The 57,671-nt window shown below is 58.3% G+C and carries 54 protein-coding genes (1 of these 54 running past the window's edge); 14 read left to right on the forward strand and 40 right to left on the reverse strand.

The genetic code is table 11. The features are described 5' to 3' along the window. The coding region (locus tag HUJ17_RS08965; protein ID WP_290510366.1) for an aconitase family protein at positions 1–1,208 on the forward strand (1,208 nt) is incomplete at its 5' end. A 246-nt stretch (positions 1,209–1,454) separates the two neighbouring features. Here HUJ17_RS08965 and hrpB read toward each other — a convergent pair. Further along, a complete protein-coding gene (gene hrpB / locus HUJ17_RS08970; RefSeq protein WP_290510367.1) occupies positions 1,455–3,899 on the reverse strand; it encodes an ATP-dependent helicase HrpB in 2,445 nt (814 codons plus the stop codon). 143 nt (positions 3,900–4,042) lie between these two features. On the opposite strand from hrpB, the gene HUJ17_RS08975 reads away from it, so the two are divergent. Beyond that, positions 4,043–4,609, forward strand: coding sequence for a hypothetical protein (locus HUJ17_RS08975; RefSeq protein ID WP_290510368.1), 567 nt, complete (start codon positions 4,043–4,045; stop codon positions 4,607–4,609). Positions 4,610–4,714: 105 nt separating this feature from the next. Here the strand turns inward: HUJ17_RS08975 and HUJ17_RS08980 are convergent, their stop codons facing one another. The 21 genes from HUJ17_RS08980 to leuC all read right to left on the reverse strand — a co-directional run bounded on the left by HUJ17_RS08980 (position 4,715) and on the right by leuC (position 28,668). Further along, positions 4,715–5,449, reverse strand: a complete 735-nt coding sequence (locus tag HUJ17_RS08980) for an iron-containing redox enzyme family protein (protein WP_290510369.1) — start codon at positions 5,447–5,449, stop codon at positions 4,715–4,717. Between the two features lie 68 nt (positions 5,450–5,517). After that, on the reverse strand, positions 5,518–7,560 hold the full coding sequence (locus HUJ17_RS08985) for a DUF3488 and transglutaminase-like domain-containing protein (RefSeq protein ID WP_290510370.1): 2,043 nt from the start codon (positions 7,558–7,560) through the stop codon (positions 5,518–5,520). A gap of 8 nt (positions 7,561–7,568) precedes the next feature. Further along, a complete protein-coding gene (locus HUJ17_RS08990) occupies positions 7,569–8,525 on the reverse strand; it encodes a DUF58 domain-containing protein (RefSeq protein ID WP_290510371.1) in 957 nt (318 codons plus the stop codon). A 3-nt stretch (positions 8,526–8,528) separates the two neighbouring features. Continuing rightward, on the reverse strand, positions 8,529–9,440 hold the full coding sequence (locus tag HUJ17_RS08995; RefSeq protein WP_290510372.1) for a MoxR family ATPase: 912 nt from the start codon (positions 9,438–9,440) through the stop codon (positions 8,529–8,531). Positions 9,441–9,532: 92 nt separating this feature from the next. Beyond that, positions 9,533–10,744: an O-succinylhomoserine sulfhydrylase gene (locus tag HUJ17_RS09000; RefSeq protein ID WP_290510373.1), complete on the reverse strand. Its 1,212-nt coding sequence runs from the start codon at positions 10,742–10,744 to the stop codon at positions 9,533–9,535. 30 nt (positions 10,745–10,774) lie between these two features. Further along, entirely contained in the window at positions 10,775–12,298 is a 1,524-nt protein-coding gene (gene purF, locus HUJ17_RS09005; RefSeq protein ID WP_290510374.1) for an amidophosphoribosyltransferase, read from the reverse strand. 66 nt (positions 12,299–12,364) lie between these two features. Then, complete coding sequence (locus HUJ17_RS09010) at positions 12,365–12,850, reverse strand: CvpA family protein (RefSeq protein WP_290510375.1); 486 nt, start codon at positions 12,848–12,850, stop codon at positions 12,365–12,367. A gap of 148 nt (positions 12,851–12,998) precedes the next feature. Beyond that, on the reverse strand, positions 12,999–13,613 hold the full coding sequence (locus HUJ17_RS09015) for an SPOR domain-containing protein (RefSeq protein WP_290510376.1): 615 nt from the start codon (positions 13,611–13,613) through the stop codon (positions 12,999–13,001). Then, positions 13,606–14,847 carry a folylpolyglutamate synthase/dihydrofolate synthase family protein gene (locus HUJ17_RS09020; protein WP_290510377.1) on the reverse strand — a complete coding sequence of 414 codons (1,242 nt, stop codon included), beginning with the start codon at positions 14,845–14,847 and terminating at the stop codon, positions 13,606–13,608. Before HUJ17_RS09020 ends, HUJ17_RS09015 begins: the two co-directional genes overlap by 8 nt. Then, entirely contained in the window at positions 14,840–15,721 is an 882-nt protein-coding gene (gene accD / locus HUJ17_RS09025; protein WP_290510378.1) for an acetyl-CoA carboxylase, carboxyltransferase subunit beta, read from the reverse strand. Before accD ends, HUJ17_RS09020 begins: the two co-directional genes overlap by 8 nt. A gap of 12 nt (positions 15,722–15,733) precedes the next feature. Continuing rightward, positions 15,734–16,537 carry a tryptophan synthase subunit alpha gene (trpA, locus tag HUJ17_RS09030; RefSeq protein WP_290510379.1) on the reverse strand — a complete coding sequence of 268 codons (804 nt, stop codon included), beginning with the start codon at positions 16,535–16,537 and terminating at the stop codon, positions 15,734–15,736. 9 nt (positions 16,538–16,546) lie between these two features. Beyond that, on the reverse strand, positions 16,547–17,758 hold the full coding sequence (gene trpB, locus HUJ17_RS09035) for a tryptophan synthase subunit beta (protein WP_290510380.1): 1,212 nt from the start codon (positions 17,756–17,758) through the stop codon (positions 16,547–16,549). After that, positions 17,751–18,407 (reverse strand): phosphoribosylanthranilate isomerase, encoded by a 657-nt coding sequence (locus tag HUJ17_RS09040; protein WP_290510381.1) that lies wholly within the window; start codon positions 18,405–18,407, stop codon positions 17,751–17,753. The genes trpB and HUJ17_RS09040 overlap by 8 nt, the downstream gene beginning before the upstream one ends. Before the next feature lie 85 nt (positions 18,408–18,492). Further along, a complete protein-coding gene (gene truA / locus HUJ17_RS09045) occupies positions 18,493–19,296 on the reverse strand; it encodes a tRNA pseudouridine(38-40) synthase TruA (protein WP_290510382.1) in 804 nt (267 codons plus the stop codon). Between the two features lie 68 nt (positions 19,297–19,364). After that, positions 19,365–22,475 carry a FimV/HubP family polar landmark protein gene (locus HUJ17_RS09050; RefSeq protein ID WP_290510383.1) on the reverse strand — a complete coding sequence of 1,037 codons (3,111 nt, stop codon included), beginning with the start codon at positions 22,473–22,475 and terminating at the stop codon, positions 19,365–19,367. 206 nt (positions 22,476–22,681) lie between these two features. Next, positions 22,682–23,695, reverse strand: a complete 1,014-nt coding sequence (locus tag HUJ17_RS09055) for an aspartate-semialdehyde dehydrogenase (protein ID WP_290510384.1) — start codon at positions 23,693–23,695, stop codon at positions 22,682–22,684. 125 nt (positions 23,696–23,820) lie between these two features. Continuing rightward, positions 23,821–24,933, reverse strand: a complete 1,113-nt coding sequence (asd, locus tag HUJ17_RS09060; protein ID WP_290510385.1) for an aspartate-semialdehyde dehydrogenase — start codon at positions 24,931–24,933, stop codon at positions 23,821–23,823. A gap of 62 nt (positions 24,934–24,995) precedes the next feature. Next, positions 24,996–26,072: a 3-isopropylmalate dehydrogenase gene (leuB, locus tag HUJ17_RS09065; protein ID WP_290510386.1), complete on the reverse strand. Its 1,077-nt coding sequence runs from the start codon at positions 26,070–26,072 to the stop codon at positions 24,996–24,998. A gap of 45 nt (positions 26,073–26,117) precedes the next feature. Continuing rightward, the gene (locus HUJ17_RS09070; RefSeq protein WP_290510387.1) at positions 26,118–26,558 is read right to left on the reverse strand and encodes a hypothetical protein; all 441 of its coding nucleotides are present in this window, start codon (positions 26,556–26,558) and stop codon (positions 26,118–26,120) included. 42 nt (positions 26,559–26,600) lie between these two features. Next, a complete protein-coding gene (gene leuD / locus HUJ17_RS09075; RefSeq protein WP_290510388.1) occupies positions 26,601–27,239 on the reverse strand; it encodes a 3-isopropylmalate dehydratase small subunit in 639 nt (212 codons plus the stop codon). Between the two features lie 10 nt (positions 27,240–27,249). Beyond that, positions 27,250–28,668, reverse strand: a complete 1,419-nt coding sequence (leuC, locus tag HUJ17_RS09080) for a 3-isopropylmalate dehydratase large subunit (RefSeq protein WP_290510389.1) — start codon at positions 28,666–28,668, stop codon at positions 27,250–27,252. A gap of 159 nt (positions 28,669–28,827) precedes the next feature. Between leuC and HUJ17_RS09085 the strand changes: the two genes are divergently transcribed. Then, complete coding sequence (locus tag HUJ17_RS09085; protein ID WP_082810792.1) at positions 28,828–29,703, forward strand: LysR family transcriptional regulator; 876 nt, start codon at positions 28,828–28,830, stop codon at positions 29,701–29,703. 4 nt (positions 29,704–29,707) lie between these two features. Here the strand turns inward: HUJ17_RS09085 and HUJ17_RS09090 are convergent, their stop codons facing one another. From HUJ17_RS09090 to prmB, 3 genes are all read right to left on the reverse strand, one after another. Then, the gene (locus HUJ17_RS09090; protein WP_290510390.1) at positions 29,708–30,859 is read right to left on the reverse strand and encodes an MFS transporter; all 1,152 of its coding nucleotides are present in this window, start codon (positions 30,857–30,859) and stop codon (positions 29,708–29,710) included. Positions 30,860–30,968: 109 nt separating this feature from the next. After that, positions 30,969–32,060, reverse strand: coding sequence for a chorismate synthase (aroC, locus tag HUJ17_RS09095; protein WP_290510391.1), 1,092 nt, complete (start codon positions 32,058–32,060; stop codon positions 30,969–30,971). 69 nt (positions 32,061–32,129) lie between these two features. Next, the gene (gene prmB, locus HUJ17_RS09100) at positions 32,130–33,056 is read right to left on the reverse strand and encodes a 50S ribosomal protein L3 N(5)-glutamine methyltransferase (RefSeq protein WP_290510392.1); all 927 of its coding nucleotides are present in this window, start codon (positions 33,054–33,056) and stop codon (positions 32,130–32,132) included. Positions 33,057–33,272: 216 nt separating this feature from the next. Here prmB and HUJ17_RS09105 point away from each other — a divergent pair, with 216 nt between their 5' ends. From HUJ17_RS09105 to HUJ17_RS09125, 5 genes are all read left to right on the forward strand, one after another. Then, positions 33,273–33,653 carry a hypothetical protein gene (locus tag HUJ17_RS09105; RefSeq protein WP_290510393.1) on the forward strand — a complete coding sequence of 127 codons (381 nt, stop codon included), beginning with the start codon at positions 33,273–33,275 and terminating at the stop codon, positions 33,651–33,653. Continuing rightward, the gene (locus tag HUJ17_RS09110) at positions 33,650–34,129 is read left to right on the forward strand and encodes an EVE domain-containing protein (protein WP_290510394.1); all 480 of its coding nucleotides are present in this window, start codon (positions 33,650–33,652) and stop codon (positions 34,127–34,129) included. The genes HUJ17_RS09105 and HUJ17_RS09110 overlap by 4 nt, the downstream gene beginning before the upstream one ends. Before the next feature lie 172 nt (positions 34,130–34,301). Continuing rightward, positions 34,302–35,597: an ammonium transporter gene (locus tag HUJ17_RS09115; RefSeq protein ID WP_290510395.1), complete on the forward strand. Its 1,296-nt coding sequence runs from the start codon at positions 34,302–34,304 to the stop codon at positions 35,595–35,597. Then, entirely contained in the window at positions 35,594–36,211 is a 618-nt protein-coding gene (locus tag HUJ17_RS09120) for a hypothetical protein (RefSeq protein WP_290510396.1), read from the forward strand. Before HUJ17_RS09115 ends, HUJ17_RS09120 begins: the two co-directional genes overlap by 4 nt. A gap of 109 nt (positions 36,212–36,320) precedes the next feature. Then, a complete protein-coding gene (locus tag HUJ17_RS09125) occupies positions 36,321–37,649 on the forward strand; it encodes a dicarboxylate/amino acid:cation symporter (RefSeq protein ID WP_290510397.1) in 1,329 nt (442 codons plus the stop codon). Here HUJ17_RS09125 and HUJ17_RS09130 read toward each other — a convergent pair. After that, a complete protein-coding gene (locus HUJ17_RS09130) occupies positions 37,634–37,843 on the reverse strand; it encodes a hypothetical protein (protein WP_290510398.1) in 210 nt (69 codons plus the stop codon). The genes HUJ17_RS09125 and HUJ17_RS09130 overlap by 16 nt on opposite strands. Before the next feature lie 101 nt (positions 37,844–37,944). Here HUJ17_RS09130 and HUJ17_RS09135 point away from each other — a divergent pair, with 101 nt between their 5' ends. After that, positions 37,945–38,742, forward strand: coding sequence for an SDR family NAD(P)-dependent oxidoreductase (locus tag HUJ17_RS09135; protein ID WP_290510399.1), 798 nt, complete (start codon positions 37,945–37,947; stop codon positions 38,740–38,742). 124 nt (positions 38,743–38,866) lie between these two features. Here the strand turns inward: HUJ17_RS09135 and HUJ17_RS09140 are convergent, their stop codons facing one another. From HUJ17_RS09140 to HUJ17_RS09165, 6 genes are all read right to left on the reverse strand, one after another. Continuing rightward, a complete protein-coding gene (locus HUJ17_RS09140; protein WP_290510400.1) occupies positions 38,867–39,376 on the reverse strand; it encodes a DUF2505 domain-containing protein in 510 nt (169 codons plus the stop codon). Continuing rightward, positions 39,373–40,461, reverse strand: a complete 1,089-nt coding sequence (locus HUJ17_RS09145; protein WP_290510401.1) for a diguanylate cyclase — start codon at positions 40,459–40,461, stop codon at positions 39,373–39,375. Before HUJ17_RS09145 ends, HUJ17_RS09140 begins: the two co-directional genes overlap by 4 nt. Further along, a complete protein-coding gene (locus tag HUJ17_RS09150; RefSeq protein WP_290510402.1) occupies positions 40,454–41,407 on the reverse strand; it encodes a hypothetical protein in 954 nt (317 codons plus the stop codon). The genes HUJ17_RS09145 and HUJ17_RS09150 overlap by 8 nt, the downstream gene beginning before the upstream one ends. A 303-nt stretch (positions 41,408–41,710) precedes the next feature. After that, complete coding sequence (locus HUJ17_RS09155; protein ID WP_290510403.1) at positions 41,711–42,172, reverse strand: MaoC family dehydratase; 462 nt, start codon at positions 42,170–42,172, stop codon at positions 41,711–41,713. A 108-nt stretch (positions 42,173–42,280) separates the two neighbouring features. After that, entirely contained in the window at positions 42,281–43,129 is an 849-nt protein-coding gene (locus tag HUJ17_RS09160; RefSeq protein ID WP_290510404.1) for an alpha/beta hydrolase, read from the reverse strand. Continuing rightward, positions 43,129–43,941: an alpha/beta hydrolase gene (locus HUJ17_RS09165; protein ID WP_290510405.1), complete on the reverse strand. Its 813-nt coding sequence runs from the start codon at positions 43,939–43,941 to the stop codon at positions 43,129–43,131. The genes HUJ17_RS09160 and HUJ17_RS09165 overlap by 1 nt, the downstream gene beginning before the upstream one ends. Before the next feature lie 142 nt (positions 43,942–44,083). Here HUJ17_RS09165 and xthA point away from each other — a divergent pair, with 142 nt between their 5' ends. From xthA to HUJ17_RS09185, 4 genes are read left to right on the forward strand one after another with little or no spacing between them, the layout of a single operon-like run. Next, on the forward strand, positions 44,084–44,899 hold the full coding sequence (gene xthA / locus HUJ17_RS09170) for an exodeoxyribonuclease III (RefSeq protein WP_290510406.1): 816 nt from the start codon (positions 44,084–44,086) through the stop codon (positions 44,897–44,899). Positions 44,900–44,902: 3 nt separating this feature from the next. Next, on the forward strand, positions 44,903–45,928 hold the full coding sequence (locus HUJ17_RS09175) for an ion transporter (protein WP_290510407.1): 1,026 nt from the start codon (positions 44,903–44,905) through the stop codon (positions 45,926–45,928). Between the two features lie 51 nt (positions 45,929–45,979). Further along, complete coding sequence (locus HUJ17_RS09180; protein ID WP_290510408.1) at positions 45,980–46,483, forward strand: response regulator; 504 nt, start codon at positions 45,980–45,982, stop codon at positions 46,481–46,483. 49 nt (positions 46,484–46,532) lie between these two features. Next, positions 46,533–47,738, forward strand: a complete 1,206-nt coding sequence (locus HUJ17_RS09185; protein WP_290510409.1) for a serine/threonine-protein kinase — start codon at positions 46,533–46,535, stop codon at positions 47,736–47,738. A 344-nt stretch (positions 47,739–48,082) separates the two neighbouring features. Here HUJ17_RS09185 and sixA read toward each other — a convergent pair whose 3' ends face one another. From sixA to HUJ17_RS09210, 5 genes are all read right to left on the reverse strand, one after another. Further along, positions 48,083–48,559 carry a phosphohistidine phosphatase SixA gene (gene sixA / locus HUJ17_RS09190; protein ID WP_290510410.1) on the reverse strand — a complete coding sequence of 159 codons (477 nt, stop codon included), beginning with the start codon at positions 48,557–48,559 and terminating at the stop codon, positions 48,083–48,085. Continuing rightward, a complete protein-coding gene (locus HUJ17_RS09195; RefSeq protein WP_290510433.1) occupies positions 48,556–49,587 on the reverse strand; it encodes an NAD(P)H-dependent glycerol-3-phosphate dehydrogenase in 1,032 nt (343 codons plus the stop codon). Before HUJ17_RS09195 ends, sixA begins: the two co-directional genes overlap by 4 nt. A 216-nt stretch (positions 49,588–49,803) precedes the next feature. Beyond that, positions 49,804–51,654 (reverse strand): molecular chaperone HtpG, encoded by a 1,851-nt coding sequence (htpG, locus tag HUJ17_RS09200; RefSeq protein WP_290510411.1) that lies wholly within the window; start codon positions 51,652–51,654, stop codon positions 49,804–49,806. A 75-nt stretch (positions 51,655–51,729) separates the two neighbouring features. Continuing rightward, positions 51,730–52,632, reverse strand: coding sequence for a TIGR01777 family oxidoreductase (locus tag HUJ17_RS09205; protein ID WP_290510412.1), 903 nt, complete (start codon positions 52,630–52,632; stop codon positions 51,730–51,732). Further along, positions 52,629–54,251 (reverse strand): hypothetical protein, encoded by a 1,623-nt coding sequence (locus tag HUJ17_RS09210; RefSeq protein ID WP_290510413.1) that lies wholly within the window; start codon positions 54,249–54,251, stop codon positions 52,629–52,631. The genes HUJ17_RS09205 and HUJ17_RS09210 overlap by 4 nt, the downstream gene beginning before the upstream one ends. A gap of 514 nt (positions 54,252–54,765) precedes the next feature. On the opposite strand from HUJ17_RS09210, the gene HUJ17_RS09215 reads away from it, so the two are divergent. Continuing rightward, a complete protein-coding gene (locus HUJ17_RS09215; protein ID WP_290510414.1) occupies positions 54,766–55,002 on the forward strand; it encodes a PA3496 family putative envelope integrity protein in 237 nt (78 codons plus the stop codon). Between the two features lie 51 nt (positions 55,003–55,053). Here HUJ17_RS09215 and sucD read toward each other — a convergent pair whose 3' ends face one another. The 3 genes from sucD to lpdA all read right to left on the reverse strand — a co-directional run. Beyond that, positions 55,054–55,929 (reverse strand): succinate--CoA ligase subunit alpha, encoded by an 876-nt coding sequence (gene sucD, locus HUJ17_RS09220; protein WP_290510415.1) that lies wholly within the window; start codon positions 55,927–55,929, stop codon positions 55,054–55,056. Next, positions 55,926–57,095: an ADP-forming succinate--CoA ligase subunit beta gene (sucC, locus tag HUJ17_RS09225; RefSeq protein ID WP_290510416.1), complete on the reverse strand. Its 1,170-nt coding sequence runs from the start codon at positions 57,093–57,095 to the stop codon at positions 55,926–55,928. The genes sucD and sucC overlap by 4 nt, the downstream gene beginning before the upstream one ends. A gap of 71 nt (positions 57,096–57,166) precedes the next feature. Beyond that, a protein-coding gene (gene lpdA, locus HUJ17_RS09230) for a dihydrolipoyl dehydrogenase (protein WP_290510417.1) crosses the window boundary here: on the reverse strand, positions 57,167–57,671 show its end. 935 nt of this gene lie beyond the right edge of the window; the window shows 505 of its 1,440 coding nt (coding positions 936–1,440); its start codon lies off the right edge, out of view — the gene reads right to left on this strand; it ends in the stop codon at positions 57,167–57,169.

Raw genomic sequence — 57,671 nt, forward strand, 5'->3', positions numbered from 1 at the left:
GTGGCGGTGTCTCCCTGCGTCCGGGCGACGGCATCATCCACTCCTGGCTGAACCGTATGCTGCTGCCTGACACCGTGGGTACCGGTGGTGACTCCCACACCCGTTTCCCCATGGGCATTTCCTTCCCGGCCGGTTCCGGTCTGGTTGCCTTTGCTGCTGCCACCGGTGTGATGCCGCTGGATATGCCGGAATCCGTACTGGTTCGCTTCAAGGGCAAGCGTCAGCCGGGCATCACCCTGCGTGACCTGGTACACGCGATTCCGCTGCAGGCAATCAAAGACGGCCACCTGACCGTTGCCAAAGCCGGCAAGGTCAACGTTTTCTCCGGTCGCGTACTGGAAATTGAAGGTCTGGACGATCTGACTGTCGAGCAGGCATTCGAACTGTCTGATGCTTCCGCCGAGCGTTCTGCTGCCGGCTGTACCATCACCCTGTCCGAAGACAGCGTGACCGAGTACCTGAAGTCCAACATCACCATGCTCAAGTGGATGATTGCCAACGGTTACGGCGATGCCCGTACCATTGAGCGTCGCATCAACGGCATGGAAGAATGGCTGGCCAATCCGAGCCTGATGCGTGCCGACGCCGATGCCGAGTACCACACCGTCATCGAAATCGACATGGACCAGATCAAGGAGCCGGTACTGTGCTGCCCGAACGATCCGGATGATGCCAAGACCCTGTCCGACGTGGCTGGCGCCAAGATCGACGAAGTGTTCATCGGTTCCTGCATGACCAACATCGGTCACTTCCGCGCGGCCGGCAAGCTGCTGCAGAAAGTGGAAAGCGGTACCATGCCGACCCGTCTGTGGATTGCTCCGCCGACCAAGATGGATCAGCACCAGCTCACCGAAGAAGGCTACTACAACATCTTCGGCAGCGCCGGTGCGCGTACCGAGATGCCGGGCTGCTCCCTGTGCATGGGTAACCAGGCCCGCATCGCGCCCAAGTCCACTGCGGTATCCACCTCTACCCGTAACTTCCCGAACCGTCTGGGTCAGGGTGCGGATGTTTACCTGGCATCAGCTGAGCTGGCGTCTGTGGCCTCCATCCTCGGCAAGCTGCCGACCACCGAAGAGTATATGGAATACGCGAACACCATCGATTCCATGTCCTCCGAGATCTACCGCTACCTGAATTTCGACCAGATGGCCGAATACCAGGACGTGGCTGATACCGTGAAGATTCCGGTTGCTCAATCTGTCTAAGATTGACTGATCGCTTCGCGAACCAAAAACGCCCGGCACTTGCCGGGCGTTTTTGGTTTTGCAGGAAGCAAAAGGTTCAGCGCAGATTTTCGGAAATCCTTCACTACTTCAGCCATGACCTTCAAGAAAGCAGCGGCTTACATCGTTATAATAACTTCACTGCCAGCGTCTTCGCGATGCAAGCATCGCTTCCCACAACTATCCGGACAGGCAGCAGCAAAGCCGAACGGTCTTGTCAGGTCTCTGCTAACCGCCATTCAGTCGGCGCTTGGTCAGCACGGTAGCCTGTGCCGCCAGTGGATCTTCCGGCCAGGGGTGCTTGGGATAGCGGCCTCTCAAGTCCTTGCGCACCGCCTGGTAGTTTTCCCGCCAGAATCGCTCCAGATTATCGGTAATGGCCGCCGGCCGCCCTGCCGGTGTCAGAAGATGGGCACTGATGGTCAATTTTCCCCCGGCAATGACTGGCAGACGAGTGAGGCCAAACAATTCCTGCAGCTTGACGGCCAGCACCACCGTGTCTCCGGTGTAATCCAGTCGAACCCGCCGCCCGGTGGGAATAGTGATGGTTTCCGGCATATCCCGTTGCAGACATGTGCGCTGTTCAGGTGTTAACAACAGGTTGAGCGCATCACTTAGTGGCACCCGTTTCAGATCCTGAAGAGTACGCATACCGGCAAGAAACGGTGCCAACCAGCTGTCCAGATTTCCCAGCAAGCCCTCATTACTCACATCCGGCCAGTCGCTTTCATCCAGCGCCGCCAGGGTTGTCACCCTGGCCTGCCATTGCCGACAATCCTCAGACCAGGGCAATAAGCCCAACCCATCCGCACGTAATCCTTCCAGCAGCCCCCAGGTTTGTTGCTCTGCGGTCAGCGATGCCATGGGCTGACTCTGCAGGACAATGGCGCCCAAGCGGCGCTGGCGCCAGCCAGTCACCCGCTGACGCTCACGATCCCAGCCGATCCGTTCGTGCCACTGCGCCTGCTGTGCCACGACCGATTGCAGATCCGCTTCTTCCAGCGGCATGGCTAATCGGATGCGGGCATCGCGGGGCTGACCGTCCGTGTCCAGAATCAGCAGCCATTGTGTACCGGACAGGCTATCCCCCGGTGGCAGTTGTACTCCGGGGCCGTCCATCATCTGGTAGCGGTTGCCCTGCGCCTGGCGCAGGCAAGCCAACTGGCGTGGGTAGACCCGGGCCAGCAACTCACCCAGGTTCTGACGCCAATCGCTGCTATCGCCGGGCTTGCCTGCCAGGAGTCGTTGAGCTTCAGCCAATAGCGGCCTGTGACGCTCCGGGTTGGCTTCCAGCGCCTGCAGGCGGCTGCGCAAATCCACCCCCTGACCATTGAGGATATCCCGTTCGGACAACAAGGCAGCGACCCGGGCTGCAGCCACAGGCAGCCCCTGCTCTCTGCCTGCCAATATCAACATCGCCAGGGCCGGCTCAACACCCAGCTGTGCGATCGCCGCGCCATGCTCCGTTAGCCCGCCTTGCGCATCAAGGGCGCCGCCATCACGGAGTCGAGCCACCGCGCTCTGCCAAGCCGGCGCTGGAGGTGCATCCAGCCAGTGCATTTGCCCGGGCTCCCGGCAGCCCCAACGGGCCAGATCCAGCACCAGTTGATCCAGAGCGACTCTGGCTATTTCCGGCTTCTGATGGCTGGCCATCACCTCGGATTCAGACCATAGGCGCAGGCAGCAACCGGGCCCCAGCCGCCCTGCCCGCCCGCTGCGCTGACGAGCGCTGGCCTCACTGATCCTTCGTGTGACCAAGCGGCTGCGGTGACGAGCCGGATCATAGGCCGGCTCCCTGGCCAGACCACTATCAATGACATGGGTCACCCCTTCTATGGTCAGGCTGGTTTCCGCCACGTTGGTAGTCAGCACGATCAAAGAACCGCCGTTTTTGGCCGCCTCCAGCACTTGCTGTTGCTGCGCCAGCGGCAGGCCACCATGCAATTCACTAACCGGCAGGCTGAGTCCGGATTCAGACAGGCCTCGGGCCACGCGGCGGATATCCGCCCGGCCAGGAAGAAACACCAGTATTACCTGCGCCTCCTCCGCGACAGAACACACCTGCTGGACACAGTGATCCCGCCAGTCCTGACGAGGGGCTGGCGGGCGATAAATAACGTTGACTGGAAAGCTGCGCCCTTCGCTGCGCATCACCGGAGCATCCAGCATGGCAACCAGGGGCCCGCAGTCCAGGGTGGCAGACATCACCAGCAGCCCCAGATCGGGACGGAATGCCTCACGGATTTCCCTGACCAGGGCCAGCCCCAGATCCGCATTCAGGGAGCGTTCATGGAACTCGTCAAAGATCACCAGACTGATGCCCTGCAACTCCGGGTCACTCAACGCCATACGGGTCAAAACCCCTTCGGTGACCACTTCCAGACGGGTGGCGGTACTGACCCGGGTATCGGTTCGAGTCCGGTAACCAACGGTTTGCCCCACCGGCTCGCCAAGCTGGGCTGCCATGAAGGTGGCCACGGAACGGGCCGCCACCCGTCGTGGCTCCAGCATCAGAATGCGACCCTGGCCGGTTCCGGAACGATTCAGCAGACACAGCGGCACACGGGTGGATTTCCCTGCTCCTGGCGGGGCTTCCAGAATGGCACAGCCGGCTTGTTGCAAGGCATCAAGGAGAGGTTCCACCACCTCATCGACGGGAAATTCGTTCTGCATTTTTTACGTCCATTGCTCAGGCGCCGTGACGACGGTCACTTCTGGTCATGTTGATCGGCCAATACCGCTGGTGGGGAGGGGTGCCTATGCTATATTCTGCCCATTATCGACTAATAATTAATAACTACTCTATATAGTGATATATGCTGAACGACTTGGGGATTCCTGAGCACCTCATCTGGAAACTGAATGATTTTGACAACCACCAACGAGCCGTCAATTTCATCAAGCAGTTTCAGGAAACGCTGTGCGTATACAGTGCGCCGGTGGAGCAGCTCTATACCAACTACGATATTTCCATACCGCCGGATGATGAGCGCTCGCTGGTCATTCTGCCCAACCCCTATGCCTACCACGATACGTTTAACAATATCGGGAACCATAGCGTACACCCTACCGGCATGCATATTTTGCCCGGCGAGTTTTTCAACAAAGAAGGACTCTTTCTGACTCTGCGGCTACTCAAGAATAACGAAAAGGTTATTAAGCCGGTGCCCCTGAAAGTGGGCCTCTGGGCACTGATGAAAAAGGAAACTGAGGAAGTGCCCTTCCTTCCTGTGATCACCAAGGGGGACCTTCGGGCCTTTCGCAAAGACTCACCCTCGCTTCACTTGCACCGGATCCAGCCATCCAAGCTGTCTGACCGCTCGCCCATGGAGGTCAAGGCAATCCAGCGGGTCATCCGCGAAAAGCTGAAGGTGTATATGTAAAGGCAGTGAACAGTTAATAGTTAACAGCGAAAACAACCCGGGGCGGGAAGAACCACCAAACACGATAGAAGGCTTTCCCGGATGTGCAGACGTAATCAGGTCTATTCAGTCCGACTGAGCGTAGCAGTGGTCCAGTGCCAGGACATAGTATTCCAGCCCTTTGACTGCTGCGGCGAAGGCTCTTGTCCGGCTTTCCTGATTGACACAGGTAAGCTTGATGAGCTCCATGGCTTCGTGGGGGTGGGCGTCGTCGTAGGAGGCGTGGGCCCGTAGCCAGGCCATGGAATGACGATTAATGGTGGCCACCCCGTTTTCCTGATAGGCCTGCATACCCTTGACCACACTCTGGCTCCATTCGCCAGTAGCCCATTCAATGGCCAGATTGGTGGCGGCAAGGCCCTCCTCCAGGCTGGCCTGGCGCCCCATGTGCCAGAGGTAATGGTTCACCGCATCCATGGCTGGCGGCGGCGTAACAAACTCCAGTTCTTCCAGGGTAATTCCAAAGCCCATGGCCCAGTCCTGGTACCAGTAGGCATGGCGCTGTTCGACCTTGATGTTGCTGATCAGCCAGTTCTTGCTCTCTTCGTGACCGGGATAGCGGCCCGGCTGGGTCTTGGCCAGGTTCAACCCCATATACTTGGGAAAGTTTTCCACCAGGGGATAGAAATTCAACAGGGCACTGCGAAAACGCGGCAAGCTGAGGGTTCCGGCTCCCATTTCCACAAACACCGGATGCTCCACCACCCGGTTTTTCAACGGTACCAGATCGTCCCAGAAGGCCTGGGCCCAGGGGCTGTGGTCGGTGAGTTCGAGACCTTTCTTGTAATTTGCGGCGCGCATTTGTCGTTCTCCATAACAACCGGTTGTTGCAGCTCATGGCTTGGCGACCATGACCTACAGATAGCACACTAGTCCAATAATTTGTATAAGCGATTTCTCAGGCTTCGTAAATGACGCCTTTGTCGCTTGTCCGGCGCTGAAACAGGATCATAGTGGAGCTTCTGATAGTATTTTGCCCAATTCTCCGCAGCAACCGCCGCCTGAGGCCACTGCTCGCTGATTGCGTCACTCAACTGCATGGGGGTCAGTCCCACCGCCAGTGGCCGCCCCCGTTCACTGGCACGCTGATGCAATCGCCAGTATTCACGCTCCATCAGCGTCAGCCTCGCATTGCCGGTCCTCCAAAGTAGAAACAGGGCATAGAGCCCCATCAACATGGCGACAGCAACGATCAGCGCAATGGCAATGCGGACTGGTGAAACAACGCCGAGCAGATCTTCCAGAAATGCGGACTGAAAGGCGCTATCGTACCCCAGCACCCAGGTTTGCCAGCGGAAATCCACGTAATCCACCCACTGACTGACTTTCGCAAATAGCCCCCCATCCGAGAAACGGCGGAGCCCCAGATCATCCAGCACATCTCTGCCGTCTTCACTGTTCTCAAGGGCCTCCCTTAGCCCAAGCTCGATGCGCTCAGGCGCTACCGCGCCGGTAGGGTCCACACGGGTCCATCCCTGCCCTTCAAGCCAGATCTCGCTCCAGGCATGGGCATCGTACTGTCGCACCAGCAAATGGGTACCCAGTTGATTCTGCTCGCCTCCTTGGTAGCCCACCACGACCCTGGCCGGCACCCCGGCCGCGCGCATCAGGAAGGTAAAGCTGGAGGCATAGTGCTCACAGAATCCACGCCGGGTCCGAAAAAGGAAATCATCCACTGGATCCGCGGTGAGCCTGGGTGGCCTCAGGGTGTAATGAAAAGGTTGCTCACGGAAATGACGCAACGCTCGCTGGGCAATTTCACGTGCTGAATGGCTTTCCAGCTGCCATTGCTGCGCGAGCCCTCTGGCTTTCCTTCCTGACTCCTGCGGTAACGACAGCATCAGTTGTCGCTCCTGCCCGTCAAGGCTGATAGCGTCAGTGGCTGCAGGCACGCTTTCCACACGATAGGCAAACCGCTGCGACACCGGCTGGTCAGCCACCAGCCGCATATCCTTGGCCAGCGCCATGCCTTCATCCAGTGGGAAAGGAACGGCCAGGCTGAACAGCCAACGGCGCTGGGTCGGTTCGGCAATGATCTGGTAGCGATACCGTTGTTGCTCCGCGGCTCGACGGCTCTCGAGCTGCTGGTACCAAACCGGTTTTTGATTCCCTCTCCGGTACAGGTATTCTGACTCCGCCTGTCCCTGGGGCACTGCCTGCTGCCAGGTGCGTCCGTCGTAGTGGCTCAACGTCAGCCCCCGCCAGTAACGCTGTGGCCGAGGCGGAATGTCTCCCTGAAAGTCTACCCGGAAGGCCAGCTCCGCAGATTCCGACAGTTCACTGATCTGGCCCGGTGACATACTGTCGCTCATACCAGTGCGGGCCTTGTCTTCCCCCACTTGCATATTCCACAGTGGTGCCACCCGTGGCACCAAAAGGAACAACACCACCATCAGGGGAATAGCCTGCAAAGTCATGACCATCGCCCGCTTGCCATGCAGCAAGCCGCTGGCCCGGGTGTCACTGTGATTGATCCCCACCAGACAGGTAGTCAGGACCGTCATGCACAGGACCACATAGAGGAACATGCCCGGTGTCTGGGAAAACAACAGTGCCGTGGCGCATACGAAATACCCCAGCACAATTACCACATAGGCATCACGCTGCTGCACCACTTCCAGATACTTGAGAGCAAACAGGCTGACCAGCAAGGCAACGCCCGCTTCCGGCCCGTACAATCTGCCAAAGCTGTAAAAGGTCAGCCCCACAGCGCCAATCAATAGCAGCGTACGCACTATGCGGCCGGGCAGAGTAAGGCGCTGCTGATCCACCAGCCAGCGGATCAGGATCACCAGCACCAGCAACCCGGCCTGCCAGAGAGGCCCTTTGACCAGTTGGGGGATGGAACACAGCACCACTGCCAGGGCTAGCCAGAGTCTGGTATGAGACGGGACCTGATAAATGCGCGCCATGGAAAACCTCAGTAATCCGGATAGCTGGCCAGAGCATCCAGCAGCCGCCACCGATGCACATCACCGGTATCCGGCGCCAACGTCAGGCCCGGCAACTCCAGACCATAGGGCTGGCGCTGCTGGTCCAGTTGCAAAACCCAGTAGCACAGTATGGAAAGTCGCTGCTCCTCGCCAAGGCCCTGCAAACGATCCCAGCGCAACCATAAACGGCCGCCCACCGGTTCCTCGAACTGCTTGATATTCAAGCCGCGACCCCGTGCGTAACCTTTCCAGTCTACCCGGCGCAGGGAGTCCCCAGGAGTGTAGCTGCGCAGCCCCTGGAATTCGTCATTGCCTGGCTGGCCACTGCTGAACGCCTGCTGATTTTCCTTGCCGCCATCTGCCGGGCAATCCAGACTTTCCTCCGGCCGTGGCCAGGCCAGACAATAGTGGTCCAGCGATACATAGGACCAGGTGCGTAACAACCCCAGCGGAAAGCGGCTTTCCACCTTGAGGCGAGGTGCCGCCACCCTCCCTCGTTCTGTCAGTGGCAGATTCAGCCACAGGCTTTCTTCTTCACCTCTGCGGATACTGATCTGCTGGCCGTCCTGACCACGCCAGCGGAACCAGACGCAATGGTGATCTCGTCGCTGGGCAAACAATACGAGTTCCAACGCGCCTTCCTCTCCCGCAAAACCGGATTCGCTATCGCCGTTACGCATGCCCAGGGCAAACAGATTCCGGAAGGTATGCAGAATCGCCACCATGAACAAGCTGGCGAGCAGGAAGGACAAGGCCAGAATCAGATTGTTTTCGTAATTGATACCGCCGATGAAAAGCAGTGCGGCCACCAACAGATAAAAGAAACCGTAACCGGTGGGCAAAATAAATATGCGCCGCCGATCCAGCACGATCTGCCTGGCCGGAGGCAAGCGCCGGGCCAGCCAGCGTTCATAAAGGTCCCGTATCGGCGCCGGCAGCTGCATGGATTAGCGACGTATGACTGGCACGGACTGCAGCAGGGACTGGGTAATGGCCGCCACACTCCCCCCCTGACGGGCACTCAGACGGTGCTCCGCCACGGATGGCCATACCGCCTGCACATCTTCCGGCAATACATAATCCCTGCCACTGACCAGGGCCCAGGCCCGGGCTGCCTTGAGCAAGCCCAGGCCGGCTCGGGGAGACAGCCCAGCGACGAAACGGTCATCGGAACGGGTGGTATCCAGCAAACGCTGAACATAGTCCAGCAACTCATGGCTGGCGCGGACTTTACCCACCACCCGTGACAACTTGATCAACCCTTCACTATTAATCACTGACTGCAGCTCACGAACCTGCTCACGCAGGTCGCCACCAGCCAATAGCTGCAGCTCAACTTCAGGGGCCGGGTAGCCCAGGGAAATCCGCATCAGAAAACGATCAAGCTGCGATTCAGGCAATACGAAGGTTCCCGCCTGATCCACCGGGTTCTGGGTGGCAACAACAAAGAAGGGTTGCGGCAAGGGACGGGTCACGCCGTCCAGGGTCACCTGTCGCTCTTCCATGGCTTCAAGCAGCGCACTCTGCGTTTTCGGTGTGGCCCGATTGATTTCATCGGCCAGCAGTAACTGGGTGAAAACCGGCCCTTCACGAAGGGAAAACTGCTGTGTGTTGGGATCGAATACGGAGACGCCGAGAATATCCGCCGGCAACATATCACTGGTGAACTGCACCCGCCGGTACTCAAGCTTGAACACCCGGGCCAAAGCATGAGCAAGCGTGGTTTTCCCCATGCCAGGCAGGTCTTCGATAAGCAGATGGCCATTGGCCAGCATGCAGGTAAGCGCGAGCTTCAATTGTTCTTCTTTGCCCAGTACCACGCGGCCCACCTGGGCCAGGGCTTTATCCAGTGCCTGCATGATTCCCCTTGATTCTGTATTGACCGGGCGCTATCGGTGAGATGCCGCCTTCTTTTGCGAGGGGTCAGCCAGCAAGCGCCAGGCGCTTATTGTTATGCGCTGGCGATCGCCTGCAATCCCCGGCTCAAATCCGTCTTGAGGTCATTGACCGATTCCAGGCCAATAGCAAGACGAATCAGATTTTCGGTGACTCCGGCCCGCTGTTTTTCTTCCTCTTTCACACGCCCATGAGTTGTTGAGGCCGGGTGCGTGATCGTCGTTTTAACATCTCCCAGATTAGCGGTAATGGAAATCAGCCGGGTGGCATCAATAAAGCGCCAGGCTGCCTGCCGATCCCTGCAGCCTGCGGCATCTTCCACTTCAATGGACATGACAGCACCATAACCGGACTGCTGTTTACCGGCCAATGCATGTTGGGGGTGATTCTTCAGACCGGCATAGTGCACCCGTACAATGCCTGGCTGGCTTTCCAGCCACTCGGCCAGCTCCTGGGTGCGGGCACTCTGGGCTTCCATACGCAGCTTCAGTGTCTCCAGGCCCTTCAGGAAGACCCAGGCGTTAAAAGGGCTCATGCAGGCGCCGGCGGAGCGGACAAAGCCCAGCACTTCTTCCATTTCCGCCTTCGGCCCGACTACCGCACCACCAAGACAACGCCCCTGCCCGTCCAGATATTTGGTGGCGCTGTGAATAATGATATCTGCTCCCAGCTCCAGGGGTTTCTGCAGGGCCGGGGTGCAGAAGCAATTGTCCACCACCAGCAAGGCGCCATTGTCGTGGGCCAGTTTGGCCAGGGCACGGATATCGCCGATTTCCGATAGCGGATTGGAGGGCGTTTCCAGATACAGGATCCGGGTTTCCGGTCGGATTGCCGCTTCCCAGTCCTTCAGGTCGCTCAGATCCACCAGCGAGGTCTCGATACCGAACTTGGCCAGGTATTTGTCAAACACCACATTGGTGGTGCCGAACACGCTGCGGGAACTGACTATGTGATCGCCCGGTGCCAGCAGGGAAAAGAAGGTGCCACTGATGGCGGCCATGCCGGAGGCAAAAGCCACACAGGCCTCGCCCCCTTCCAGGGCGGCAAGGCGTTGCTCAAAAGCGCGCACGGTGGGGTTGGTGAAACGGGAATAAATATTACCCGGCTCCTGCCCCCCGAAACGAGCCGCAGCCTGGGCCGCACTTTCATAGACAAAACTGGACGTCAGGAAAATCGGATCCGAGTGAGCCATCTCGTCCGTACGCAACTGTGCAGTGCGGATAGCCAGGGTTTCCACATCAAGTTGTGTCGGATCCAGATCGTTCATTAATAGCCTCAATTTTCCTTTGGGTCGTGCTCAGTTGGTGTTGTGCAAATCGATAATCTCGTTATCTGCCAATGCCTGGGTTTTTTCATTGCTGCCCTTGGCCATGTCATTGCGACGTGCTTCGAGACTTGCCAGATACTCTGGTGTGATATTGCCCGCCAGATACGTTCCATTGAACACGGAACAGTCAAAGGACTCCACCCCGGGATTACCTTCCTTGCAAGTCTCCACCAGATCTTCCAGGTCTTGGTAAATCAACTTGTCAGCACCGATCAGTTTGCCAATTTCTTCGGTAGTACGCCCATGGGCAATCAGCTCCTGCGCTGCCGGCATATCGATGCCATAGACATTGGGATATTGCACCGCTGGAGCCGCAGAAGCGAAATACACTTTACTGGCACCTGCTTCACGCGCCATCTGGATAATCTCGTTGCATGTCGTTCCACGCACAATGGAGTCATCCACCAGCAGGACATTCTTCCCCTTGAACTCCAGCTCAATAGCATTGAGTTTCTGGCGAACGGATTTCTTGCGCTGCTGCTGGCCCGGCATGATGAAGGTACGGCCGATATAGCGATTCTTGATGAAGCCTTCGCGATATTTGACGCCCAGATGGTTGGCCATCTGCAGAGCCGAGGTACGGCTGGTATCAGGAATAGGAATCACCACGTCGATATCGTGATCCGGCCATTCACGTTCCACTTTTTCTGCCAGTTTCTCGCCCATGCGCAACCGCGCCTTGTACACCGAAATACCGTCGATGATTGAATCCGGACGTGCCAGGTATACCTGTTCGAAAATGCACGGGTGCAGGCTGGGATTTTCGGCACATTGGCGGGTGTGCATCTCCCCTTCGGCGGTGATATAGATGGCTTCGCCCGGTTCCAGATCACGTTCAATATGAAAGCCCAGAGAAGACAATGCCACGGATTCGGAAGCCACCATGTACTCGGGCCCGTCCGGGGTGTCCTTGCGACCGAAACAGACCGGGCGAATACCGTGGGGGTCACGGAACGCCAGGATGCCATAACCGGTAATCATGGCCACCACCGCATAAGCCCCTTCCACCCGCTTGTGCACCGCAGCAACGGCATCAAAGATATCGTCCGGTTCCGGCTGCAACTTGCCAAGGCTCTGCAGTTCGTGGGCGAACACATTCAACAGCACCTCGGAATCAGAGGTAGTATTGATATGGCGCAGGTCTGCCCGGAAAATATGCTCGGCCAGTTCCTCGGCATTAGTGAGGTTACCGTTGTGGGCCAGGGTGATGCCGTAGGGGGAATTTACATAAAACGGCTGGGCTTCCGCCGAGCTGGAGCTGCCCGCGGTGGGATAACGTACATGGCCAATCCCCATGTTGCCCACCAAGCGGCGCATATGGCGGGTGCGAAACACATCGCGCACCATGCCATTGTCCTTGCGAAGGTAGAGACGGTCTCCATCACAGGTAACGATACCGGCTGCATCCTGCCCCCGATGCTGAAGGACTGTCAGCGCATCATAGATACCCTGGTTCACATAGCTATGGCCGACAATGCCCACAATGCCGCACATGGTACTTTCCTCTCGTTAGGGCCTGTTAACACCTTCAATATGAAGATGCTTACAGTCCCTCGTTGCTTATACGTTCATGACCAGGGCGAGTAGCTTCTCACCCATGTCCCGGGTCCACGCTTCCATCATGACCAGATGCGGAACCAGAGTGGATTCTTGCCACCATGGGTCGGCACCAAACAGATGCCGCCCCAGGGCTACCAGCACGACCATCAGCAGCACCCCGCGCAGAGCGCCGAAGACCATGCCCAGCAATCGATCGGTACTGCTCAGCCCGGTGACACGGATCAGCTCACCAAGCAGATGGTTAATGAGGGCGCCGACCACCAGCGTCAAAACAAACAGCAGGCCGAAAGCAACGGCGGCACGGAGACTGGGAGTAGCGATCTGATCCTGAAGAAGAAGATCCAGGGCCGGACTGAACAGGCGCGCGATAATAAAGGCCGCCACCCAGGTGAGCAACGAAAAGGCTTCGCGAGTGAAGCCTCGGCGCACGCTCAGCAAAGCAGAAATTGCGATGACGATCAGAATGATGGCGTCTGCCAGATTCATGTAAAGCGTGCTCTCGCCGGCGGATAAACGCTTGTCCCGAGGTGATTTGCAGCCCTTGTCAGCCGCAAGCCACCCGGGAAATTCAGGGTGCGAAGTTTAACAGAGGCCGAACCACTTGCCCATGGATACAGCCAGTGGATGGTGGCAATCAGGGCGCGTAGATCCGCACCAGCCCCTTGAAGCCGAAACGGCTGTCATCCGCCAGCTGCTGGCGGGTTCGCTCGGCATCCTTCTTGTGGATTTCCGGCCCCACCATGACACGATGAACGACCTTGCCCTGGTGACTATCGGTTTCACTATAGGCCCGATATCCGGCGGCTTTCAGCTTGTCCACAACGCCGGCCGCATTATCAGCGCTGGAATAACTGCCCACCTGGACCACAAAACCGGCCAGAACAGGCCCGTCATCCGGAGCCACCGGGGGCGGTACCGGGGCATCGTCGACCAGCGGCTCGCTCTCGCTGTCTTCACGGGCAACCCCCGCAGACTTCTCGGTACTGCCCGCCTCGGTTTGCAGCTGCTCTTCTGCGGTCTCCTGGACCTCCTGGCGCTCAGACTGGATACGTTCCGCCGCCGCGTTTTCCATCTTTTCAGATACTACCGGTTCCACATTCACCGCCGTCATCTCCGGCTGATCCGGTATTTGCATATCCAGCGCATTGCGAATCTGTTCCGGTGACCGGAACACAAAGGGCGCCAGCACGGCGGCCAGAACCAACAACAAGACAATGCCGATAATGCGCTGGCGGGTTCGTTTATCCACCTTGCTCTCCACTGACTCTTGCTTCTGCAACGGTATAGAAAGACCCGAAGATTAGCACCTGATCGTCACGCTGTGCAGCATCAAGGGCGCCCTGCAGTGCCTCGGCGACACTGCCATACTGGCGACAGGATGCCTGCGACGGCAAAGCAGCCGCCAGCCTGGCGGGCGATGCCGCCCGTGCCATGGCCGGCGCAGCCAGATGCCAGTTCACTGGCTGACCGGCAAATAACGCCACCACCTCATCAATGGGCTTGTCCGCCATCATCCCGAACACCAGGTGCCGCTGACCCTCACAGGAGGGCAACAGCTGCAGAAAGCGGGTCACCGCCGGCAGGTTGTGGCCCACGTCAAACCAGCAGGCACGCCCCTGCAACTGTAGGAACTCGCAACGCCCGAACAGGGTTACATCCGCCACTGCCGCACAGTCCTGGGCATCAACCCGAACTCCGGCCAGGATGAGCGCCTGACAGGCGGTCGCCAAGTTATCCCGGCCCAAGGTTACCTTGCCGGGAAAGGCCAGCTCCCGCCCATCAGCGAGCGTTAAGCCCTGCTGATCGAGGCAGAAATCACGGCCGGCAAAGACTGGCTCCGCCGCATACTGTTTTGCCAGGGCCGGCAGGTTTTCCGGCCAGTCCGCCTCACCGAAGACCAGCGGCCTGCCGGGGCGGGCAATGCCGCACTTTTCGCCGGCAATGGCCTCGCGGGTCTCGCCCAGCCAGTCCTGATGATCAAGCCCCACCGAGGTGACAACAGCCACATCCGGGTCGACGATATTCACCGCATCAAGCCGGCCCCCAAGCCCCACTTCCAGCAGCACCAAGTCCGCCCCGCTTTGTCGGAACAACCACAGGGCCGCCAGGGTACTGAACTCGAAGTAGGTCAGGGAAATGTCCAGGCGAGCCTGCTCCACCTGTGCAAACGCATCACAGAGCTGCTGGTCCGAAGCCAGCCCATCGGGCAGGCGGACACGCTCATTGAAGCGATGCAGATGAGGAGAGGTGTAAAGACAGACTCGACGGCCATGGCGCTCAGCCAGGGCCTGCATAAGGCGCAGGGTGGAACCTTTGCCATTAGTGCCGGCCACGGTGATTACCGGTACCGGCATTGTATCCACCCCAAGGCGGTGGGCTACCTGGCGAATACGCTCCAGGCCCAGTTCGATTTCGGTGGGGTGCATGGCCTCGATCCGCTCCAGCCAGGCGGCCAGAGCGGAAGCGGCAGAGTCTTCAGTCATCAACAGTCTGTAGGGGCCAGCCCATCATGTTCGCCAGCAGGCGATGCAGGGTATCGCGCATATCATGGCGGGCTACGATCATGTCGATGGCACCGTGATCCAGCAGGAATTCGCTGCGCTGGAACCCTTCCGGCAATTTCTGCCGCACGGTCTGTTCGATCACCCGGGGCCCGGCAAAGCCGATCAGCGCGTTGGGTTCGGCCACATTCACATCTCCGAGCATGGCGAGGGATGCGGAAACGCCGCCGTAAACCGGATCGGTAAGTACGGAGATAAACGGCAGGCCCGCCTGACGCATCTTTTCAAGCGCCGCGCTGGTCTTGGCCATCTGCATCAGGGAAAACAGGGCTTCCTGCATGCGCGCCCCACCACTGGCGGAAAAACACACCAGCGGCAACTTTTGCTCAAGACACACATCCACGGCACGAACAAAACGCTCGCCGACCACGGAGCCCATGGAGCCGCCCATGAAGTTAAATTCGAAGGCACAGGCCACCAGAGGCTCTCCGTGCAATGTGCCTTTCAGGGCAATCAGCGCGTCGTTTTCTTCAGTGGCTTTCTGGGCAGCAACCAGACGGTCCTTGTATTTCTTGGAGTCCTTGAACTTGAGACGGTCTACCGGTGCCAGTTCCGTACCGATTTCCGTCTGTGCCCCTTCGTCCAGAAACAACTTGAGCCGCCGCCGGGCATTGATACGCAAGTGATGTTCACACTTCGGGCAAACATCCATGTTGCGGTCCAGTTCGGGCCGGTACACCACCCCGTCGCAGCGTGGGCACTTACGCCACAGCCCCTCAGGAATATTGTTACGCCGGTTTTCCTGGGGGCGACGTACTGCAGGCAGGATTTTCTCCAGCCAGTTGCTGTTGCTCATGCAAAGGTCCCGTTAGTGATCCATAGCCTTGCGCATGGCGGCCAGTATGTCGCTGATGGCCGTGTTGATGGCCTCCGGGTTATCCGGATTGGCAGCGATCTGGTTCACCAGGGCACTGCCGACGACCACACCATCGGACACCCGGCTCACCGCCTGCGCAGATTCAGCGTCTTTGATACCAAAGCCTACACCAATGGGCAATTGGGCAAGGTTGCGAATTGTTTCAACCCGGCCGGCCACCTCATCCACATTCAGTGATGCGGAGCCGGTCACCCCTTTCAGGGAGACGTAATACAGGTAGCCGGAACCGGCCTTACCAATCAGCTTGATACGGGCATCCGAAGTGGTCGGCGCCACCAGGAAAATCATGTCCAGCTCGTGGGTATCCATCACCGGTTTGATTTCCAGCGCTTCTTCCGGCGGCAGGTCCACCAGCAGAATGCCATCCACGCCGGCCTGTGAGGCAGCCTTCGCAAAGCTTTCGTAGCCAAGCGCTTCCACCGGGTTCAGATAGCCCATCAGTACCACCGGGGTCCGGGTATCGCGCTCGCGGAACTCCTTGACCATGGCCAGTACATCATGGGTGGAGGTGCCATGGGCCAGGGCCCGTTCACAGGCCTTCTGAATCACCGGACCATCGGCCATGGGATCCGAGAAAGGTACGCCCAGCTCAATGATGTCGGCACCGGCTTCTACCATGGCGTGCATCAGTGGCACCGTCACTTTCTTGCTAGGATCGCCGGCGGTGACAAAGGGTATCAGGGCCTTGCGTTTCTGCTCGGCCAGCCGCTGAAAACAGCTTTCTATACGACGCATTACTGCTCCTTAAAATTCAATGCCATCGATGGCGGCGACAGTCAGAATGTCCTTATCCCCACGACCGGACAGATTCACAACAATATTCTGATCCGGTGACATGGTCGGAGCCAGTTTGCGCGCGTAGGCCAGCGCATGGGCCGACTCCAGAGCCGGCATGATTCCCTCTACCCGGGTCAGCTCACGGAACGCCGAGAGGGCCTCTTTGTCATCCGCGGACACATAGTTAACCCGACCCAGATCTTTCAACCAGGCGTGTTCCGGGCCGACGCCTGGATAATCCAGGCCGGCGGACACGGAATGGGTTTCGATGATCTGGCCGTTATCGTCTTCCATCAGGTAAGTACGGTTACCGTGCAGCACACCCGGGCGCCCGGCGCTCAGCGGTGCCGCATGACGTCCAGTTGCAATGCCGTCACCGGCGGCTTCCACACCGTACATGGCCACGTCATCGTCATTGAGGAAGGGATGGAAAAGGCCAATGGCGTTGGAGCCCCCCCCCACACACGCGACCAGTGCATCCGGCAGTTTGCCGGCCTGCTTCAGGCTCTGCTCACGGGCTTCACGACCGATCACGCACTGGAAATCGCGCACCAGTAGCGGATACGGATGCGGACCTGCCACGGTGCCGATGATGTAGAAAGTGTCATCCACATTGGTGACCCAGTCACGCATGGCCTCATTCATGGCATCTTTCAGGGTTTTCGAGCCGGACGTGACCGGAATCACCTCGGCGCCCAGCAGCTTCATGCGGTAAACGTTGAGCTTTTGCCGCTCCACATCCTCGGCCCCCATGTAGACCTGGCACTTGAGCCCCAGCCGGGCTGCCACGGTGGCAGTTGCCACACCGTGCTGCCCTGCCCCGGTTTCAGCAATCACCCGCGGCTTGCCCATATGCTTGGCAAGCAGAGCCTGACCGATGGTGTTGTTCACCTTGTGGGCACCCGTGTGATTCAGGTCCTCACGCTTGAGCCAGATCTGTGCCCCGCCAAGCTGCTTCGACCATCGCTCCGCCAGATACAGCGGAGACGGGCGGCCAACATAGTGGGCCAGATCGTAGTCGAAATCCGCACGGAATTGCGGATCATCCTTAAGACGCTCATACATGGCGGCCAGATCATCCAGAGCCCCCATCAGGGTCTCGGAAACAAAACAGCCGCCGAACTGGCCAAAATGGCCTCGGGCGTCAGGAAAAGCAGAAAAATCAGGGCGTTCAGACACCAGCTACTCCTCGTATTTTCGCACTTTTGATAAAGGCGCGGATGGCGGAGTGATCCTTGATCCCACCGCTGCGGCCGCCCTGAACAGTCTTCTGCTCAACACCGCCGCTGACATCCACCGCCCATGGCCGCACCTGTGCCACGGCATCGGCCACATTACCCGGGTGCAGGCCACCGGCCAGTACCACGGGAAGAGGCAGATCTTTTGGCAATCTGCCCCAGTTAAACGTTTCCCCGGTGCCACCTGGCACACCAGGTACATAGCTATCTACCAGCAACCCTGCCGCCTCCCGGTATTGCTCCGAGCAGCGATACAGATCCACATCGTCTTTCATTCGCACCGCCTTGATCCAAGGGCGCGAAAAGCGGGTACAGAACTGTGCGGATTCATCACCATGAAACTGCAGCAGATCCAGCGGCACCTGGGCCAGCACATGGTCGATGGCAGCTTGTGACGCATTCACGAACAAACCGACAGTAGTCACGAACGGGGGGAGGCTGGCACAGATTGCCGCCGCCCGGGCGACCGTAACGTAACGGGGGCTGGGCTCGTAAAACACCAGACCAATGGCATCAGCACCGGCGCTTGCTGCCGCCAGTCCATCCTCGATGCGGGTGATGCCACAGATTTTGACCCGGGGTATGGCCATGGGTTCTCCAGTGTATCAAAAGCCCGGCGAATTAGGGATGTTTCGGGGCATTAGCAATAAACCATTCACCACTGCCCGATGTTCATTATGCCTCAAGGGAATGCGGCAACCACAGGGGGCCAAGCGGCTCTCTGGGTAGATCGAAATGATCCGGGTATTCGATATCCACGAGATAGAGGCCAAATGGTGGTGCTGTTGCTGCCCCCTTGCGGCGATCCTTCGATTCAAGCACCTCTCTAGCCCAGCGTGCTGGCCGCTTCCCAGCCCCGATAGTCATCAGCACACCCGCTATATTACGCACCATATGCATCAAGAAGGCGTTAGCATGGGCTTCCAGAACGATCACCTTGCCATATTCGTACAGTTTCAGGCTGTGTAGCGTCTTGTGCGGTGACTTCGCCTGACAATGCACACTACGATAAGCGGTGAAATCATGACTGCCGACCAGACAGGAAGCTGCTTCACGCATAGCATCCAGATTCAGCGGCCGGTAATTCCAGGTCACCTGATTTCGGAACAGGGCCGGCGGGCGCGAGTGATTGTAGATCACGTAACGATAACGACGACTGACCGCAGAAAAACGGGCATGGAATTCCTCACTCACTGGAGTGGCCCAGCGCACGGTCACATCCCGCGGCAGATTGGTATTGCCTCCCATGATCCAGCTTTTCATCTCCCGGGGTGAATCAGAGTCAAAATGCACCACCTGACCAGTGCCGTGCACGCCCGCATCGGTGCGACCGGCACAGACCACCGCCACCGGGTGATCAGCCACTTTCGACAACGCCTTTTCAAGACATTCCTGCACGGTTCTGACACCGGCCTGCTGGGTCTGCCAGCCGCGAAAGTCGGTACCGTCGTATTCAATTCCCAGGGCGATGCGGGCCATGGTTCCACCAAAACAAAAAGGGGGCGATACCTTAAGGCATCGCCCCCTTTTTTCCTAGCGCAGGACGATCAGCCAACCTGCCCCATCAGCTCACGAGCTTCCGCCTGCTGTTGGTCGCTACCTTCGGAAATCACCTCGTTGAGGATATCGCGGGCACCTTCCGTGTCCCCCATGTCGATATAGGCCTTGGCCAGATCCAGCTTGGTGGCGTTTTCGTCGGTCTCTCCGAGGAAGTCGAAATCATCCTCGTCTCCCAACACGTCGCTGTCTGTCTGGGGTGCAGGAGACGGCTCAATATCGTCTACCGGCTCAGCGGCAGCAGCCGGGGCTTCCGGTTCAGGCTCAGGAATCGGCGCTTCGGACGGTGACGCTTCCTGAACCGGCTCTTCATCCAGAGACAAACTGTCGTCCTGATCGTCCAGCTGCAGGTCATCGTCACCCAGCAGATCTTCCAGAGAAGTGGCCTGCTCGGACGCCGGGGTCGGCTCATCAGCGGGCATCTCCAGATCCAGATCGGCAAGATCATCCTTGTCGTCAGTGTCCGCAGAACCGGCCAGGGATTTCTCCGCCGCATCCAGTTCCAGGTCCAGGTCCGTCAGGGTGTCATCCGTACTGTTACCAGAGTCTCCGTCCAGGTCCAGATCATCCAGGGAAAGATCCAGTTCTTCCTTGCTGTCTTCGCTGTCGCCAGACTCATCGAACTCGAGACTCATATCATCCAGGTTCAGATCACCGTATTCGGTATCATCGCCGATGGACGAAGAGCTGACATCGTCAAATTCCAGCACCGGGCTGGCACCCAGAGACTTCTTGTCGGCGTCTGACAGAGGCGTTTCCTGCTCAGCTTGGGTCTTGCTGTCGTCCTCAAAATCCAGGCTGAAATCATCATCCAGCGAGGCCGTATCCCCGGAAGGATCCAGCATCAGGGTGTGATCTTCACTGTCGCTATCCTCATCAGCATCCAGCTCGAAATCGAAATCGGCCAGCTGGTCGCCCTGCTCCTCTTTTTCCTGATCACTTGAGGCAATGGAGAATGCTTCTGCTTCCGGCTCATCCGCCTGCATGGTGGGCACATCGTCACCCAGATCGGAAGAGAGCCCCATTTCAAGATCATCCAGGGACAACGCATCATCATCGCGGTCTGAGGCCTGTGAAGGCACACTACCTCCCAGACGAGCGATGGCTTGATCCACCTCAGGGGAGGTACCGGCAAAAATGCTGGTCTGCTGCCGGAAAGCAGCATCGTCATTCATTTCCTTGAGCAGCTCCAGCAAACGGACTTTCAGATCGGCTCGCTGGGGATGCTTGTTGATCTCGTTGCGCAGGAAGTCAACCGCCTGCGGGTAGCGACCATAGGCCACATAGACTTCTACGTCCTCCAGCGGATCCTGGCTGCTGCCCTGCTCCGGCACTTCGGCTTCGTCATCCTGCTCACTCACTGCGCCTGCAGCGACATCATCATCATCGAGATTGAGCCCGAATTCATCCTGGCCTTCATCATTCAGGTCTTCAAACAGAGCACCACTAGCCTCTTCATCAGCATCATCTTTCTTCTTGCCGCGCAGCAGCAGGAAGAGCAACACCAGAATGGCAATCAGCGCCAGGCCGATATACATCAGGTTATCCAGCAAGAGATCGACAATGCCGCCCTGCTGTTGGGCAGGAGGCTGTGCAGGCGCAACCGGCTTGGGCTTGGCCACCTCCGGCGTTTTTTCAACCTCAGCTTCCCCATCAGCAGCCACGACATCGGCGCCTTCCAGCTGTTCAGAGGACTCAGTGCTCTCTACGCCCTCGGCAGCATCGCCGGCGACATCCGTATCCGTTGCTGTCTCAGACGCATTGGCATCGGCTGTGGCGTCAGAGTCGGCGCCCTGCTTGGGTTCAGTGGATTCCTGATCGGCAGCCGCCATATCAACGTCACCGCCAGCAGAGCCATCATCCAAGGCTGTCACTTCAGATTCGGTCGGCTCATCCATCAACGGGTCATCACCTTCCACGGCGACACCCTGATCTTCGCGCAGCTTTCGGAGCTCTTCCTGCAACTGGGCAATCTGATCGTTACGCAGTTTCAGCAGTTGCTCGCTGGTGCGGGTCTGCGCCTCCAGATCATCAAGGCGGGATTTCAGCTCAGAGTTTTCGCGGTCAAGACGGTCCAGGTTTTCGTCACGAATCGCCAACTCATTCTCAAGCACGGCGGTATTAGCGCTGCCGTCACGAGCTGAGCCAGTGCTGTCACCATCATCCACACCGGCAGTAGATTCCGGAGAAACCAGTTTCACCTGGCCGGTGGTCGGCCCCGACTCATTGTCGTCGCTGTCGGCGACCTGACGACTGCCATCCAGCTGTGCGCGTTGCTGAGGTGCCTGAATACCACGGGCCTCCAGCATCTCGCGCCATTTCCGATTCTGGTCAGCCACTTCCACGATGGCACTGCGGGTGGAGATATTGCGCACTTCCTGTTCGTTAGGGATACGAAGCACCGTGCCTTCCCTAACCAGATTGACGTTATTGTTGATAAAGGCATCAGAATTCATGGTCTGGATAGCGACCAGCATCTGCTGCACAGACACACTTTCTGCCGGGCGATTATCCAGGGCGATACGCCACATGGTGTCGGACGCCTTCACCGTATAAGTGTTGCGCTGGCCTGTGTCGGCCACCGGTTGGCCACTAACCGTAGCCGGGCTGCTGGATTCCGGTGACGTTGCTTGCGTCGGTGGTTGCGCGGCAGGACCACTCGGAGCGGATTGAGGTTCCTGCTCACTGCGACTAACCGGTTGCGGGACCCGGCTAATGGTTGGCGCAGTGGTAGCGGCGCTGTCAGCATAGCTGGGGGGATCCAGCAACACCGTGTACTCACGCATCAAGCGACCGGTGGGCCAGAGAAATTCCACCAGAAAATTCAGATAGGGTTCGCGAACCGGCTGATCCGTGGTGATATGCAACAACGCTTTATCACCGGCCTGGAGCTCAACCGCGAAATCCATGCGGTTGAGAAAATAGGAGCGATCCACCCCGGCTGCGTCAAATTCGGCCTGCGACGCCAGATTCACGAGGATTTCCTCTGCGGTCAGATCGCCGACCTCATGCAGAGAAATTTCCATATCCAGGGGTTGGTTAAGGTAGGAATTCAGCTCGTATTCCCCAACCCCTAAAGCCGCCGCAACGCCTGGTGACATGATGACCAGTGCGGTTAAGCCAAACCCAAGTTTTCGAAGCATGGTCGAACCCTTTATTTATTATGTTTCCCGCGCTCAGCCCGATCCCGCGGGCGCTACCGGACGAACCCGAGGCGGCAAGCAGTCCTATGACGCTGATCACACATTCTGCCCCAGGCAGGGGTCAAAACCTAGAAACCGCGTCACATAATGTCAGTAAGTATCCATTACAGATAGTCTTTTAGCAACTTCTCGACCACCTTCACCGCATTCAAAGCGGCCCCCCAACGGACATTGTCAGCGACGCTAAAATAGCTCAAACCGCCGCTGCCTTCCATGTCTTCCCGAGTTCGGCAAATCCGCAGGCGGGGCTCCCCTTCCACCGAAGCCACCGGTGACATGGCCTGAGGGTCATCATTTTCCAGCACTTCCAGGTCGCTCTGCCCCTCCCAAACGCTCAGGGCCTGAGCCATTGCCAGGGGCTGAATGCTACGAACCGACACACTCTGCCCGTGGCCATAGAAGACCGGCACCCGCACCGTGGTGACCTGTACCGACACAGGCTGGTCGGCCAGAACCCGACGGGTTTCCAGCATCAACTTGAGTTCTTCGCTAGTGAAGCCGTTTTCCTGGACCTGTCCGCTCACCGGCAGCACATTAAAGGCAATCTGGGCCTGGGCAGCCTCGCTGGGGGACAAGCCGTTGAGCAAACGCACGCTCTGTTGGGCCAGTTGATCCACCCCGCTTCTTCCGGTGGCTGATACGGCCTGAAACTGGGTCACCAACACTTCCTGCAGAGGAGCCAGATCGGCCAGGGGCTTGAGTGCCCGCACCAGCTGCACGGTGGCAGCATCAGCACAGGCAACCAGGTTGTTTTCCCGGGCCTGGGCAAGCAGGTCATCATTGACGTCGGCGACCAGCAACGGCACATCGGATTCGTAACGAAACGCCGGCGACAGGTCCACCGCCACTGCCCCGGCCTCCGCGGCAATGGGTGCAAGATGCTGGCTGACCGTGGCACCGGCAGCAAACAACGCCACCTCCACCTGGGAGAAGTCGAAGTCTTCAGCTTTTTTGACGGTCAACGACTTGCCGGCAAAGGACACCTTGCCGCCGGCTCCATTCTCTGACGCCAGCACAAAGAGGTCGCCTACCGGAAACTGACGATCTGCAAGCAACTTGATAATAGCCTCACCGACCAGCCCGGTAGCACCGACAATGGCAAGATTGATAGCGCGCATAGAAACCTCGCAAGAACGATGCTGCAGGGGCGACAATTATCCCCCACAAATACAAACGCGGGCACGGCCTTGATATAACTTAGGCCCTGCCCGCGCTTTTCCCACTTTCAACTTTTAACTGCTTTTTAGCGCTCCATAAGGATGCGCAGCATGCGACGCAGCGGCTCCGCCGCGCCCCACAACAGCTGGTCGCCCACAGTAAAGGCATTCAGGTACTCGCCGCCCATGTTGAGCTTGCGCAGACGACCCACCGGGATGCTCAAGGTGCCGGTTACCGCTGTGGGGGTGAGATCCCGCAGAGTAGCCTCTTTCTCGTTGGGCACCACTTTTACCCAGTCATTGGCCTTGCCGATGATGTCGTAGATTTCATCCAGCGGCACATCGCGGGTGAGCTTCACTGTCAGAGCCTGGGCGTGACAACGCATGGCGCCGATACGCACACAGGTGCCATCCAGAGCAATGGGATCCGCGCCTCGACCCAGGATCTTGTTGGTTTCTGCCTGGGCCTTCCACTCTTCCTTGCTCTGACCGTTTTCCATTTCCTTGTCGATCCAGGGCAGCAGAGAGCCTGCCAGGGAATGACCGAAATGGTCCGTGGGCAGATCGCTGCTGCGCATCGTCGCGGCTACCTGGCTATCAATGTCCAGAATCGCACTGGCCGGGTCAGCCAGCTTGTCCGCTACATCGCCATGAATCTTGCCCATCTGGGCGATCAGCTCGCGCATGTTCTGGGCACCGGCACCGGATGCCGCCTGGTAAGTCTGGGCACTCGCCCATTCGACCAAACCCTCATTGAACAGGCCACCCAGGGCCATCAGCATCAGGCTGACGGTGCAGTTGCCACCCACATAATCTTTCACACCCTTATCCAGGGCACTGTCGATCACATTGCGGTTGACCGGGTCCAGCACGATAACGCTGTTGTCCGCCATACGCAGCGCAGAAGCGGCATCAATCCAGTAACCGTCCCAGCCAGCTTCACGCAGTTTGGGATACACCTCATTGGTGTAATCGCCACCCTGACAGGTCACGATCACATCCAGGCTTTTCAGCTCATCAATGCTCTTGGCATCGCCCAGGGCAGGAATATCCTTGCCCACATCGGGGCCCGCCTGTCCGACCTGGGAGGTCGAGAAAAAGACCGGTTCGATATCTGCAAAATCATTTTCGGCAATCATGCGTTCCATAAGAACGGAACCCACCATGCCACGCCAGCCGACAAAACCGACTTTCTTCATTGGAAAACAGTCTCCTGAAAGGATTGCCCTTTCTATCTGTGAATAAACGGGTGAACGCGCTATTACGCCTGGGCCAGAGCTTCGGCCACGGCGTTACCCATCTCTTCAGTGCCCACTTTGCGAGTGCCCTCGGTGTAGATGTCCGCAGTACGCAACCCCTGATCCAGCACCCGCTCTACCGCAGCTTCAATGGCATCAGCCACATCGCCGCGCTCCAGGCTGTAACGCATCAGCATGGCCAGCGACATGATGGTCGCCAGCGGGTTGGCAATACCCTGGCCGGCAATATCCGGTGCCGAGCCGTGGCAGGGTTCGTACAAGCCCTTGCGGTGCTCGTCCAGGGACGCGGAGGGCAGCATTCCGATGGAGCCGGTGAGCATGGCGGCTTCATCGGAGAGAATGTCACCGAACAGGTTACCGGTGACAATCACATCAAACTGTTTCGGCGCACGCACCAGTTGCATGGCCGCATTGTCCACATACATGTGAGACAACTCGATCTCCGGGTAGGCCTTGGCCTCCTCGGTGACTACTTCTTTCCACAGTTCAGTGACTTCCAGAACATTGGCCTTGTCCACTGAACAAACGCGCTTGCCACGCTTCATGGCAAGCTCGAACGCCACCTTGGCGATACGGCGCATTTCCGATTCGGTGTACACGTAAGTATTGAAACCCACGCGCTCGCCGTTCTCTTCCTTGATACCGCGGGGCTGACCGAAGTAGATGCCGCCGGTCAGCTCACGAACAATCAGGATATCAAGGCCGGAAACCACTTCGGGTTTCAGGCTTGAGGCATCCGCCAGCTGCGGAAACAGGATCGCCGGGCGCAGATTGGCAAACAGCCCCAGCGAGGAACGCAGGCGCAGCAGGCCGCGCTCCGGGCGCTTGTCCCGCTCGATGGTGTCCCACTTGGGGCCACCAATGGAGCCAAACAGGATCGCATCCGCAGCGCGGGCCTTCTCCAAAGTACCTTCCGGCAGCGGATCACCTTCCGCATCCACCGCCGCGCCGCCCACCAGGGCCTCATCCAGCTCTACATCGAGGCCAAACTTCTGTTTGGCGACATTCAGCACCTTCACCGCTTCATCCACGATTTCCGGGCCGATACCGTCACCGGGCAACACCAGTACCTTGCTCATTACCTGCTTCCTGTTACTACTTGATCCAAGTGCTTGATCGGTTGATTAAAAGTTTTTGCTCACCAGCACATCGTCAGGTGCCGAGGCCTTGACCAGCTCCAGAGTGTAGTCACCCTTGTTGCCGGAAGACGGCTTCACCCGCACCTGATAAATACCCTTTTCTTCAAAGGTATGGCGGAATTTACCGAACCGCAGGATGCCGCCCTGATCGGCAAACACTTCCACGGAACGCTCACCGGCATCAATGAATACCGATTCCACACCGCCCTGCTCGGAAATCCGGTCACCGTCGACCTTGAAGATTTCAGCCTTGGCAGAGCTACTGGTGGGCATCTGCCAGCCACCACCGCCATCGCCTTTTTCGGCTACGGAAAGCTGGTTGTCCACGCTCAGTTTGGCCGCGTCATCCGCGTCCGGTTCGTTGTACATGCCGGTCGCACAACCGGCCAGAGTCAGTACTGACAGCAAAGATAAAATTCGCAACATGTGTCGCCTCCTTGTTTTTTCTTTTAATGGTCCCGGACTTTGTTACTGGAAAATCCAGGGTTCCCGCTCGGCGCGGCGTGCTTCATAGGCACGGATGGTGTCTGCCTCGTTGAGCGTGAGGCCGATTTCATCCAGACCGTTCAGCAGACAATGCTTGCGAAACTCATCAATCTCGAACGACAACGGCTCCCCGCTTTCCGGGATCACCTGCTGTTGCTCCAGATCGACTGTGATTCGGAAGCCTTCCTTCCCTTCCACCGCTCTGAACAGGGCTTCCACGTTATCCTCAGACAACACAATGGGCAACAACCCGTTTTTAAAGCAGTTGTTGTAGAAGATATCCGCAAAGCTGGGCGCGATGATGGCCTTGAAACCAAAATCCATCAGCGCCCAGGGGGCATGCTCACGGCTGGAGCCGCACCCGAAGTTGCGACGGGTAAGCAAAATGCTGGCACCCTGATAACGGGACTGATTCAGCACAAAATCTTCGTTTTTCGGGCGCTGACTGCTGTCCTGGCCGGGGAACCCTTCATCCAGATAGCGCCACTCATCAAACAGATTCGGCCCGAAACCGGTGCGTTTGATGGACTTGAGAAACTGCTTGGGAATGATCTGGTCGGTATCCACATTGGCACGATCCAACGGCGCAACCAGCCCTTCCTGACGAATAAATTTTTCCATGATCTGCTCCTCAGGCCCGGTCGAGTTCGCGAATATCCACAAAATGGCCAGCGACTGCGGCAGCCGCTGCCATGGCCGGACTCACCAGATGTGTGCGACCACCATTGCCCTGACGGCCTTCGAAATTACGGTTGGATGTGGACGCACAGTGTTCTCCAGCTTCCAGGCGATCCGGGTTCATGGCCAGACACATGGAACAGCCCGGCTCCCGCCATTCGAAGCCCGCTTCGATAAAGACCTTGTCCAGCCCTTCCTTCTCCGCCTGCTGCTTGACCAGACCCGAACCCGGAACTACCAGCACCTGCTTGACGGAATCCGCTTTTTTTCGGCCCTTGGCCACCTCGGCGGCGGCTCGCAAGTCTTCAATACGTGAGTTGGTGCAGGAACCGATGAAGACCCGGTCAACCTGGATATCCGTGACCGGAACACCCGGTTTCAGCCCCATGTACTCATAGGCCCGCTGCATGCCGGAACGCTTCACCTCATCGCTTTCGGCCTGCGGGTCCGGCAACATGCCATCCACCGGCACCACCATCTCGGGACTGGTGCCCCAGGACACCTGCGGACGGATATCCGCCGCATCAATATTCACTTCCGCGTCGAACTCGGCATCCGCGTCGGATACCAGCGTGCGCCAGTAATCCACCGCCTTATCCCAGTCCTCACCTTTCGGCGCAAAGGGGCGGCCTTCCACGTAATCGATAGTGGTCTGATCCACCGCCACCATGCCGGCACGGGCGCCAGCCTCAATGGCCATGTTGCAGATGGTCATGCGCCCTTCCAGGGACAAACCGCGAATGGCGCTGCCAGCGAATTCAATGGCGTAGCCAGTACCGCCGGCGGTGCCGATGACACCGATAATATGCAACACCACATCCTTGGCAGTGACACCAGGCCCCAGATCCCCTTCCACGGCCACGCGCATGTTCTTCATCTTCTTGGCCACCAGGGTCTGGGTGGCCAGCACATGCTCTACCTCACTGGTGCCGATACCATGGGCCAGACAGGCCAGCGCACCGTTGGTGGAAGTATGGGAATCACCACAAACCACAGTCATGCCAGGCAGCACAGCTCCCTGCTCCGGAGCCATCACGTGAACGATACCCTGGCGTACATCGCCAATGCCGAACTCGGTAATACCAAACTCTTTGGTATTGTCCTGCAGGGTCTGCACCTGGATCCGGGAGGTATCATCCACGATCTCAGCCGCCGATTTGAACGGCGTGGTGGGCACGTTGTGATCAATGGTGGCCACGCTGGCGCCGGTGCGCCAGGGTTTACGACCGGCCAGACGCAGCCCCTCAAACGCTTGGGGCGAGGTCACCTCATGGATGATCTGGCGATCTATATAGATCAGGGCGGAGCCATCCTCACGCTCGGTGACGAGATGAGCGTCCCACAATTTGTCATAGAGGGTCTTGCCGGCCATGCTTCTCTCCCTACGCCGCACTGCAGCAACTTCACCATTGCGACTGGTTTGTCAATAACGATTAATGTAGGGTTCACCCATCAATAAATCCAATTCATATTTTTCATTTTTAAGATAACCAATTATTATCTCGCAACCGAACAACTGGATGCCCCGGGAATGATAGATACGCCGACCCTCAGCGCCTTCATGGCGGTGGCCGAAACCGGCTCGTTTTCTGCCGCCGCAGAGCGCCTCTACATCACCCAGCCTGCGATCAGCAAACGTATCGCCCTGCTAGAACAGCAGCTGGGCGCTCGCCTGTTTGATCGGGTGGGTCGTCAGATCCAGCTCACCGAAGCAGGTCGTTCCCTATTACCACGGGCCCGCCAGGTTCTGATGGATGTGGAAGACATGGCCCGGGCCATTCACGATCTGTCCGGTTCGGTCACCGGCAAACTGCGTATCGGCACCAGCCACCATATCGGCCTGCATCGCCTGCCGCCGGTACTGCGACAGTTCTCCCGGGACTATCCAAAGGTAGAGCTGGACATTCATTTTATCGATTCGGAAGAAGCCTGGGAGGGGGTGCTGCACGGGGAACTGGAAATGGGTGTGGTTACCCTGCCCCCACAGCCAGATGATCGCCTGCAGAGTGATGTAATCTGGCGCGACCCTCTGGTGTTCATGTGCGCACCAGAGCATCCGCTGGCAAAGGTGGAAAATATCACCCTCGAAACCCTTACCGGCTACAGTGCCATTCTGCCGTCACCGGTCACCTTTACCCGCGGCATTGTAGAGAGATTATTTGACGAGCATAACCTGAAGCTCAATATCGCCATGTCTACCAATTACCTGGAAACCATCCACATGATGGTGTCCATCGGTCTGGGCTGGAGCGTACTGCCGGCCACCATGGTAGATGGCTCTGTGGTAGAACTGGCCGTGGATGTACCGTTGCCGGAGCGGGAGCTGGGGGTGGTTATCCACCCGGCCCGCACCCGCTCCAATGCCGCCAAGGCATTTTTGCAGGCACTGGAAGCATCCGGGCTGTAACGCCTCAATCCGCTCTGTTGGAGCTGGTCACACCGCCCACGATCAGCAACATGGCCGCCAATAGCGCGGCCAATGCCGCTCCGTAAAAGAGATTCACCCCCCACTGCTGCCAGAAAAAGCCGGACAATCCGGCCCCCGCAGCCCAGCCAGCACCAAAACCCAGGCTTGAATACAGGGCTTGACCCTGGCCGCCCAGCGACGCCCCGAACTGCCTGTGCACCCAGGCGATACTGGCCGCGTGAAAGCTGCCAAAACTGGCGGCGTGGAGCAGCTGGGCAAACGCCAGCCATAACAACGAATCGGCCACCACCCCAATCAGCAGCCAACGCAGAGCTGCCAACAGCAGACTGGCGACCAGAATCCAGGGAATGGAGAAACGCCGCATCAACCGATGCATGATCAGAAACAGCCCCACTTCTGCCAGTACCCCCAGCGCCCACAGGCCACCCACCACGAATTTGCTGAACCCCAGATCCTGCAGATAGATGCTATAGAAGGTGTAGTAAGGCCCATGAGAGAGTTGCATCAGAAAAGCCGATATCAGAAACAGGGAAACGGCCGGGCGGCGCAACACGCCCCACACAGATGGCCCACCCTCTTCCCGGTGACGCGCCTGCCCGTCGTCCGCCGGCAAGGTCAGCGTACCCAGCCAGAGCAACCACAACAGCGCGCTTAACACCCAGGGCAGCAGGTCAGTGCCAAGTCGGTCCAGCGCCTCGCCAAGCATCAGCACCGCCAGGATAAACCCCACCGATCCCCACAGGCGCACCAGACTGTAACGGTGAGATTGACGCCCCAGAGACTGCAGGGTGAGCACTTCAAACTGTGCCAGTACCGCGTTCCAGAAGAAACTGAACGACACCAGCAGTGCCGCCATGGACCAGAACTGATCGACCCAGAACACCGGCAAGAACACGATCGCCGCCAGCAGGTTGCCAGTACGGATGATACGCAGCCGCTGGCCGCTACGATCCGCCAGCCACCCCCACAGGTTAGGCGCACCAATCTTGGTCAGCTGCGGAATGGCCATCAGCAAGCCGATGGCAGCAGCACTGAAACCCAGGTCCTTCAGGTACAGGGACCAGTAAGGCACCAGGGTGCCCAGCAGTCCGAAATAGAGGAAATAGAAGCCTGACAGTCGCCAGTAATAGGGCATCAGAAAACACAGTCCTTTGCCAAAACCGGTACATGGAGAGCCAGAAAGATACCAACGGCAACCTGTAACCCGCACAGGCTGCCGCTGGAATCCCCCATTGTCTTCTTACTTACCCTGGAATCGGCGGGAAAGGCGGTTTCACATCACCATTCTGGCCCCTGTGGCGCAGGCAGTGATCCATCAGCACCAGCGCCAGCATGGCTTCGGCGATGGGGGTGGCGCGCACACCAACGCATGGATCATGCCGCCCCTTGGTAACCACTTCCACCGGCTTGCCTTGCAGATCAATACTCTTGCCGGGAATCAGAATGCTTGAGGTGGGCTTGAGTGCCATGGCCACACGGATGGTCTGACCGGAGCTGATACCCCCGAGCACGCCGCCGGCGTGGTTGCTGAGGAACCCTTCCGGAGTCATCTCGTCGCGGTGTTGTTCGCCGCGCTGGTTGACCACCGCAAAGCCGTCACCCACTTCCACACCCTTGACAGCGTTGATGGACATCATCGCTTTGGCCAGGTCCGCATCGATACGATCAAACACCGGCTCGCCCCAACCCGGCGGAACGCCATCGGCAAACACTTCCACCCGCGCACCAATGGAAGAGCCATCCTTGCGCAGGGCATTAATCAGTGCTTCCAGCTCCGGCACCTTGGCCGTGTCCGGGAAAAAGAAGGGGTTGCTGTTTACCGAGCCCCAGTCGAACTGCTCCGCTTTCACCTCACCGATCTGGGTACAACCACCGTAGATGCGAATGCCCAGCGTCTGTTCGAGGTACTTGCGGGCAATGGCCCCGGCCGCCACGCGCATGGCAGTTTCCCGAGCAGAGGAGCGACCGCCGCCCCGGTAATCGCGGAAGCCGTATTTCTGGGTATAGGTATAGTCCGCATGCCCGGGCCGGAAGGTGGTAGCGATATCGGAATAGTCCTTGGACTTCTGATCCGTGTTTTCGATCAGCAAGCCGATGGAGGTGCCGGTGGTCTTGCCCTCGAACACCCCGGAAAGGATCTTCACTTGATCCGGCTCGCGGCGCTGGGTGGTGTACTTACTGGTACCGGGCTTGCGCCGGTCCAGCTCCACCTGCAAGTCTTCCTCGCTGATTTCCAGCCCCGGCGGGCAGCCATCCACGATGGCCCCCAGTGCCAGGCCATGACTCTCACCAAAGGTGGTGATGCGAAAACGTTCACCGAAACTGTTGCCGGACATGCGGATCCTCAAAAAGCATTGGGCCATTGTTTGCCCTCTCACCCGCAAGGCGAGAGACGCGTCAGCGGCTCAGGAAGAAAACTGTTCGCGATATTCTAGCAGCTGTTGGCGGGTAAGCATGAATACCCCATGGCCGCCACGCTCGAATTCGAACCAGAAGAAAGGCACCTGCGGCCACTGATTGATCATGGCTTCCCAGCTATTACCCACCTCCACAATCAATACCCCGTGCTCGGTAAGCTGATCAGGGGCATCGAGCAGCAGGCGGCGAGTAAAGTCCAGGCCATCGTCCCCTGAAGCCAGCGCCAGCTCCGGTTCGTGGCGGTATTCATCCGGCAGGCTGGCCATATCTTGCGCATCCACGTAAGGCGGATTGGAGACAATCAGGTCGTAGGGGCCACCCACCTGGGCCAGGCCATCGGAATGCAGAGCTCTCACCTGCCCTTCCAGGCCGTGCCGGCGGATGTTGTCCTCACAGACCGCCAGGGCATCGTCACTGATATCACTACCATCCACCCGGGCATGCTCGAAGGCATAGGCACAGGCAATGGCAATACACCCGCTGCCGGTACACAGATCCAGCACCGCATGGACCTGATCCGGTTCTACCCAGGGAGTGAAGGATTGCTCGATCAGTTCCGCCAGCGGTGAGCGGGGAATCAGCACCCTCTCGTCCACGTAAAAGGGCAACCCGCAAAACCAGGCTTCATGGGTCAGGTAAGGGACCGGCACCCGCTCGTTCACACGCCGAGACAGGAGCTCCAGGTAGTCACTGACTTCAGAGGGCAACAAGCGGGCGTCAAGGATACGTGGGTCACTTTGCAGCGGCAGGGACAAGGTGTGCATCAGCAAGGCCAGCGCCTCGTCCCAGGGATCATCATTACCGTGACCAAAGAAGACCTCGCCGGCACGCAGGGCGCTCTCCCCGAAACGCAGGCAATCCCTGACTGTCTGCAGGGTGGTAACGGCTTCTTTGTGTTGTTGCGGGCTAATCACGGCATCCTCCTCGAGCAGGCGCCGAAGATTAGCACAGATTCCATGGCGAAAGCCTGCCAGAGAATAACTTGTTGGCATGCAGACAGGTATGCTCGGTTTTTCGCTGAAAATTATGTGCGTTACCGCAATGTCAGCAAAGGGAATCAGGTGCCATCATTTCCAGGAGCAACAGGATTGCGTATAAAATGCTGACACGTTGCCTATGAAAGGATAAGCATGACTGCAGTTACCGTGTCACAAGACGGCCCCTTCACCTTGGTGGATCTGAAAAACGGCACCCTGGTGGACATGCGCGTGGAGCTGTCGATCTATCGGCAGCGGCTGACCCTGTTCAATATGAATCGTCAGCGCAAGCAGCTTGCCATCTACGTAGGGCGCATCCGCGGACTGGATTTTACCGCCGCCCGATACGCCTGTGGTGAAGATTTTGAACAGATTACCGAAGCCAAGGTACTGGTGCTGGAAAGCGTCCTCAACCGTACCTTTGCCAACATGATGCTGACCCTGAACAAACCGCAGTTTCCTGTCTACGTCTGTGGCAGCCTGGCACAGGCGAAGACCTGTCTTCAGGAAAACCATCTCCCGGGGGGACAGTGAGCGCAATCTGGTTACTGAAAACCGAACCCGATACCTTTTCCATTGATGACTTGCGGGCATGCCCTGACGGCACCAGCGGCTGGGACGGGGTGCGCAACTACCAGGCCCGCAATCGGCTGCGCGACGAAATGTGCAAAGGCGATACTGTGCTGATCTATCATTCCAGTTGCCCTCAGCCTGCCATTGTCGGCGAAGCGTGTGTGGTCAGTGATCCATACCCCGACCCCAGCCAGTTTGATGCCGACTCAGCCGGGTTTGACAGTCGCAGCAGCCACGACAACCCGCGCTGGTATCAGGTAGATATTCGTTACGTGTGTAGCTATGCACAGCCTCTACTGTTAAAAAAACTGCGCCAGGACGAGGAATTTACCCACATGGAATTGGTGCTACGCCCTCGCCTGTCGGTACAGAAAGTTGCCGAACGCGAATTTCAGCGCATTCAGCAACTTTGCCAACCTGAGGACACGAGCCCCTGACGGCAAGACGAACCAGCTCGGTGCACACTGCCGCACCACTGCAATGCCACGCCCCAAACCCGGGCACACAAATACGAAGAAAGCACCACATCAACCGCCATTCTTCTTCCTGCCAGCTTGGCACAACCGTTGCACTCTCCCCTTCGTCACTATCACGAATGGGGTTCATATCATGTCACTGCGCCGCCTACCCTGGTTTCCCTTGCTGCTGCTTCCCGGCCTGGCCAGGGCGGATTCACTCAGCGCCATCGATACGGTCTGGATTGCCGTGGCCGCCGCGCTGGTGTTCTTCATGCAAGCCGGATTTGCCTTGCTGGAAAGCGGCCTGAGCCGCGCCAAGAACGCACTCAACGTGGTAATGAAAAACTACATGGACCTGTGTGTGGGCACGCTGGTGTTCTGGGGCGTGGGTTTTGGTCTTATGTTCGGCACCAGCAGTACCGGATGGTTCGGCGAGGACCAGTTCATGCTCAGTCATGCCGACGGCAATACCTGGGCCATGCTGCTGTTCCAGATCATGTTTGCAGCCACCGCTGCCACGATCGCCTCCGGTGCCATGGCAGAGCGTACCCGTTACGTGGGCTACCTGTGCGGGGCTGTGATTATCACCGGGCTGATCTATCCGCTGTACGGCCACTGGGCCTGGAACAGTGACGGCTGGCTGGCAAAACTGGGCTTCATTGATTTTGCCGGTTCCACGGTCGTGCATAGCATTGGCGGCTGGTGTGCCCTGGCCGGGGTGCTGGTGGTAGGGCCTCGGCTGGGTCGTTTCGACAGTCACGGCCAGCCACGCGCCATCCCCGGTCATAACCTGTCCTACGTAGCCTTGGGCGGTTTTATTCTCTGGTTCGGTTGGTTCGGCTTTAATGGTGGCTCCACCTTGGCGGCCAGTGTGGATATTGCCAAGGTCAACCTGAACACCCAGCTCGCCGCTGCAGCAGGTGCCGTGGGCAGTGTGGTCTACCGCATGGTCAGTCGCAGGCCGATTCTGTTGACGGAAACCGTCAACGGCAGCCTGGCCGGTCTGGTGGCGGTTACCGCCGGCTGCGCCGTAATGACACCGGGCTTTGCGGTCCTCACCGGCCTGGTTGCCGGCGCCCTGGCCGCCTTTGGAGCGAGAATGTTGCTGGCATTGCGTCTGGATGATGTGGTCGGCGCGGTGCCGGTACATGCCTTTGCCGGTGCCTGGGGCACCCTGGCCGCTGGCCTGTTCTACGATGGTGACCTGTTCAACCCGGAACGAATTACCGTACAACTGCTGGGCATCGTGGTGGCCTTTGGCTGGGCCTTCTTCGCCGCCCTGGTGATGTACATGCTGGTGTCTCTGCTTGCCGGCCTGCGGGCACCGGCTCTGCATGAACAACGGGGCCTGGACCTGAGCGAACATGCGGAAAGCGGCTACCCGGAGTTCCCCCAGAACACCCTGTACAACAGTGAACTGACCCACCCGGCGGAGTCCCGTTCATGAGTCAGGAACTGCAGCGTCGACGGCGCGCCATTGTCACCGGGCTGACGCCCTACATGAACGAACCCCTGGTACTGGAGGCGGTCAGCCTCTGGCAACAGCACTATGCCGAGCGGCCGCGTTTTTCCCTGCAGGGCTTTGTCAGCGAGCTGTGTCAGTTATTCGACCTGGGAGAGCGTCGGCATCAGATTCATATGAGCCTGGTGCAGGCCATGACCCTGTCTGAACGGGAACTGGCCGACGATCCACTGACCGACAGCGGCGAAAGCCACGCGCAGGAACACCCCTTTAGCCAGGCTTTCGAGCAGATGATGCGCTCACTGTGGGACGGCATCGGCGCCCGGGCCGCCAGCCAGCTGCGCCTGGACCTGGCCGCCCAGCTGCGCAGCAACCAGGTTGGCACGGAAATCAGGCTGACCATGGAATACTGGTTGCAATCCCCCGAACGCCCCCTGGCACCATTGGCACTGGGCGCCCTGCGTGATCAGCTGAACCGTACCTATGTGCTGCTGTGCGAACGACTTGGCCCAGTGGAAGCCGATCAACAACTGAAGGCTGCCTACCAGAAAACCCTGAGCACCCAGGTTGACCCGGCGGTACTGCGCCAGTTGCTGTGAAACGCTGCACTTCCTGCCATTACCGCCATGTGACACCACCGAGGATCAGGTAGTCTTGTAATCCTGTTCGCGCGTTGAGCCATAACAACAACAGCCGATAGGGAACACCATGAAACTACATCACCAGATCTTTATTGCCATGCTTGCCGGTGCCCTGGTCGGCAGCCTGACCAACGAGACCTCGACCCTGTTCGGGGTGCCGGTACTGGCCGGTTACGATCTGGTGGGCAGCCTGTTCATCAATGCCCTGAAAATGGTGGTGGTACCGCTGATTGTCACCGCCATCATCAACGGCATGACCAGCGTCGGTGACGGCAACAATCTGGGTCGTATGGGGCTAAAGACGGTGGCCCTGTACATGACTACCACGGTGGTCGCGGTACTGATCGGGCTGGTTACCGTCAATCTGTTCAACCCCGGTATCATCGACGGCCAGCCGGCCAGGGAACTGCTTGGTCTGGCCAGCGATACCGAGGCTGTGCTGGCCGGCATCGAAGGGCGAGGCGCCGGGGATTTCACCCAGATCCTGATGCAGATGCTACCCCCCAACCTGATCGCCGCAGCCGCCGAGGGCCAGATGCTCGGTCTGATCGTGTTCGCCCTGTTGTTCGGCTATTTTCTACGTACCGAGCGTAATGATGCCGGCCGCAGTCTACGTGATCTGATTGAGGGGATTTATCAGGTGGTGATGAAAATCACCATGCTGGTTATTCGCTTCACACCGCTGGGCGTGTTCGCCCTGATTGCCGCCACGGTGACCCGCACCGGCCTTGATGCCATTGAGCCGCTGGCCTGGTTTTTCGTTTCAGTGGTGGTCGCGCTCACCCTGCATGCCTTTGTTTTCATGCCGGCATTGGTGTTTTTCCTGGCCCGACGCTCACCGTTTCGGCACATCCAGGCCATGACACCAGCCCTGCTCACCGCTTTTTCCTCGGCCAGCTCCGCCGCCACCCTGCCATTAACCATGGAATGCGTACAAAACCGGGCCGGGGTGTCACAGCGCAGTAGCAGCTTTGTGCTGCCGCTGGGGGCCACGGTCAACATGGATGGCACCGCCCTGTACGAATGCGTGGCCGCCATGTTTATCGCCCAGGCCTATGGCATGGACCTGTCGCTGGCGACACAATTCATGATCGTGATCACCGCGGTGCTCACGTCCATCGGCGTGGCCAGTATTCCGGCCGCCTCGCTGGTGGCAATCACCGTGATACTGGCCGCCATCGGGCTGCCGGCGGAAGCCATCGGCCTGATTCTGGTCACTGACCGGCTGCTGGACATGTTCCGCACCGCCGTCAACGTGTGGGGCGACAGTGTGGTCACGGTGCTGCTGGCACGCAGCGAAGGGGAAGAACAGGTGTTGCAGAGGCCAGTAGCCGACGCAGAGAGAATGGCGCGGGCGGCAGGCGCCCACGCCGGGCAGGGTCAGACCGACAGGTGATGGTCGCGGTTGTCCCAGTCACGTTTGATGGCCACCGCCGCACTGCCAACTACCGGGACCATGGCGGCAAACGCCAGTATGGCTGGAAACAGATTTTTCCCCTGATCGGCAAGACCGGCTACCATCAGCACGGTGAACAGAACAGCCACAACCAGAGCGAAAACATCTTTGCAGAGACGAGAGATAATAGTCATGGGAAATGCTCCTCTGAACTTGTTTTAGTGAACACATGTTAACTCACAAAAAGACAAAGTCAACACCTGTTCACATTTAATCGATTTGCCGCGGAGACCCCTTGAAACATCAGCCTACCCTGCTTATCAGCAATGCCTGTTCCGAGCTTGGCCAGACCCTGGTCAGTGACGCCGCAGAGCATTTTCGGGTGGCCCTGGCAGACGCCGACGGGCAGCTCGGAAACCAGCTTTGTGCCGACCTGCACGGTAACGGCCGGGAAGCCCTTTTCCTGGACTGCCTGCCCGGCAGCGCCCGGGACCGGCAACGGGGCGTGGAGCGGGTGCTACGTCGCTGGCAGCAACTGGATACCGTGATCAACCTGCCCGCTCCGCTGACACTGGGGCCCTTTGAGGCCACCCAGGGATCCCACTGGCAGCGGGTGCTGGATGAGCAGCTGATGGATACGGTGAATCTGTGCCAGAGCGCGATCAGTGCAATGCATCGCCAGGAAGGCGGTCGCATCCTCAATGTAGTACCGGAATACGGCATTCTTGCGGGGCCTCTGGCCGCAGCCCAGAGTGCCGCCAGCGCCGCCATCGTGGCGCTGGGGGAAAGCCTGCATAGTGAATTGCACAGCAGCGGCATCCGGGTGACCACCGTGGTCATCCCACTCTATCAAGAGCAAGCCAGCAGCCTGAGTGCCACTGACCCGCTCAGCGACGCCCGCTTCCAGCGCAAGATCGCCCGCAGCCCGGTCACCCGCCAGGAACTCAGTCAGCAGATTCTGCAGGCACTCGACAATGACAGCGCCTTGCACATCGCCTCCGGCCACACCCAGGCCAAATGGCGTCGTAAACGCTGGTTCAGGAAACGCTGGGAGCGGACACTGCGGGAGTTAGGGGCGAAATATCGACGTTAGCCTGGCGCGCCAGGCATTATTTTTTTTGTGGGAAGCGATGTCTGGAAGATGCTGGCAGTGCGGCCAGCATCGCTTCCACAAGGACTTTCTGTCTGCCGTCAAGCGTTTAGCGTCAGACATCCATTCAGGCAAACTGCTCCACGTAACGCAGAGTATGTCGATAATCCCCTGCCAGCGCATCGTCGATTTTCGGCGCCACCAGATCCACCAGCTTTTTACCCACCAGTGGAACCGAGGAGGTGATTTCCACTTGGGTTTGCTGAATAGACTGGTCCTCACCGTCGGCGCTGAGCCGCATGTTGCCACTGATCTTCAACGGTACACTGCCAAGCTGAAAGCGATAGCGGGCTTGATAGCAGCCCGGCTGTTCAGTGGCTTGCCACAAAAATTCCGTCAGTAGGTCTGCCTGACTGGGCAGCAAACGTCGCGCGAATGACGGCACCTTGTCGGTGCGAATCTGGATCGGTTGGACGATCTGTATCAGCAGGCCTTCTGCGGTGTCCTGGAAGGCCTGGAACCGGTAGTCGTTCACCTTGCCCCATTCGAAACGTTGTTCGAAATAGGCCTTACTGGTGAGAATCTCATAAAGTCGGTCCACGCCGACGGGAAATTCCCGGTCAACCATTACCTTCATGCTGTCTCCTGGCCTGCCGGCGTCTGCTCAATCAATTTCAACAGGGGCGCCAGCTGGCGTTTCAAGTCCGGCAATGCATTCACCACCACACGGGTCTTGCCTGCCCGCAACAGGGTGAGTGCCTGCTCTATGGTTATCGTAGGCGTTGTCTGGGTGGTGGCCAGAGGCTCATCGGGGCCATCTCTGACCACCGCGCCGGGCCCGGCCAAGCGTGCCTTGCTCATCTGTTCATCCAATACCGTCTGTACCTGGCGGGGCATCAGCCCGGTATGCGCGGTGGGCGTATGAATGACCACCGACAGCGGCAATTGCTGTGCCCGGCCACGAAATTGAAAAGCCAGCTTTTCGCTGACCTTCAACGCCCGCTCGACAAAACGCTGGGCACCATTGGCACCGGCACTGGGCAACAGAATCGTGAACTGGGCCACGCTGCTTCTTGCCAGCGAATCTTCCTTACGTACCACTCCCCGCATCAACTGCGCCATTTTCATCAGCACCATATCGGTTCTGCGTTTACCGAGCTGTACGAAAAGTTGATTGAATTGGTAAATCTCCAGTTGCACAACCGACAGCGGAATCTGCTGACGACTGGCTAGCGCCAGCTCCTGGCGCAGGCGATGCTGCAAATAGCGACGGTTACCCAATCGGGTGAGCGGATCGATCATGGCCTGGCGAGCCAGTTCCTTGCGCTCACGCTGGTAGTGGGCATGAGCACGGGCACGGGCCAGAAGATCCGTGGAATTAAACGGCTTGCTGATAAAGTCGGTGCCACCCAGACGCAGGGCTTCGCTGCGTGTTTCCTCATCATTCTCTGCACCGGTAACGATGATCACCGGCAGGCCGGCAATGCCGTCATCCTCACTGGTGCGGATTTTTTTCAGTAACGTAAAGCCATCCATTTCCGGCATGGCCAGGTCGGAAAAGACCACGCTGATGGTCGGGTTGTGGCAGATCATTTCCCAGGCTTCGACGCCGTTTTCCGCCACTTCCACACGAAATTCCCTACCCAGCATTTTGTCTGCGGCAAGACGCATTACCTTGGAGTCATCCACAAACAGTAATACCGGTTTGTTGTTCTTATCCATGTGGGTCCATTTCCTTTTTGACCACTGACAAGGCCCCTTTCGGTCCCGGTTCCCGCCCCCGCACATAGCCATATAGCCGTGAGCGGCGCTGACAGAAATCCCCACGCGCAATGGCAGGCAGATAATGCTCGTTGAGCAAATGGCCAGGCCGATCCGAAAGGCAATAGACGGTACCGGCTGTACTGTCCAGATGGGAAAGAATGCCGATCTGCGCCAGATAATCACGCCCGTTGGCAAAGTGTTCCACATAGGGCACCGGATGACCGGCCGCAAGCGTCAGTTGCGGATCGATTTCCAGGCTGTCAGCCACCCCACCGATGCAATAGATTTCCAGCTTTTTGACCAGCTGCCGGGCGCTCGGGTGACGTAGCAGCTTGCGCACGATATAGCTGGCCACAATGGTGCCCTGTGAGTGGCAGACCAGCACTACCTGATCATTATTTTCCAGCGCCTCCACCAGGATATTCAACGCCGGGCGCGACAACTTGCCGTCCTTGCGCAGGGTGCGTGCGGTAATCGACTCGGCGACATCGCGGATCAGTCCCCAGGTAGGAGTATGGATCAGGTGAACCGGGCGGCGAAAAATCCTCGCGATCTCGCTGGCATTGAGCAGCGCCACCGGCCCGGCCGTTCCCATGCCATTGATGAAGAACCAGCGCGAAGAGCGCGCTTCATGGGTGGTCCGCGGAGGGTGGCAGGCCAGGGTGCCCTGGCTGATGGATTCTCGGGTGGCCGGCACCAGCAACTGCAAGAGCGAGAACAGGGCCTCACCGCGACTGGCGTAGGAAGACCAGGCCAGTTCCGAGCGAATACCGGGCTCCCGGCCCAGCGGCAGGACCATGCGGGGGATATCCGCAGCATGGGTCAGGCTGAGGCGCAGATCACGACGGATGGCAGAACGGTTATCTACCAGACGGCGAAGCCATTGTCGGGGACGGTGCAACATTGGGAAGCCCTGATAAGGGGTGGCGACAAATTCGCCCTAGTACAAAAGTTCCCTCTTACAGTACGTCGAAATGCGGTACTTTGCCAGTAGCAATAACGGCCAGCACCACAACTCAACTTCAGCCAAATCAGCAGCTTATTTGATCAACCTTGTGTAGAACCCGAACTTTCAAGGCTGACGGCGGTTATGTCTGACGAGCAAAATGTGCCACAAAAAAACAGGCCTGCCGTGCACAAAACGACAGACCTGACCAGGAGACACTGTGATTCTTTTCAACCAGCTATTGATGGGACTGCTTGGTCCTCAGACGAAATACATCAGCAACCACTCGGCCACCAGTGCCGGCTTGTCTTCCCCTTCAATTTCCACAGTAAAGGCAAATTTCAGCAACCACTGTCCTTCGCGCTTTTCCGTAGCATCCAGCAAGGTAGCCACCGCACGAACCCGTTTACCCTGTTTCACCGGTGCCATGAAACGCAGCTTGTCGAAGCCGTAGTTCATGGCCATTTTCATGCCTTTGGGCATCAGGAAGCCGTCAATGGAGGCTTGCAGATATGGCAGCAGCGACAGGGTTAGATAACCGTGGGCGATGGTAGTGCCGAAAGGCGTGTTCTTCGCCTGGTCTGGGTCCACATGAATGAACTGATGATCCAGAGTCGCGTCAGCAAAAGCGTTAATCCTGTCCTGATCTATCTGGAACCAATCAGACGCTCCCAGTTCCTTGCCTACGTAATCGTTCAGCGAGGCTACCTCAACCACTTTCATCGTAACGCGCTCCTTGAATGCACTTTTCTTTCAGCTTAGCGAGCCAGGACAAAGCAATACATGACCCTTTCAGGCAAGAGCTCGGACAGGTCTGGTGCTTTTGGTCAGTCAGCCGTTGTTGTCCTCAAGAAAGGCATTAATCGCCTCTGCCACGGCCTTCGGCGTTTCCATATGCAAATGATGCCGCCCCGGTAAGCGCACCACGGCGGCATCCGGCAACCAGTCCAGCCTGTGGTCAAACATGCCGTTGCCGCCCATGCCCTGCTCTCCCAGAATCAGGCAGACCGGGGCCTGAATGGCGCGGACAAATCCCTCCACCTGCTCTTCCGTAAGCCGCAACGAGGAAGTAAGCCGCAGGCGGCTATCCGCCCGCCAGGTCCAGCCATCGGTGACTGGCATCAACCCGCGTTCGCTCAACAATGCGGACGCCTCCCGGCTCAGGCCACCGAACCCACGGGTGCGTGCCTCCACGGCATCGGCGATGTCTGCATATACCGGCTTGCGCTTGTCTGCCAACGCCATCATGTCATCCAGTGACTTGCGCAGGGTGCTGGCCACCTCTTCACCGGGCGTGCTGGGCGGGCCCAACCCTTCAATCAATACCAGCCGTGAGATCCGTTCCGGAAACGCTGCGGCAAACAGGCAGGCAATGCCTGCCCCCATGGAGTGACCGACCAGAGTGAAGCGTTGCCAACCGAGCTGGTCCGCCACGGCCAGCACATCACGCACGTGATCCACCAAGTGGGTCACCACCCCGTCCGGACGGTGGTCTGAGTGACCATGGCCGGAAAAATCCAGTGCCACCATGGGTCGCTGCCATTGCGATGCCAGCGGGATATAGGACGCGGCGTTATCCAACCAGCCATGCAGGGCCAGCACCGGCTCACCCTCCCCGTCCCAGCTCAGGGCTGCCAGGGTCTGTCCGAAAACCTGAAATTTCTCCTCTTTTGCAGCCATTAACCCGCCTCCCCTTGTTGTACCATTTGCAGGGTCTCGCGAAACAAGGCCAGGGTCTGCTCGGGCTTCTCCAACGGGTACATATGCGACCCTTCAGCAATACGATGAAGCATGCCGTGACGGCGCACATGACGGCGGGCGCTGTCGAGAAACGGCGATGGCGACCCCTTGCCGGTGATGATCGCCCCCGGCACTTTCAGCCTGGGCATGCGTGTGGCGGACGTCGGGGTATGTCGAAAAATGGCCACTTCCACCTCAGGCCGAAAACGCAATCGCCAGCCTCCCTGCCAAGGCTCCAGCCCGGCTCGCAGGTAATCTGCCAGACAACGTGGATCAAAGGCCCGGAACAGGCCACGGGAAGAAAAATAGCTCTCCACAGCCTCCCAATTCGGCCAGTAATCCAGCCGGCCCTTGCTCTTACCCGCCGGGGTCACCCGATCAATCATGCCGGTCAGTTTTGCCGCGTGCATCATCACCCCGTGCCAACCATTCATCATTGGCGGGTCAAGCATGATCAGCGCGGAAAACCATTCCGGTCTACGCTGGGCCACCAGATACATGACCACTGAGCCCAGCGAGTGGCCAGCACCGACAATGGGCTTGGCCAGGGATTCAAGCCTGGCTTCCAGCTCCAGGCTGAGACTGTGCCAGTCCGCATCCACCGGATACGCCGGGTTATGACCAAGGCGATCGATGATGGTGACATCGAATTCGTCCACCAGCGGCGCCAGGAAGGTGTCATAACTGTGACCGGGAATACCATTGGCATGGGCGAAGACCAGCGTCTGGCGACCGGCTGAAACTGCTGACATGGTGTCTCCCTGAGTTGGGCATGAAAACAAAAGAGACATCATAGCGGTATCTGTTCACCCCGGACCATGTCCGAAAACGCCATAGGGTTGCCTGCCTTCGTCATCTTTTGTTGGTGTACAATGCCGCCATTAAGGAGGCCTCATGACCCTGATTTCATTCAACATCAATGGCATTCGCGCCCGTCTGCACCAGCTGCAGGCAGTCATCGATAAATATCAACCGGCCATGATCGGCCTGCAGGAAACCAAGGTTCACGACCCGGAGTTTCCCGAACAGGCGGTCCGCGACATGGGCTATCACCCCTATTATTTCGGGCAGAAAGGACACTACGGGGTGGCGTTGATAACCCATGAGCCTCTGGAATCAGTGCAGTACGGCTTCCCTACCGACGCTGAAGACGCTCAGCGACGCATGATCATCGGTACCCTTCGCCATACCGATGGCTCTGCCATTACCGTGCTGAATGGTTATTTCCCCCAAGGGGAAAACCGGGAACACCCGATCAAGTTTCCCGCCAAGGAAAAGTTCTATCAGGATCTGCAGGACTATCTGACTAACCATCATCAGCCCAACGATCAGGTGGCTGTGATGGGAGATTTCAACATTTCCTCCACCGATAGGGATATCGGAATCGGCGAGGCCAACCGAAAACGCTGGCTGCGCGAAGGCAAAACCAGCTTCTTGCCGGAAGAGCGTGAATGGTGGCAGCGTCTGATTGACTGGGGACTGACTGACACCTTCCGGCACCAGAATCCGGAAACCGATGACATCTTTTCCTGGTTCGATTATCGCTCCCGGGGATTTGAGCGAGAGCCCCGCCGGGGGCTGCGCATTGATACGGTGCTGGCCACCCCGCCGTTGCTGGATAAACTCGACTCTACCGGCGTGGACTACGAGCTGCGCGGCATGGAAAAGCCCTCTGATCATTGCCCGGTGTGGGCACGGTTTCGCGGCTGATCCATGAAAATCAAACTGCATCCGGAAAAGCTCAAGCTCAACCTGGACACGGCCGGTTTTGTTATCGATCTGTTGATGATTGCCCTGGTGATCCTCAATCTGGGGCTTATCCTGTTTGACTGGCTCTTCCAGGTGCCGCCCGTGCAGGAGTTCCTGGCGGGAATAACGCCGGCGTTCCATGCGTTCTACCGCGACACCATCCACAGCAACTTCCTGTTCTATGACCTTTGTTTTGTCGCCGTTTACCTGACCGAATTCATGATCCGCTGGGTTGTCGCTATTGCCCGTGGCACCTACCACCGCTGGTTCTTTTACCCCTTTGCCCACTGGTATGACCTGCTCGGCTGTATCCCGGTGGGCAGTTTCCGCTGGTTGCGGATTCTGCGTGTGGTTGGCCTGGTCATGCGTCTGCAGCGCATGGGTATTATCGACCTGTCACAAACCTGGCTGGGCCAGACTATCCTCAAGTATTACGGCATCGTGGTAGAGGAAGTCTCCGACCGGGTAGTGATCAATGTACTGAGCGGCGCTCAGCGGGAAATCGGCGGCGGTAGCCCGCTACTGCATCGCATCGAATCCCAGGTATTGGCTCCACGCCAGGACAAGCTGGTTAGCTTTATCGCCACCCGAATCGCCGACGCCACCCAGAAGAGCCATGGTCAGTATCGTGACCAGCTGGCGGAATATTTCGCTCATCTTACCGACGAGTCACTGACCCGCACCCAGGCGGGTAAACGGCTGGCGGCAATCCCGGTGGCCGGGCCACGGGCCATTGCCCTGCTCGGCGAGGCTGTCCGCGAAACCGGTACCGCCTTCGTGGACCAACTGGTGGATGACCTGGCTTCACCGGCCAATCGGCCACAACTGGAGCAGCTTCTGCACGATCTGATTGGCGCTGCCAAAGGCGAAGGGGAGCAGCTGGATCAGTTGATCCGCGACACCTTGCTGGATGTGCTGGAACAGGTAAAAGCCCAGATGGCCGTGCAACAATGGAAGCTGGAAGAGCAAGACGGCCACGAAAAAAGTTGATAACATCGACTAGGACTAAAGTCTCAGCACATACGCCAACCGGATCACATCATGAGCGCCACCACCGATTCCAGTGACGACAATCTGCAGCTACCCCGCTCCCGCATTCTGCTGGTGGATGACACCCCGCAGAATCTGGTCGCCCTTGAGGTAGTGCTGGAAGATATGGACTGTGATCTGGACAGCGTCACCAGCGGCAATGCGGCGCTGGCCAAGCTGCTCAAGGAAGATTACGCCCTGGTGCTCCTGGATGTACAAATGCCGGAAATGGATGGTTTCGAGGTAGCCGGCATCATGCGCTCGCACCAGCGCACTCAGAATGTGCCTATCATTTTTGTGACTGCGATCTCGAAAGAAACCCGCTTTGTGCAACAAGGTTATCGCAGTGGTGCCGTAGACTATCTGTTCAAGCCCATTGATCCGCAACTTTTGCAGAGCAAGGTCAGTTTTTTCCTGAGCCTTGATCAACAGAAAAAGCGACTGGAAGCGAAACTGGCCCAGGCCCGTCGCTCCGAAGCGGAAATGAAAGCGCTTTACGGCGAACCACCCGAGTAAATCTCCGGGCCCGACAACAACAAACGGTCAGGACGACCTGAATAACAGCATGGCCATTAGACTCCCCGGATACCGCATTACCGAACGCCTTGGCAAAGGTGGCATGGCCCATGTCTTTCTCGCCACCCAGCACTCCTTCGAGCGTCAGGTTGCGATCAAGATTCTTACCCCTTCCCTTGCCCTGGATCCAAGTTTTGCCGAGCGCTTCATGCAAGAGGCCCGCACCGTAGCCAGCCTCAATCACCCCCATATCGTGCCGGTCTACGACGTGGGCGAGCATGAGGGCTATTACTATCTCAGCATGGAATATGTCACCGGCGGCAGCCTGAAGCAGCGCATCCGCAATGGCATGGAACCCAGAGAGGCAGAAACCGTTTTACGGCAACTGGCCGGTGCCCTGAACTACGCCGGCCAGCACGGCTTCATTCACCGAGACGTTAAACCGGACAATGTGCTGTTCCGTGCCGACGGGTCGGCACTGTTGATGGATTTCGGCATCGCCGCCAACATGCTGCGCGATACCAGCGTCACCAGCACGAACAGCATCATGGGCACGCCCAAGTACATGAGCCCGGAACAGCATCGTTCCCAGCCGCTGACACCGCAGTCCGATCTCTACTCCCTGGGCTGCGTGTTCTACGAAATGCTCACCGGACAACCGCCCTATCAGGGCGACGATGCCCAATCCATGGCACAAGCCCATTTGGACGATCCCATCCCCCTGCTGCCATCAAAACTGCGTCATTACCAACCCTTGCTGCGCCAATTACTGGCCAAGGCACCGGCAGACCGACCGGAAAGCGGCGCCGCCATTACCGACGCCCTGGATAATCTGGAATCACCGGACCATTACACCCGGGAACGGGCCCGTTATCGCCCCCAGGAAACTGGCATCAACTCCCCTCTGGCCCCACGCCTGCGGCTGAAGGAAAGCAAGGCCGGAATGAGCTGGCGGGGCAACCTCTACCAGTATGACATCTACCTGGTAGCCGACGACTTCGAGCAATTTCAGTCTCACTTCCCGGTACTGCGCTCCGCCCTCCAGGACTGGCACCGGCAACGAGGCTCACGCTGCAAGGGCGTCACCATCAAGGCGACCCTGCACCCCTGGATCAGTGGCCGGGTTAAGCAATATCTCAAGGAGCTCCGCCAGTCCGAAGGGCTGGAATTTCTAGGCCGGCTTCCGATTTTACTGAACCTGGTCGCCGCCGATGGCCAGCCCATTGAAAGGCTGGCTTGGGAGCCGGAATCCTGACCAGGATAAAATTCTGCAAGGGTCCATTTTCCACAAAATCACTGAGCTCACCCTTCTTTATCCTGGTGAACCCGGCAATAAAAACCGGATTGTGGTGGAATCAAAGCTGAGTATGACAGACATAAAAAAAGCACCAACATAGGTTGGTGCCCGAGGATCTGCCTAAGTTGATGCGATGCAAGGAGACATCGCATCCCCCCCTTAGGGTGGTTCCGATGACACCTTCAGGAGTCTGCCATGCGTTCAAGTGCCATCAGGGCCAGATTAGGGCAATCACAAATACCCTGACCAGCACTCAACGGCGAACGGTGCAGAAAGCGTTATCAGGGGTAGGATTCGTCGGATCAGCGGCCGGCAACGGCCTCTCCCGGGCTGCGCAACCACAAAAGGCGGGCACCGCCTGCGGCAGCCACATCCACATCCAGGCAGGCAACTGTTCCCACATTGAAGCCAATGCGTTCTGCAGAACTGGTCCAGCTAGCTGTGAATTGGGCCACCAGCGGCATGTGACTGACCAGCACGGTATTCTCGGCGGGGGGATTAGCAAGCAGCCAGTCGAAGAGCTGCTCAGGGTGTGCGTCCGGCACCAACTGTTCGCAGGTCACACGAGGCAGACCACCATAGACCTGCTCGATGCAGTCTGCCGTCTGCTGGGCACGCACATAGGGGCTGGCGATAAGTGCAGAGACGGTAATGCCATTGCTGCGCATAAGCTGCCAGTGAGCCAACAGCGCTGCTCTGCCGGTTTCGGTCAGCGGGCGCAGCGCATCGGTAGGCGCCTGGGAGACCGCCTGCCCATGCCGGCTAAGATAAAGCCTCACAGCCCGGTTCCCGCCAGTTGAAACTCCACGTCGTGCTTGTACTCCCCACTCATGAGTTGCTGGATAACCAGTTCCAGCGGCTGGCCATGGTAGACGATCTGGTACAACGCCGTGGCCAAGGGCATATAGACCCCCAGCTCGGCGGCCTTGTCGGCCACCAGCTTGATAGTGTTGATGCCTTCCGCGGTCTGCCCGAGGCTTTCCACCGCCTCTTCCAGGGTCTTGCCCTGGCCAAGCTGGAAACCGACCTGATAGTTACGAGACAGTGAAGAGCTACAGGTGGCGATCAAATCTCCTACTCCTGACAGGCCAAGGAACGTCATCGGATTAGCACCAAGCTCCACGGCAAAGCGGCTCATTTCTGCCAGAGCGCGGGTGATCATGAAGCTGCGGCTATTTTCGCCCACACCGATGGCCGCAGCCATACCGGACGCCACCGCATAGATATTTTTCAGGGCACCGCCCAGCTCCACGCCGTAGATATCCGGGTTGTCATAGACGCGAAAATAATCGCAGCTAAGCGCCGTCTGTACTACCTGGCACAGCTCCTCATCCGGGCTTGCCACCACGGTTCCACTGAACTTCTGCTCAACGATTTCCTTGGCCAGATTGGGGCCGCTGAGCGCGCCGATACGGGCATGGGGCCACTCCTGCTGCAGCACTTCGCTCATCAGCAGAAAACCCTCGGAATAGATACCCTTGGTACAACTGATTACCAGAGTATCCGCTGGCACCCATTCTCTGGCCTGCCGGAGAACCTCCACAAACGCCTTGCTTGGTATGGCCACAAACACCAGGGACGCCTGATCCAGTGCCTCCTCCAGGTTGTCTGTGGCGTTCACTCCGGCGGGCAATTCTGCGCCGGGCAGATAGCGGCTGTTCTCGCGATCCAGATTAATCGCTGCAGCAGTTTCCGGGTCACGCACCCAGATATTTACCCGGTGACCATTGGCGGCCAGTATGCTGGCCATGGCGGTACCAAAACTGCCACCGCCCAGAATTGTTGCGTTATGTCTTTCCTGCTCCATACGGAACACCTTGTATAGCAGCTTTTGAGGCATCATAAGCGCCCCCCGTCAGGGATACAACGCGGCAGGGCAGTTAACCGTCAACAGTGAATCATTAACAGCTACGCTCAGAATTATTGTCATATCAGAACCACAAGAGGCCGCGCCAAAATAGGGGCGCGGCCTCTTGTGGTTGAAAACACAGCACCCTTATCGCGCCGCGTTAACCAGCCATTGTTAGCTGACTGCCTTTACCAGCATTCCCTGAAGGCGTCGTGCGGTGGCCGCCGGATCTTTAGGGAGCTGCCCTTCCGCCAACATGGCCTGATCAAGCAACAGCGCGGCCAGGTCGTCGAAACGTTCGCCCTCTTCCATCCCGGCCAACGCCTGCAACAGGGCGTGGCTCAGATTCACCTCCAGCACCGGCTTGTTTTCCGGCGCCGGTTGCCCTGCAGCTTCCAGCATGCGGCGCATCTGTGGCCCCAACTGGTCTTCGGCCAACACCAGGCAGGCCGGGGAATCCACCAGACGAGAGGTGGCCCGCACGGTTTCCACCCGTTCTGCCAGCGTGCTGCCAAGACGGCCGATCAGGGGATTATCGTTATCGGCCTTATCCTCCTCTTCGCCCAGATCCAGCTCGCCACGAGCCGCATTAACCAGCTTCACGTCCTTGTAGCTTTCCAGGTAGCTGACCATCCACTCATCCACAGGATCACTGAGCAACAGGACTTCGATGCCCTTCTTGCGAAAGACTTCCAGATGAGGGCTGTTCTCTGCCGCTGACGGGCTGTCAGCCAACAGATAATAAATCTTGTCCTGGTCTGCCGACTTGTTCTCCAGGTAGTGATCCAGGGACGTGGTCACCTTGCCCGGCTGATTGCTACTGGCAAAGCGTAACAGGGCGGCAACCGCTTCCTGATTGTCCCGGTCTTCGCCGATACCTTCCTTGATCACCTGGCCAAACTGGGACCAGAAGGTGGCGTATTTTTCCTCATCATTGCCCAGTTTTTTGAGCATCTGCAGCACCCGTTTGGTCAGCGCTGCACGGATTTTCTGTACCGGGCCGTAGTCCTGCAACAGCTCCCGGCTCACGTTCAGTGGCAGATTTGGAGCATCAATCACACCCTTGATAAAACGCAGGTACTGGGGCAGAAACTGCTCTGCGTCGTCCATGATAAAGACACGCTGCACATAGAGCTTAAGGCCACGATTGGCTTCCCGGTGATACAGATCAAAGGGCGCCCGGGCTGGAATATAAAGCAGGCTGGTATATTCCAGCTTGCCCTCAACCTTGTTGTGGCTCCAGCTCAGCGCATCCTGAAAATCATGGCTGATGTGCTTGTAGAAATTCTGATACTCCTCGTCAGTGATCTCCTGACGGGGCCGCTGCCACAGGGCCGTGGCGGAATTGAGGGTTTCTGTTTTTTCCTCTTCGTCACCTTCTGCCGGGGTGACAAGCGTGATCGGAAACGCCACATGGTCCGAGTACTGGTGCACCACCTGACGGAGTTTGAAGTCATCCAGAAACTCCCTGGCATCCTTGCGCAGATGCAGAATCACCGCCGTGCCCTGCTCTGCCCGGTCAATGGTCTCAACGGTAAACTCACCCTGGCCATCGCTTTCCCAGCGAACACCGGCAGACGCATCGGTACCCGCCTTGCGGCTTTCCACGGTTACCCGATCCGCGACAATGAACGCGGAATAGAAGCCCACGCCAAACTGACCGATAAGCTGGGCATCTTTCTTCTGATCACCACTGAGCGAAGCCAGGAATTTTTCGGTGCCAGAACGGGCGATGGTACCCAGGTTCTCGATCACCTCTTCCTCGTTCATGCCGATACCGTTATCGGCGATGGTGAGGGTGCCCGCGTCCTTGTCAATGCGCAGGCTGATAGCCGGGTCGCTCCCTGACTCAAGCAGCGACGGCTCGTCCAGTGCCTTGAAACGCAGTTTGTCACAGGCATCGGAGGCGTTGGAGATCAATTCACGAAGAAAAATTTCCCGGTTGCTATACAGGGAATGAATCATCAGGTGCAGCAGGCGGGATACTTCCGCCTGAAAACCATGGGTTTGTTTTTCTGCAGACACGGCCGACTCCTCTGGGTTTAATCACCGGGGAGTAATAGGGGCAGCCGTGTTTTTTTCAAGGGGGAGGAACAGGGATCAGCGCTTGATCTGATGGGCCAGGGCCGACCTCAGATCCGGAAAGCGGAACACGAAGCCCTGCTGCTCCAGGCGCCGGGGGTAGACCCGCTGCCCGCCAAGCAGAATCTCTGACTGCTCACCCAGGCCGGCACGCAGGGCCACTGAGGGTACTCGCAGAAAAGCCGGCCGCTTGACCGCACTGGCCAAGGATCGATGGAACTCACGCTGGGTAACAGGTGCCGGTGCCGTGGCATTGAACACGCCATCAATCCCCGGGGTTTCCACCGCCCGCACCAGAATCGCCACCATGTCGTCGATGTGTATCCAGCTCAACCACTGGCTACCATCGCCCAGCATGGCACCAAACCCGAGTCGGTACAGCGGTAGCAACTTGCCAAGCATGCCACCATCACGCCCCAACACAATGCCGGTACGCACCAGGCACAAGCGCACTCCCTGACGGGATACAGGCCGGGCCGATTGCTCCCAGGCATCGCAGAGCAGATAACCGAAATCACGCTTGCGGGCTGCGCTGTCCTCAGTCAGCTCCGCATTACCGGCATCCCCGTAAAAGCCCACCGCCGAGCCGGATACCATCACCGCCGGCTTGCGCTGCAACCTGGACACCAGCCCCACCAGCGCCTGAGTAACGCCTATACGAGAATCAAACAGCACTTTTTTGCGACGTTCCGTCCAGCGCCCGGAAAACAGACTTTCACCGGCCAGGTTGATGATGCCGTCGATGGGCTCGTCATCGGCAATATCGTCCAGGGATGAAACGATACGGGTTTCCTCCGGCAACAGCTTGACTGCCCGCCGCGGACGGCGGCTGAGCACAATCAGCTCATGCCCGTGAGCCGCCAGTCTCCGGCACAGGTGTTGCCCGATAAATCCACTGCCTCCGGTAATCAGTATCTTCAACGCGCTGCCTCAACCTTTTGAATGCTGTTCATGTCATAGAAGTATTCGATGTTGCCTGCTCCCACCGCCACACTCAAGGTCAAATGATCGTCGCTGACCGCCTGCAGGATCCCTGTGCGGGTAACAACGTCACTGGCGGTGATGGTGACAGATTTGCCAACCAGGGCACGAAGCTCCTTCAGTCTCGCAGAAATTTCCTCTACGGGCTCCTCAGCCCTGCCGGGTTGCTCCGACTGGGTAACAGGGGACTCACTCTCATACACAACCCCGGCCTCATTGTCTGCCTCACCCTCAGAGAGCAGGTCAATACGCTGTCCAGTAGACAACGTCAGTGATTTAAGCTCCTCTGCGGACACACTACGCTCCACATTGCCACTACCCACATTCATCACCAGCCAAAGGCGATCGCCACTGACGCGGCGCAATACCCCGTCAAGCTGACGGCCGCTCTGGGTTTCCAGCAGCACATTCCTGTCCACATAGGCCACCAGCTCCGGGAAGGTCTTCTCCAACGGCGGCAACGTCTGTGCCTCTTCTGGCGTCGCTTTCTCGAACACCGGTGATCTCAGGGTTGCAGTGCCCTCTCGCGGCTCAGTGATAACCCGGGTTTCCATTGACCCCGGGACCACGGCCCAGCCCACTTCGCTTTTCTCCAGGCGCACATGCCGTTGCTCCACCGCACCGTTGGTCAGTACCACCCGGGACATTACCTGACCGCTGGCCTCTGCACGTCTCAGCTGAACATGCTCAGCCTGCACAGATTCAAGGACCCCTTCCGGGAACTGGGTTGCCAGATAATCTTCGGCCACGTACGCCAGGGTATCATCGTGGTCGAAGTGCAAATCGACAATACCGTTACGATAGCGGAGATGATTGGAATACGCCGTGAAGTCACCTACCAGAAAGCTTTTGAAACTGTCTGGCATGACCAGCACCATTGAACCGGAAAGCTGATCGGTATCCAGTGGCGCCAGTGCCAGCTCCATGCGATAGCCGCCGGAAAAAATGCGGGTTTCCGGGTAGTCCTGCCCATCCGGTTTCCAGGATAAGTGCACAACAGGCGCACCTTCATCAGAAGGGTTCACCAGCATTGTACGTCGCTCGGTTATCTTTTTCGGATCCCAGCCCAACAGGATGCGTACTTCCAGCTCGGGAAGGAAACCTTCACCCTGGCTGGCAGTCAGCACACCATCGATCAGTGCGACCCTGTCATATCGGAATTTTTTTCCGTGCAGGCGACCGGACAGGGCTTTCCCCTGCCCCTCCACCACCAATAACGCTGCCTCTTCAGAGGTCACAAAGGCGGTACTGGACGCCATGTTATCGCCCCTCAACACCTGGCCGGCCTGGCCCGCCAGATTCTCACGGGGAGCCAGCTCCAGTGGGTTCTGACCGGTTGCCAGGAACAGGGCAATACCGACTGCCGCGGTCAGCAAGGAAGCAACGCGCCCCAGCGCCCACCAGCGATATTCTTCCCAGTGTTGCTGCACCTGACCCAGGCTTGCCAGTGGAACCAGAAAAAACAGGGCGCTGTGCCCCCGGCTGCCGGCCTCGTGCATCAGGCCGAGGGTACAGATGATAAGCCCACTTACCCCGATTATGATCAGCAGTTCTGCCATCTTCTTATTCTCTCAACAGATGAGTCTCTCAACGGAGCGTTGAATCAGCTTCAGTGAAGCGTGTGCCGGCACGTTCTCCCTCAGGTTGACCTCTCAATGCCAGCCATTGCCATACAATCCTGCACTAAGTGACTCGAAAGCGAGCGGTTCTTAGCGGCACAGCCCGTCGAGACGTTCCCCCAAAGAGGCTCTGCGGGCTCCGGACGAAAAGGTTTTCCCAATGACCCCACTTTACAAAGCCGGGCCCGGGCATTCCAGCACTTAAGTGACTGATTTTGCTATCCGGCAGCCAGGCATGACCTCCATCACACTCCGCGTTGCCACAACCGGCTACAGCGGCAGCCGGCGCCGCCGGACGCTCTCGTCACCACCACTTATCATCGGAAATAAAAAAAAACTTGTACGGGGGAAAATCAGGATATATACAGGCGCTGAGGAGGTCAGGAAACCGGAGCCCCGGACCTGACTAGCCGATTAACAGGTTGTTTGAGGAGGTCAGACACAGGAGGCCACCATGAGTAACCATCGTAATGAGCAAGACCTTGATTCGGAAGATCTGCTGATGAACGAAGATTTCGATATCCTGGATGACGACACCGGTGATGAAGAGCAGGAAGAGCGCAGCGCACGTTCCCGCTCTTTCAATATGGACATGCGCCATCGCATCGAGGATCGTTTGGAGGAACGTCGCCTGAAAAAGGAACTCAATGAATACGAGTTCTTCAACCTGGACGACGACATTCTTCACTAACAAAAAAGGCCGGCATTTTGCCGGCCTTTTTTGTATCAGCGCTGGTTTTGATTACCAGCCTGTCGCTTCTTTAACAGCCTTGCCAATTTCAGCAGGATTACGCACGGTTTTCACACCCGCCGCTTCCAGGGCTGCAAACTTCTCGTCCGCCGTGCCCTTGCCGCCGGCAATGATAGCGCCGGCATGGCCCATACGCTTGCCTGGAGGCGCGGTTACCCCGGCGATATAGCTCACCACCGGCTTGGTCACGTGCTCTTTGATGTAGGCTGCTGCTTCATCTTCCGCGGTGCCACCGATCTCGCCGACCATGACAATGGCTTCGGTCTGGGGATCATTCTGGAACAATTCCAGGGCATCAATAAAGGTGGTACCCGGAATCGGGTCACCGCCAATGCCGATACAGGTGGACTGACCAAAACCCAGTTTGGTGGTCTGGTTAACCGCTTCATAGGTGAGGGTACCGGAGCGGGATACGATACCCACCTTGCCTGGCTGGTGAATGTGACCGGGCATGATACCGATCTTGCACTCACCGGGGGTGATCACACCCGGGCAGTTGGGGCCGATCAGGCGCACACCGCCCTTGCGGGTGATGTATTCCTTCACGTACAGCATATCCAGCGCCGGGATGCCTTCGGTGATGCAGACGATCAGCTCGATGCCCGCATCAGCGGCTTCCAGGATGGAGTCCTTGCAGAACGGCGCCGGCACGTAGATAACACTGGCAGTGGCGCCTGTTTCGGCAACCGCCTCGGCCACAGTGTTGAACACCGGCAGACCCAAATGCGTCTGGCCGCCCTTTCCCGGGGTCACACCACCCACCATCTTGGTACCGTATTCGATAGCCTGCTCGGAATGGAAGGTGCCCTGGCTGCCGGTGAAACCCTGGCAGATCACTTTGGTGTTCTTGTCGATCAGTACGCTCATGCGGCACCTCCCACTGCTTTCACTACCTGCTCGGCAGCATCATCAAAACTTTGCGCGGCGATAATGTTCATGCCGCTTTCTGCCAGCTTCTGGGAGCCCAGCTCCGCGTTGTTACCTTCCAGACGAACGACCACCGGCACGGTGACACCCACCTCTTCCACGGCACCGATGATGCCCTCGGCAATCAGGTCGCAACGGACAATACCGCCGAAGATGTTCACCAACACGCCTTTCACCTGATCATCAGAGAGAATGATCTTGAAGGCTTCGGTAACTCGCTCCTTGGTGGCACCGCCACCCACGTCCAGGAAGTTGGCCGGCGCACCGCCTTTCAGCTTCACCAGATCCATGGTGCCCATGGCCAGGCCGGCACCATTAACCATGCAACCAATGTTGCCGTCCAGGGCCACATAGTTCAGGTCCCACTCGGCCGCACGGCGCTCGCGCTCGTCTTCCTGGCTGGGATCTTCCAGGGCCTTGATGTCCGGGTGGCGGTACAGCGCAGAGCCATCCACGTTGATCTTGGCGTCCAGGCAATGCAGATCGCCCTGATCAGTGATCACCAGGGGGTTCACTTCGATCAGTGCCAGATCCTTGTCTTCAAACAGCTTGGCCAGCCCCACAAAGATCTTGGCAAACTGGCCTACCTGCTTGCCTTCCAGGCCAAGCTTGAAGGCGATCTCACGGGCCTGATAGGGCTGTGCGCCAACCAGCGGATCCACTTCTGCCTTGAGGATTTTTTCCGGGGTTTCTTCCGCAACGGTTTCAATGTCCACGCCACCTTCGGTGGAGGCCATGAACACAACGCGCCGGGAGGCACGGTCAAACACGGCACTCAGGTACAGTTCCTTGGCGATGTCGGTGCAGGTTTCCACCAGGATCTTGGAGACCGGCTGGCCATGCTCATCGGTCTGGAACGTGACCAGGTTTTTACCCAGCCACTTTTTGGCAAACTCCGCCGCTTCTTCCGGGCTGTTCACCAGTTTCACGCCACCGGCCTTACCCCGGCCACCGGCGTGTACCTGGGCTTTTACCACCCACTTTTCACCACCAATTTCTTTGGTTTTGGCTGCGACCTCTTCCGGAGTATCGCAGGCGAAACCGGTAGAAACTGGCAGACCATAATCAGCAAAAAGCTGCTTTGACTGATATTCATGGAGATTCATGCCAATACTTCCATATCAATGAATGAGTGGCGCCCGTCAGGACGCCGTCACTTCGCGACCGTTCTGCGGCGTTATTTCTTGCGCCGGCGCTGCGCCACATGGATTGCCTTGTAATCCACGGCCAGGGCGGCTTCATGAACGGTTTCCGACAGGCTCGGATGACCGAACACCATCAGTTGCAAATCTTCGATGGTGGCACCGAATTCCATCGCCACCACGCCTTGCTGGATCAGTTCTGAGGCCTGAGGCCCCACCACGTGCATGCCGAGAATGCGGTCGGTTTTTTCATCGGCCACAAACTTCACCATGCCCCCGGTTTCGCCGGCCGCCATGGCACGGCCATTGGCCGCAAATGGCACTGCCCCTGTCTTGTAGGCTTCACCGGATTCCTTGACCTCTTCTTCGGTCTTGCCTACCCAGGCCACTTCCGGGTGGGTATAGATCACCCCGGGGACGGCATCGTAGTTGACCTGGGTGTGCTCGCCGGCAATCACCTCTGCCACCATCACACCTTCCTCGATGGCCTTGTGGGCCAGTGCAGGGCCGCGCACCAGATCACCAATGGCGTAGACGCCG

The organism is Alcanivorax sp., from assembly GCF_014762765.1.
GTDB lineage: Bacteria > Pseudomonadota > Gammaproteobacteria > Pseudomonadales > Alcanivoracaceae > Alcanivorax.

Coding starts and splice junctions, on each gene's coding strand:
- hrpB (WP_290510367.1), bottom strand. CDS start 3,899: ATGCAGAACGAATTTCCCGTCGATGAGGTGGTGGAACCTCTCCTTGAT.
- HUJ17_RS08975 (WP_290510368.1), top strand. CDS start 4,043: ATGCTGAACGACTTGGGGATTCCTGAGCACCTCATCTGGAAACTGAAT.
- HUJ17_RS08980 (WP_290510369.1), bottom strand. CDS start 5,449: ATGCGCGCCGCAAATTACAAGAAAGGTCTCGAACTCACCGACCACAGC.
- HUJ17_RS08985 (WP_290510370.1), bottom strand. CDS start 7,560: ATGGCGCGCATTTATCAGGTCCCGTCTCATACCAGACTCTGGCTAGCC.
- HUJ17_RS08990 (WP_290510371.1), bottom strand. CDS start 8,525: ATGCAGCTGCCGGCGCCGATACGGGACCTTTATGAACGCTGGCTGGCC.
- HUJ17_RS08995 (WP_290510372.1), bottom strand. CDS start 9,440: ATGCAGGCACTGGATAAAGCCCTGGCCCAGGTGGGCCGCGTGGTACTG.
- HUJ17_RS09000 (WP_290510373.1), bottom strand. CDS start 10,744: ATGAACGATCTGGATCCGACACAACTTGATGTGGAAACCCTGGCTATC.
- purF (WP_290510374.1), bottom strand. CDS start 12,298: ATGTGCGGCATTGTGGGCATTGTCGGCCATAGCTATGTGAACCAGGGT.
- HUJ17_RS09010 (WP_290510375.1), bottom strand. CDS start 12,850: ATGAATCTGGCAGACGCCATCATTCTGATCGTCATCGCAATTTCTGCT.
- HUJ17_RS09020 (WP_290510377.1), bottom strand. CDS start 14,847: ATGACTGAAGACTCTGCCGCTTCCGCTCTGGCCGCCTGGCTGGAGCGG.
- accD (WP_290510378.1), bottom strand. CDS start 15,721: ATGAGCAACAGCAACTGGCTGGAGAAAATCCTGCCTGCAGTACGTCGC.
- trpA (WP_290510379.1), bottom strand. CDS start 16,537: ATGCGTCGTATAGAAAGCTGTTTTCAGCGGCTGGCCGAGCAGAAACGC.
- HUJ17_RS09040 (WP_290510381.1), bottom strand. CDS start 18,407: ATGGCCATACCCCGGGTCAAAATCTGTGGCATCACCCGCATCGAGGAT.
- truA (WP_290510382.1), bottom strand. CDS start 19,296: ATGGCCCGCATCGCCCTGGGAATTGAATACGACGGTACCGACTTTCGC.
- HUJ17_RS09050 (WP_290510383.1), bottom strand. CDS start 22,475: ATGTCACCAGGCGTTGCGGCGGCTTTAGGGGTTGGGGAATACGAGCTG.
- HUJ17_RS09055 (WP_290510384.1), bottom strand. CDS start 23,695: ATGCGCGCTATCAATCTTGCCATTGTCGGTGCTACCGGGCTGGTCGGT.
- asd (WP_290510385.1), bottom strand. CDS start 24,933: ATGAAGAAAGTCGGTTTTGTCGGCTGGCGTGGCATGGTGGGTTCCGTT.
- leuB (WP_290510386.1), bottom strand. CDS start 26,072: ATGAGCAAGGTACTGGTGTTGCCCGGTGACGGTATCGGCCCGGAAATC.
- HUJ17_RS09070 (WP_290510387.1), bottom strand. CDS start 26,558: ATGTTGCGAATTTTATCTTTGCTGTCAGTACTGACTCTGGCCGGTTGT.
- leuD (WP_290510388.1), bottom strand. CDS start 27,239: ATGGAAAAATTTATTCGTCAGGAAGGGCTGGTTGCGCCGTTGGATCGT.
- leuC (WP_290510389.1), bottom strand. CDS start 28,668: ATGGCCGGCAAGACCCTCTATGACAAATTGTGGGACGCTCATCTCGTC.
- HUJ17_RS09085 (WP_082810792.1), top strand. CDS start 28,828: ATGATAGATACGCCGACCCTCAGCGCCTTCATGGCGGTGGCCGAAACC.
- HUJ17_RS09090 (WP_290510390.1), bottom strand. CDS start 30,859: ATGCCCTATTACTGGCGACTGTCAGGCTTCTATTTCCTCTATTTCGGA.
- aroC (WP_290510391.1), bottom strand. CDS start 32,060: ATGTCCGGCAACAGTTTCGGTGAACGTTTTCGCATCACCACCTTTGGT.
- HUJ17_RS09105 (WP_290510393.1), top strand. CDS start 33,273: ATGACTGCAGTTACCGTGTCACAAGACGGCCCCTTCACCTTGGTGGAT.
- HUJ17_RS09115 (WP_290510395.1), top strand. CDS start 34,302: ATGTCACTGCGCCGCCTACCCTGGTTTCCCTTGCTGCTGCTTCCCGGC.
- HUJ17_RS09120 (WP_290510396.1), top strand. CDS start 35,594: ATGAGTCAGGAACTGCAGCGTCGACGGCGCGCCATTGTCACCGGGCTG.
- HUJ17_RS09125 (WP_290510397.1), top strand. CDS start 36,321: ATGAAACTACATCACCAGATCTTTATTGCCATGCTTGCCGGTGCCCTG.
- HUJ17_RS09130 (WP_290510398.1), bottom strand. CDS start 37,843: ATGACTATTATCTCTCGTCTCTGCAAAGATGTTTTCGCTCTGGTTGTG.
- HUJ17_RS09140 (WP_290510400.1), bottom strand. CDS start 39,376: ATGAAGGTAATGGTTGACCGGGAATTTCCCGTCGGCGTGGACCGACTT.
- HUJ17_RS09145 (WP_290510401.1), bottom strand. CDS start 40,461: ATGGATAAGAACAACAAACCGGTATTACTGTTTGTGGATGACTCCAAG.
- HUJ17_RS09150 (WP_290510402.1), bottom strand. CDS start 41,407: ATGTTGCACCGTCCCCGACAATGGCTTCGCCGTCTGGTAGATAACCGT.
- HUJ17_RS09155 (WP_290510403.1), bottom strand. CDS start 42,172: ATGAAAGTGGTTGAGGTAGCCTCGCTGAACGATTACGTAGGCAAGGAA.
- HUJ17_RS09160 (WP_290510404.1), bottom strand. CDS start 43,129: ATGGCTGCAAAAGAGGAGAAATTTCAGGTTTTCGGACAGACCCTGGCA.
- HUJ17_RS09165 (WP_290510405.1), bottom strand. CDS start 43,941: ATGTCAGCAGTTTCAGCCGGTCGCCAGACGCTGGTCTTCGCCCATGCC.
- xthA (WP_290510406.1), top strand. CDS start 44,084: ATGACCCTGATTTCATTCAACATCAATGGCATTCGCGCCCGTCTGCAC.
- HUJ17_RS09175 (WP_290510407.1), top strand. CDS start 44,903: ATGAAAATCAAACTGCATCCGGAAAAGCTCAAGCTCAACCTGGACACG.
- HUJ17_RS09180 (WP_290510408.1), top strand. CDS start 45,980: ATGAGCGCCACCACCGATTCCAGTGACGACAATCTGCAGCTACCCCGC.
- HUJ17_RS09185 (WP_290510409.1), top strand. CDS start 46,533: ATGGCCATTAGACTCCCCGGATACCGCATTACCGAACGCCTTGGCAAA.
- HUJ17_RS09195 (WP_290510433.1), bottom strand. CDS start 49,587: ATGGAGCAGGAAAGACATAACGCAACAATTCTGGGCGGTGGCAGTTTT.
- HUJ17_RS09210 (WP_290510413.1), bottom strand. CDS start 54,251: ATGGCAGAACTGCTGATCATAATCGGGGTAAGTGGGCTTATCATCTGT.
- HUJ17_RS09215 (WP_290510414.1), top strand. CDS start 54,766: ATGAGTAACCATCGTAATGAGCAAGACCTTGATTCGGAAGATCTGCTG.
- sucD (WP_290510415.1), bottom strand. CDS start 55,929: ATGAGCGTACTGATCGACAAGAACACCAAAGTGATCTGCCAGGGTTTC.
- sucC (WP_290510416.1), bottom strand. CDS start 57,095: ATGAATCTCCATGAATATCAGTCAAAGCAGCTTTTTGCTGATTATGGT.